Origin of the sequence: Streptomyces sp. NBC_00223 (assembly GCF_036199905.1) — a bacterium.
GTDB lineage: Bacteria > Actinomycetota > Actinomycetes > Streptomycetales > Streptomycetaceae > Actinacidiphila.
In genome coordinates this window covers 2,641,361-2,698,183 of sequence record NZ_CP108109.1, presented here as the reverse complement: position 1 = coordinate 2,698,183, position 56,823 = coordinate 2,641,361, and the positions used below count along the sequence as shown (strand labels likewise).

46 protein-coding genes, 2 tRNA genes and 1 pseudogene (1 of these 49 running past the window's edge) are annotated in these 56,823 nt (G+C 72.4%); 16 read left to right on the top strand and 33 right to left on the bottom strand.

Annotated features, from left to right (window positions below; genetic code table 11):
• On the bottom strand, positions 1–1,220 hold the 5' portion of the coding sequence (locus tag OHA30_RS11230) for a putative bifunctional diguanylate cyclase/phosphodiesterase (protein WP_328913678.1). It extends 553 nt beyond the left edge of the window; only the first 1,220 of its 1,773 coding nucleotides appear in the window; its start codon is at positions 1,218–1,220; its stop codon lies beyond the left edge, outside the window.
• 327 nt (positions 1,221–1,547) lie between these two features.
• On the opposite strand from OHA30_RS11230, the gene OHA30_RS11225 reads away from it, so the two are divergent.
• Entirely contained in the window at positions 1,548–2,885 is a 1,338-nt protein-coding gene (locus OHA30_RS11225) for a M6 family metalloprotease domain-containing protein (RefSeq protein ID WP_328913677.1), read from the top strand.
• Positions 2,886–2,889: 4 nt separating this feature from the next.
• Positions 2,890–4,134: a M6 family metalloprotease domain-containing protein gene (locus tag OHA30_RS11220; protein ID WP_328913676.1), complete on the top strand. Its 1,245-nt coding sequence runs from the start codon at positions 2,890–2,892 to the stop codon at positions 4,132–4,134.
• 31 nt (positions 4,135–4,165) lie between these two features.
• On the opposite strand, the gene OHA30_RS11215 is transcribed toward OHA30_RS11220, so the two are convergent.
• The 12 genes and pseudogenes from OHA30_RS11215 to OHA30_RS11160 form a co-directional block, all read right to left on the bottom strand.
• On the bottom strand, positions 4,166–4,594 hold the full coding sequence (locus OHA30_RS11215) for an OsmC family peroxiredoxin (RefSeq protein WP_328913675.1): 429 nt from the start codon (positions 4,592–4,594) through the stop codon (positions 4,166–4,168).
• Between the two features lie 122 nt (positions 4,595–4,716).
• Positions 4,717–4,790, bottom strand: a tRNA-Lys gene (locus OHA30_RS11210).
• A gap of 56 nt (positions 4,791–4,846) precedes the next feature.
• Positions 4,847–5,599 (bottom strand): bifunctional DNA primase/polymerase, encoded by a 753-nt coding sequence (locus OHA30_RS11205; RefSeq protein ID WP_328913674.1) that lies wholly within the window; start codon positions 5,597–5,599, stop codon positions 4,847–4,849.
• Between the two features lie 125 nt (positions 5,600–5,724).
• Positions 5,725–6,093, bottom strand: a complete 369-nt coding sequence (locus tag OHA30_RS11200) for a hypothetical protein (RefSeq protein ID WP_328913673.1) — start codon at positions 6,091–6,093, stop codon at positions 5,725–5,727.
• A 159-nt stretch (positions 6,094–6,252) separates the two neighbouring features.
• Positions 6,253–7,440: a methyltransferase domain-containing protein gene (locus tag OHA30_RS11195; protein WP_328913672.1), complete on the bottom strand. Its 1,188-nt coding sequence runs from the start codon at positions 7,438–7,440 to the stop codon at positions 6,253–6,255.
• Entirely contained in the window at positions 7,440–7,583 is a 144-nt protein-coding gene (locus tag OHA30_RS11190; RefSeq protein WP_328913671.1) for a hypothetical protein, read from the bottom strand. The genes OHA30_RS11195 and OHA30_RS11190 overlap by 1 nt, the downstream gene beginning before the upstream one ends.
• Positions 7,584–7,690: 107 nt before the next feature.
• Complete coding sequence (locus OHA30_RS11185; protein WP_328913670.1) at positions 7,691–8,539, bottom strand: helix-turn-helix domain-containing protein; 849 nt, start codon at positions 8,537–8,539, stop codon at positions 7,691–7,693.
• 17 nt (positions 8,540–8,556) lie between these two features.
• Complete coding sequence (locus OHA30_RS11180; RefSeq protein ID WP_328913669.1) at positions 8,557–9,081, bottom strand: DUF6879 family protein; 525 nt, start codon at positions 9,079–9,081, stop codon at positions 8,557–8,559.
• A 333-nt stretch (positions 9,082–9,414) separates the two neighbouring features.
• On the bottom strand, positions 9,415–10,758 hold the full coding sequence (locus OHA30_RS11175) for an AAA family ATPase (RefSeq protein WP_328917822.1): 1,344 nt from the start codon (positions 10,756–10,758) through the stop codon (positions 9,415–9,417).
• A gap of 740 nt (positions 10,759–11,498) precedes the next feature.
• Positions 11,499–12,851: pseudogene (locus OHA30_RS33955) on the bottom strand (hypothetical protein); the annotation flags it as partial.
• On the bottom strand, positions 12,848–14,014 hold the full coding sequence (locus tag OHA30_RS11165) for a hypothetical protein (RefSeq protein WP_328913667.1): 1,167 nt from the start codon (positions 14,012–14,014) through the stop codon (positions 12,848–12,850). The gene OHA30_RS11165 and the pseudogene OHA30_RS33955, both read right to left, overlap by 4 nt.
• A 21-nt stretch (positions 14,015–14,035) precedes the next feature.
• Entirely contained in the window at positions 14,036–15,106 is a 1,071-nt protein-coding gene (locus OHA30_RS11160) for a phosphatase PAP2 family protein (protein ID WP_328913666.1), read from the bottom strand.
• Positions 15,107–15,345: 239 nt separating this feature from the next.
• On the opposite strand from OHA30_RS11160, the gene OHA30_RS11155 reads away from it, so the two are divergent.
• The 4 genes from OHA30_RS11155 to OHA30_RS11140 all read left to right on the top strand — a co-directional run bounded on the left by OHA30_RS11155 (position 15,346) and on the right by OHA30_RS11140 (position 18,484).
• Positions 15,346–16,026: a TetR/AcrR family transcriptional regulator gene (locus OHA30_RS11155; protein WP_328913665.1), complete on the top strand. Its 681-nt coding sequence runs from the start codon at positions 15,346–15,348 to the stop codon at positions 16,024–16,026.
• Positions 16,027–16,075: 49 nt separating this feature from the next.
• Complete coding sequence (locus OHA30_RS11150) at positions 16,076–16,669, top strand: histidine phosphatase family protein (RefSeq protein ID WP_328913664.1); 594 nt, start codon at positions 16,076–16,078, stop codon at positions 16,667–16,669.
• Between the two features lie 526 nt (positions 16,670–17,195).
• Positions 17,196–17,588, top strand: coding sequence for a hypothetical protein (locus OHA30_RS11145; RefSeq protein ID WP_405785616.1), 393 nt, complete (start codon positions 17,196–17,198; stop codon positions 17,586–17,588).
• A 41-nt stretch (positions 17,589–17,629) separates the two neighbouring features.
• Entirely contained in the window at positions 17,630–18,484 is an 855-nt protein-coding gene (locus tag OHA30_RS11140) for a spermidine synthase (protein ID WP_328913663.1), read from the top strand.
• A gap of 59 nt (positions 18,485–18,543) precedes the next feature.
• Here the strand turns inward: OHA30_RS11140 and OHA30_RS11135 are convergent, their stop codons facing one another.
• Positions 18,544–19,059 carry a hypothetical protein gene (locus OHA30_RS11135; protein ID WP_328913662.1) on the bottom strand — a complete coding sequence of 172 codons (516 nt, stop codon included), beginning with the start codon at positions 19,057–19,059 and terminating at the stop codon, positions 18,544–18,546.
• Between the two features lie 448 nt (positions 19,060–19,507).
• Between OHA30_RS11135 and OHA30_RS11130 the strand changes: the two genes are divergently transcribed.
• The 4 genes from OHA30_RS11130 to OHA30_RS11115 all read left to right on the top strand — a co-directional run bounded on the left by OHA30_RS11130 (position 19,508) and on the right by OHA30_RS11115 (position 24,737).
• Entirely contained in the window at positions 19,508–20,254 is a 747-nt protein-coding gene (locus OHA30_RS11130) for a response regulator transcription factor (RefSeq protein WP_328913661.1), read from the top strand.
• 343 nt (positions 20,255–20,597) lie between these two features.
• The gene (locus OHA30_RS11125; protein ID WP_328913660.1) at positions 20,598–21,962 is read left to right on the top strand and encodes a sensor histidine kinase; all 1,365 of its coding nucleotides are present in this window, start codon (positions 20,598–20,600) and stop codon (positions 21,960–21,962) included.
• 293 nt (positions 21,963–22,255) lie between these two features.
• Entirely contained in the window at positions 22,256–23,464 is a 1,209-nt protein-coding gene (locus OHA30_RS11120; protein WP_328913659.1) for a right-handed parallel beta-helix repeat-containing protein, read from the top strand.
• 130 nt (positions 23,465–23,594) lie between these two features.
• Positions 23,595–24,737, top strand: coding sequence for a methyltransferase (locus tag OHA30_RS11115; RefSeq protein ID WP_405785617.1), 1,143 nt, complete (start codon positions 23,595–23,597; stop codon positions 24,735–24,737).
• Positions 24,738–24,838: 101 nt separating this feature from the next.
• Here the strand turns inward: OHA30_RS11115 and OHA30_RS11110 are convergent, their stop codons facing one another.
• The 7 genes from OHA30_RS11110 to OHA30_RS11080 form a co-directional block, all read right to left on the bottom strand.
• Positions 24,839–25,174 carry a TcmI family type II polyketide cyclase gene (locus tag OHA30_RS11110; RefSeq protein WP_328913658.1) on the bottom strand — a complete coding sequence of 112 codons (336 nt, stop codon included), beginning with the start codon at positions 25,172–25,174 and terminating at the stop codon, positions 24,839–24,841.
• Between the two features lie 2 nt (positions 25,175–25,176).
• Positions 25,177–25,650 carry an SRPBCC family protein gene (locus OHA30_RS11105; RefSeq protein WP_328913657.1) on the bottom strand — a complete coding sequence of 158 codons (474 nt, stop codon included), beginning with the start codon at positions 25,648–25,650 and terminating at the stop codon, positions 25,177–25,179.
• A gap of 1 nt (position 25,651) precedes the next feature.
• Positions 25,652–25,909: an acyl carrier protein gene (locus tag OHA30_RS11100; protein WP_328913656.1), complete on the bottom strand. Its 258-nt coding sequence runs from the start codon at positions 25,907–25,909 to the stop codon at positions 25,652–25,654.
• 78 nt (positions 25,910–25,987) lie between these two features.
• The gene (locus OHA30_RS11095; protein ID WP_328913655.1) at positions 25,988–27,280 is read right to left on the bottom strand and encodes a beta-ketoacyl synthase N-terminal-like domain-containing protein; all 1,293 of its coding nucleotides are present in this window, start codon (positions 27,278–27,280) and stop codon (positions 25,988–25,990) included.
• Positions 27,277–28,545 carry a beta-ketoacyl-[acyl-carrier-protein] synthase family protein gene (locus tag OHA30_RS11090; RefSeq protein WP_328913654.1) on the bottom strand — a complete coding sequence of 423 codons (1,269 nt, stop codon included), beginning with the start codon at positions 28,543–28,545 and terminating at the stop codon, positions 27,277–27,279. The genes OHA30_RS11095 and OHA30_RS11090 overlap by 4 nt, the downstream gene beginning before the upstream one ends.
• Positions 28,542–29,018, bottom strand: a complete 477-nt coding sequence (locus OHA30_RS11085; RefSeq protein WP_328913653.1) for a cupin domain-containing protein — start codon at positions 29,016–29,018, stop codon at positions 28,542–28,544. Before OHA30_RS11085 ends, OHA30_RS11090 begins: the two co-directional genes overlap by 4 nt.
• 192 nt (positions 29,019–29,210) lie before the next feature.
• The gene (locus OHA30_RS11080; RefSeq protein ID WP_328913652.1) at positions 29,211–30,587 is read right to left on the bottom strand and encodes a SchA/CurD-like domain-containing protein; all 1,377 of its coding nucleotides are present in this window, start codon (positions 30,585–30,587) and stop codon (positions 29,211–29,213) included.
• A gap of 179 nt (positions 30,588–30,766) precedes the next feature.
• On the opposite strand from OHA30_RS11080, the gene OHA30_RS11075 reads away from it, so the two are divergent.
• Positions 30,767–32,485 (top strand): FAD-dependent oxidoreductase, encoded by a 1,719-nt coding sequence (locus OHA30_RS11075; RefSeq protein WP_405785618.1) that lies wholly within the window; start codon positions 30,767–30,769, stop codon positions 32,483–32,485.
• Between the two features lie 135 nt (positions 32,486–32,620).
• Here the strand turns inward: OHA30_RS11075 and OHA30_RS11070 are convergent, their stop codons facing one another.
• Positions 32,621–33,793: a multicopper oxidase domain-containing protein gene (locus OHA30_RS11070; protein WP_328913650.1), complete on the bottom strand. Its 1,173-nt coding sequence runs from the start codon at positions 33,791–33,793 to the stop codon at positions 32,621–32,623.
• Between the two features lie 305 nt (positions 33,794–34,098).
• On the opposite strand from OHA30_RS11070, the gene OHA30_RS11065 reads away from it, so the two are divergent.
• Both OHA30_RS11065 and OHA30_RS11060 read left to right on the top strand, forming a co-directional pair.
• Positions 34,099–34,479, top strand: coding sequence for a hypothetical protein (locus OHA30_RS11065; RefSeq protein WP_328913649.1), 381 nt, complete (start codon positions 34,099–34,101; stop codon positions 34,477–34,479).
• A 177-nt stretch (positions 34,480–34,656) separates the two neighbouring features.
• The gene (locus OHA30_RS11060; protein ID WP_405785619.1) at positions 34,657–35,358 is read left to right on the top strand and encodes a class F sortase; all 702 of its coding nucleotides are present in this window, start codon (positions 34,657–34,659) and stop codon (positions 35,356–35,358) included.
• 266 nt (positions 35,359–35,624) lie between these two features.
• Here the strand turns inward: OHA30_RS11060 and OHA30_RS11055 are convergent, their stop codons facing one another.
• The 4 genes from OHA30_RS11055 to OHA30_RS11040 all read right to left on the bottom strand — a co-directional run bounded on the left by OHA30_RS11055 (position 35,625) and on the right by OHA30_RS11040 (position 40,548).
• Positions 35,625–37,106, bottom strand: coding sequence for a glycoside hydrolase family 1 protein (locus tag OHA30_RS11055; RefSeq protein WP_328913648.1), 1,482 nt, complete (start codon positions 37,104–37,106; stop codon positions 35,625–35,627).
• A gap of 54 nt (positions 37,107–37,160) precedes the next feature.
• The gene (locus tag OHA30_RS11050; RefSeq protein WP_328913647.1) at positions 37,161–38,081 is read right to left on the bottom strand and encodes a carbohydrate ABC transporter permease; all 921 of its coding nucleotides are present in this window, start codon (positions 38,079–38,081) and stop codon (positions 37,161–37,163) included.
• 3 nt (positions 38,082–38,084) lie between these two features.
• Complete coding sequence (locus OHA30_RS11045) at positions 38,085–39,092, bottom strand: carbohydrate ABC transporter permease (RefSeq protein WP_328913646.1); 1,008 nt, start codon at positions 39,090–39,092, stop codon at positions 38,085–38,087.
• 109 nt (positions 39,093–39,201) lie between these two features.
• Positions 39,202–40,548 carry an ABC transporter substrate-binding protein gene (locus OHA30_RS11040; protein ID WP_328913645.1) on the bottom strand — a complete coding sequence of 449 codons (1,347 nt, stop codon included), beginning with the start codon at positions 40,546–40,548 and terminating at the stop codon, positions 39,202–39,204.
• A gap of 309 nt (positions 40,549–40,857) precedes the next feature.
• Between OHA30_RS11040 and OHA30_RS11035 the strand changes: the two genes are divergently transcribed.
• Positions 40,858–41,880 (top strand): LacI family DNA-binding transcriptional regulator, encoded by a 1,023-nt coding sequence (locus tag OHA30_RS11035; RefSeq protein ID WP_328913644.1) that lies wholly within the window; start codon positions 40,858–40,860, stop codon positions 41,878–41,880.
• Positions 41,881–42,226: 346 nt separating this feature from the next.
• On the opposite strand, the gene OHA30_RS11030 is transcribed toward OHA30_RS11035, so the two are convergent.
• Positions 42,227–44,029, bottom strand: coding sequence for a discoidin domain-containing protein (locus OHA30_RS11030; RefSeq protein WP_328913643.1), 1,803 nt, complete (start codon positions 44,027–44,029; stop codon positions 42,227–42,229).
• A 250-nt stretch (positions 44,030–44,279) separates the two neighbouring features.
• Positions 44,280–45,860 carry a cellulase family glycosylhydrolase gene (locus OHA30_RS11025; protein ID WP_328913642.1) on the bottom strand — a complete coding sequence of 527 codons (1,581 nt, stop codon included), beginning with the start codon at positions 45,858–45,860 and terminating at the stop codon, positions 44,280–44,282.
• Between the two features lie 284 nt (positions 45,861–46,144).
• Between OHA30_RS11025 and OHA30_RS11020 the strand changes: the two genes are divergently transcribed.
• Complete coding sequence (locus tag OHA30_RS11020) at positions 46,145–49,042, top strand: glycoside hydrolase family 48 protein (RefSeq protein ID WP_405785621.1); 2,898 nt, start codon at positions 46,145–46,147, stop codon at positions 49,040–49,042.
• Between the two features lie 374 nt (positions 49,043–49,416).
• Here OHA30_RS11020 and OHA30_RS11015 read toward each other — a convergent pair.
• The 3 genes from OHA30_RS11015 to OHA30_RS11005 form a co-directional block, all read right to left on the bottom strand.
• Positions 49,417–49,492, bottom strand: a tRNA-His gene (locus OHA30_RS11015).
• Between the two features lie 134 nt (positions 49,493–49,626).
• Positions 49,627–50,241 carry an oligoribonuclease gene (gene orn, locus OHA30_RS11010; RefSeq protein ID WP_328913640.1) on the bottom strand — a complete coding sequence of 205 codons (615 nt, stop codon included), beginning with the start codon at positions 50,239–50,241 and terminating at the stop codon, positions 49,627–49,629.
• Positions 50,242–50,251: 10 nt separating this feature from the next.
• Positions 50,252–51,538: a GlxA family transcriptional regulator gene (locus OHA30_RS11005; protein ID WP_328913639.1), complete on the bottom strand. Its 1,287-nt coding sequence runs from the start codon at positions 51,536–51,538 to the stop codon at positions 50,252–50,254.
• Positions 51,539–52,333: 795 nt separating this feature from the next.
• Between OHA30_RS11005 and OHA30_RS11000 the strand changes: the two genes are divergently transcribed.
• A complete protein-coding gene (locus tag OHA30_RS11000; protein ID WP_328913638.1) occupies positions 52,334–52,855 on the top strand; it encodes a universal stress protein in 522 nt (173 codons plus the stop codon).
• Positions 52,856–53,303: 448 nt separating this feature from the next.
• Here OHA30_RS11000 and glmS read toward each other — a convergent pair whose 3' ends face one another.
• Together glmS and OHA30_RS10990 are read right to left on the bottom strand one after the other, a co-directional pair.
• Complete coding sequence (gene glmS / locus OHA30_RS10995) at positions 53,304–55,118, bottom strand: glutamine--fructose-6-phosphate transaminase (isomerizing) (RefSeq protein ID WP_328913637.1); 1,815 nt, start codon at positions 55,116–55,118, stop codon at positions 53,304–53,306.
• Between the two features lie 219 nt (positions 55,119–55,337).
• Positions 55,338–55,613 carry a hypothetical protein gene (locus OHA30_RS10990; RefSeq protein WP_328913636.1) on the bottom strand — a complete coding sequence of 92 codons (276 nt, stop codon included), beginning with the start codon at positions 55,611–55,613 and terminating at the stop codon, positions 55,338–55,340.
• Between the last annotated feature and the right edge of the window lie 1,210 nt (positions 55,614–56,823).

The window sequence follows — 56,823 nt, the reverse complement described above, 5'->3', positions numbered from 1 at the left end:
TGCCGGCAGGACTCGCCCAGCACCCAGCGGCCCAGCTGGACGATCGAGCCGTCCTCCTCCGCGAGCCCGATGAAACGGTTGGGCGCCAGCCGCCCGAAGTGCGGGTGCTCCCAGCGGACCAGGGCCTCCACCCCGCGCAGCTCACCGGTGTCCAGCGCCACCAGCGGCTGGTAGTCGAGCACGAACTCGCCGCGCTCGACGGCCTGCCGCAGCGTACGGGACAGCGCCTGACGGGTCATCCGGTGCTCGTTGCGCTCGGGGTCGAAGAGCGTCCAGCGGGCCTTGCCGTCGGCCTTCGCCCAGTACAGCGTGGTGTCGGCGGCCTGCATCAGCCCCGTCGCCGAGGTGCCCGCGGCCTCCCGCTCGACGACGCCGATGCTCGCCGAGACCGCGAGCCGGTGCCCGGCGACGTCGAACGGCGGCTGGAGCGCGTCCAGTACGGCCCCGGCCAGCGCGGTCGCCTGCCCGGTGCCGGTGGAGTCCCGCAGCAGCAGCGCGAACTCGTCGCCGCCGAGCCGGGCGACGAGATGGCCGCCCGGCTCCGCGCAGACCTGGAGCCGCCGGGCCACCGCGGTCAGCAGCCCGTCGCCGACCCGGTGGCCGAGGGTGTCGTTGACCGCCTTGAAACCGTCGAGGTCCAGATAGCACAGCCCGATCCGGCCGCTGCCCTGCCCGGGGGCGCTGTCGCACGCCTCGTTGAGCCGTTCGAAGAACAGCGCCCGGTTGGGCAGCCGGGTCACCGGGTCGTGCATCCGCAGATGCCGCAACTGCTCGCGCAGCCCGTCGCGTTCCCCCACGTCCTCGACCGTCAGCAGCAGTGAGCGGGTGTCGGTGCGGGAGACGGTGATCTCGGCCCGCAGCCCCTCGCCGTCCGGGCGGGTCAGCTGGCGGACGCAGCGCAGCCGGGGGCTGCGGCCGGCCAGGACGTCGTGGAAGGCGGCGCGGGCCGGCGGGTCGGCGGACAGCCCGAGCAGTTCGGCGGCAGCACTCGCCATCATCCGTTCGGGTGAAGTGCCGAGCAGCGTGCCCAGCGCGCCGTTCGCGGCGAGCACGGAACCGTCCGGACCGAGCAGGGCCATCGCGGCACGGGCGATCGCGAAGGCCGCGCGGTAGTCGCGCAGCTCGGGGTCGCGTGGTCCGGGGGGTGACGTATGACTCTGCGTGATGACTTGTGCCGTGCTGTCGGGCTCGACGCCGGGGCCGCCCGAGGGTCCGCCCATGGCCTGCTCCCTGTTAGCGCTCGTGTCGGTGGCGATCATATGGGCTGGCGGAGTTGGTGATCCAGCGCCGTCGTGGTGATTCTCGGCACGCGTGCTGACGAAATGAGCGTTTCCGAGCGTTTGAGTCGACCAAGTGATCGCCATCCGTACGACATCACACAGCGTCACGACTTTGGTGTGCGGCGGTGTACGGGAACGGCCGTCCGCCGCCGACACCCGCACGGCGCATCCGAACTCCGCATATCGTCACAATCCATAGCAATGTGGTGGAGGTGTCCCGAACGGGCTCACGAACCCTCCCCGGAGGTCCAAGTGCGGCGGTCAGCCATGGGACCGGACAACACGTCGGACGGCGAACCTCCCGCCGGCGTGCCCGGCGGCGGCGTGTCGGACGGCGCGCCCGCCGCCCGAGACCCGCGCGGCCCTCGTACGCCGCGCCGGGTGCTGCGCGCCGCGGCCGCCGCGCTGGCCGGCTTCGCCGCCCTCGTCGCCTGGACGCTGATGACCGGCCCGGCCGCCGGCGCCGCCGTCGGCGACGCCTGTCTGCTGCCGCGCACCGAGGCCCACCACTCCGAGGGCCTGGACAGCTGGGAGAGCGGCTACGCCCGCCCCGAGGGCGACGTCCAGGCGCTGATGGTCTTCCTCTCCTTCCCCGGCTCCGCGCCCGACCTGTCCACGAGCGAGGTCGCCGCCGACCACTTCCCGGCCACCAGCCGCTTCTACCAGCGGGCCTCGTACGGGAAGTTCCGGCTGCACGTCCATCCGCTGAGCCACTGGCTGCGGATGCCGCACCCGGCCACGGACTACGCGATCAGCCGCGACTGGGGAGCCGCCCACCGGGCCGCCTATCTGCGCGACGCGATCCGGGTCACCGACCCCGTGGTGGACTTCCGCGGCTACGACGTGGTCTATCTCGTCGCCGACCCCGACGCTCCCGGCGTGGACTCCGACGCCACCAAGGTCGTCAACCTGGCCACGCCGCTGCACGTCGACGGCACCTCGCTCAGCAGGATGGTCACCGTCTTCGAGCACCACCCGCCGGACCGCAATGTGCTGGCCCACGAGACCGGCCACATCTTCGACCTGCCCGACCTGTACTTCCGCCCGCCGCCCGGCAGCGACGCGGACTGGGACACCCACGTCGGCGACTGGGACCTGATGGGCAGCCAGTTCGGACTGGCGCCCGACCCGTTCGCCTGGCACAAGTGGAAACTCGGCTGGCTGGACCAGGACCAGGTCGGCTGCGTCACCCGTACCGGCACCACGTACTACGACCTGAGCCCGGACGAGACCCGCGGCGGCACCAAACTGCTGGTCGTCCGTACCGGCGTGGACTCCGTGCTGGCCGTCGAGGCCCGAGGTGAGACCGGCAACGACCGCACCGCCTGCCGCCAGGGCGTGCTGCTCTACACCGTGCGCTCCGACCGGGACTCGGGCGACGGCCCGGTCGACGTGATCGACGGCCACCCCCGGCACTCCGCGTGCCCCGCCACCTCCGTCTACCCGCCGCTGGCCGACGCGCCGCTGGGCGTCGGCGAGTCCTACGCCGTACCCGACGGCTCCACCGAGGTCACCGTCCTGCGCCACCCGTCCGACGGCACCTGGACGGTCCGCGTCACCGAACGTGTCCCGCACTCCGCCGACGACTCCGACCTGCGGGGATGACGGCATGGCGGTGTTCGGCCGGACCATGCTGCGGATCGCGGGCCTGACCGCCGTCGGGCTGCTCGCCGTCGGCTCCACGGTCTCCGCCGGCCTGCGCTCCGCCACGCTGCACGCCTCCCCGCCGCCCGCCGCCCGCCCCTGCGCGCTGCGGGCCGTACCCGGGGTGGCGATGTCCGAGGGCTTCCCCGACCAGCGCAGCCGCGGCCCCGACAGCGAGTTCGCGCCCTCGACCGGCAAGGTCCGCGCGCTGACCCTCCTCATCGACTTCCCCGACGCCCACGCCCCCTACAGCGCCCGTGAGCGGTACGCCGAGTTCTTCCCGGCCGTCCAGCGCTGGTACACCCGCGCCTCCTACGGCAGGCTCGACTACGAGTCCACGCCCGTGCTGCGCTACATACGCATGCCGCGGCCGTTCAGCGCCTATGGCATCGGCCGCGGCTACGGCTGGGACGCGCACACCGAGATGATGCGCGATCTGCTCAAGGTCGCCGACCACGACATCGACTTCAGCGGCTACGACCTGGTCAACATTCTCGTCACCCCCAACGCGGGCCCGCCGGCCGACGAGGCCGTGCTCTCCGTCACCTGGACCGGCGCCTCGGCCGCCACCACCGACGACGGCGCCCACCTCAACAAGGTCTCCCTCATATACGGCCACGACCAGTCGGGTTCACGGGTACTCAGCCACGAGAACGGCCACGACTTCGGCCTGCCCGACCTCTACTCCGCCGACGACTTCCAGCACACCGACGCCCTGGCCGGGCAGTGGGACACCATGTCGCTGGACTGGGGACTCCAGGGGGACATGCTGGCCTGGCACAAGTGGCGGCTGGGCTGGATCAAGGACAGCCAGATCGACTGCGACACCAACCGCGGCGAGCACACGTACACCCTGCACCCGGTCGAGGCGGGCGGCGGCCACAAGGCGGTGATCATCCCGTACGGGACCACCCGGGCGTATGTGCTCGAACTGCGCGAGGCGCTGGGCAACGACCGGGACGCCTGCCGCCAGGGGATACTCGCCTACCGGGTGCGTACCGATGTCGACTCGGGCCAGGGGCCGGTGACCGTCGTGGACGCCCATCCGCACACCTCCGCCTGCGACTTCAGCAGCGGCTCCTTCAACTCCCTGAACGACGCGCCCTTCACCCCGGGGGAGAGCTTCACCGACACCGACGCGGGGCTGAGCTTCAAGGTGCTGGCACGTGACGCGGCGGGTGACTGGAGAGTCCAGGTCACCCGCCGCTGACGTCCGGGCACGGCGGCCCGGACACCCCCGCTCAGGCGAGGAGTTCGGCCTCAAGCGTGATGTTCACACCCGCGAGGGCCTTGCTGACCGGGCAGTTGGCCTTGGCGTCCTGCGCCGCGGCCTCGAACGCCTCGGCGGTCAGACCGGGCACCCGGGCCTTCACCGACAGGGCGATGCCGGTGATGCCCTCGCCGGGCTGGAAGGTGACGTTCGCGACCGTGTCCACGCTCTCCGGCGGGGTGCCCGCGCCCGCGAGGCCGTGCGAGAGCGCCATCGAGTAGCAGGACGAGTGAGCCGCGGCGATCAGTTCCTCGGGGCTGGTCTTGCCGTTCGCGGCCTCGGCCCGGGAGGGCCAGGAGATCTCGTACGTGCCGACGCCCGAGCTGTCCAGCGAGACGCTGCCGGCGCCGCCGATCAGCGGGCCCTTCCACTGGGTCGTCGCGGTACGGGTGGTTGCCATGGTGAAAGCCTCCAAGGGTACGTACGGGGCAGGCGGCTCGCGCCGCCTCGTGAACGCTACCTCGCCGGGGGACCCGGACATGCCGAAGGCCCCCCGCTCGCGCGAGGGGCCTTCGTTTCAGGTGCGCCGCCAGGGACTCGAACCCCGGACCCGCTGATTAAGAGTCAGCTGCTCTAACCAACTGAGCTAGCGGCGCCTGCTGACGTCGTAGACCTTAGCATCCGGTCCCGGCGGGTGAGAAATCGATAGCGCTCAGGCCGTGCCGGGGGTGCTGACCAGGGCGGACGCCGTCGTCCCGGGGGCCGGGCGGGCGGCCCTGACACACGCCCACAGCAGGACGTCGGGGCCCGGCAGCCAGGGTTCGCGGGTGTCGGGGGCGACCACCCAGCGCGACAGTCCGCCCTCGGGCTCCGGGCAGGCGTCGTCGGCGTACGCGTCCGCACAGCCGTCGTCGTATACGTCGCCGTACACGTCGTCGTACGTATCGCCGTAGGCATCGTCGTACCCGGGGCCGTACGGGCTCGCGCGGGTGGTGGCGCCCGCGTAGAGGGCCGGTACGGTCACCGCGTCGCCGGCGCCGTGGCACAGCATCGGGGGCACCGCGCGGCCCCACTCCTCCCAGCCCAGCAGCGAGGGCAGCCGCTGAGCCGTACCGGGGGCGGCCAGCAGCAGCACCCGGCCGCGGTGCACCGCGACCGGGCCGCTGCCGGGGCCGGCCGACCACAGCTGTTCGAGCACCCGGCGCCCGAAGAGCGCGGGGAGGTTCACCACGTCGAAGACCGTTCCGCACGGCAGCACGCTCGGCGAGGTGGGCCGGGCCGACCACAGGGCCTCGACGCTGCTTGGGAAGGCGCTGGCCGAGGCCAGCCAGGCCGCGCCCTCGGGGGTGACGTACGCGGTGTGCTGCCTGCGCCGGTCCTCGCTGACGATGTCCGTGGGTCGTGGGGCCCGCTGCGCCCACGACGGTGAAGAGGTCGGCCGGCCGCTCCGCTGCCATTCGTTCATGGCATCTACATGTAGCCCTTGGCGGAGGCGGCCCCGGGGAATCGGCCGAATTCGGGACGGGAGGGTACGCGGGGGAGTATCTTGCGCGCGGCGCACCCGGAGGGTGTCACCTTGGTGACAGGGTGTCACCGGTCCGGGGACACTCCGCCGGACTTGATCAGGCTCTCCCCGTGCTCGACCATCCTGCGGGCGTAGTCCTCGGTCCAGCCGGCCTGCTCGGCGAGCTTTTCGAAGGTGAGCCGGTCGAAGCGGCGCGGGTCGGTGAGCTGGGCGGCGGCCAGGGCCTGGAACTCCGCGGCGCGCTCGGCCGCCGCGCGGAAGGCGAGCGTCAGCTCGGTGGCGCGGACCAGCAGCTCACGGGGGTCCTCCATCGACTCCAGGTCGAAGAAGCGGTCGCCGGCCTCCTCGGCGGGCGCGCCCGGCTCGAACAGCAGCGGGGCCGGCCGTTTGGGCCGTTCCGCACGGGGGCGGTGAGCCGGTTGCGGCTCGGACATACGGGCACCTCCTGTTTCGGCAACGCCTTCCATTGTCCCGCGCCCGCGCAAGTCCGCTCCGGGGCAGGTGCGTGCCGGGTCCCCGCGCGTGCGGGGTGGGTGGGCCGCCGGTCGGTGGCGGCCCCGGGGCGCCGCGGGTCGTGGGGCGCTCGCCCGGTGTCACCCGTCCAGCGTGTGGGACGGGTCGTCCAGCCAGGGGACCTGACGATCCGCCGTCACGGTGAGGCCGAAGCGGTGGAAGCCGGGACGTCCCGCCTGCTGCCACCAGCGGAACGCCGCCTCCACCTCGTCCCAGAGCCGGCGCCGGCCGGACTGGTGGACGGTCGCCTCGCTCCTCCCGTCGCGGAAGACGACGACCGCCCACGACCTGTCATTGAGGCTGTAGAACCACACGGGCCGCTTCCCGTCCTGCTTGCGGTCGGGAGTGTGCGCGCAGTGCGGTACCCGCAGGCCGACCGCGAACGCCTCCACGTCGAGGCCGCCGGTCAGGAACTCGGCCTCGGTGACCGTCGTGGTGGACCGGTCCGCGCCGCCCGTGCCCCACGCCGGTACGTAACCGCCGTGCTCCGGCCGGACAAGGCGCTGGGAACGCATGCGCATGAAGTTGACCGGCCGGGTGAAGTGCCCGGACGCGCTCCCGCCGTCCTCGGCGACCACGAGCCGCGCCGTGGCCTCGGTCCAGCCGTAGTACGTGCCCCACGGGACGACGATGACACCGCCCGGAGCGGTCTGCCGCACCCAGGCGAACAGGCCGGACCGCAAGCCGCAGGTGGCCACGACCCGGTCGTAGGGAGCGGCCGGCGGGTGGCCGAGCAGGCCGTCGCCGGTGACGACGCGCACCTCGCCGTGGCCGAAGCGCCGCAGGGCCCGCCGCGCCTGCTCGGACACGGCCGGGTCGACTTCCACCGAGACGACGTTCCCGGCGCCGACCCGGTGGGCCAGCAGGGCGGCGTTCCACCCCGTGCCCGTGCCGATCTCCAACACCCGCCGGCCGGGCCGTACGTCGAGGTCCGCGAGCATCGAGAAGACCACGCTCGGCATGGACGACGACGAGGTGAAGTTCTCGCCGGGCTCCGTTCCGGTGTGCCGCCCGTCGTCCCACTGCGTCACGATCGGGACGTCGGAGTCGGCACAGCGGTACCAGGCGGTGGGGTCCTCGGCCTTGTCGACCGCTACCGCCCGGCCGGTCGTGGCGTCGTGCGGCCACATCAGGTCGGGCAGGAACGCGGTACGCGGCACAGCCGCGAAGGCGGGGGCCCAGTCCGGGGTCATGAACCCGTTGCTGAGGAGGGAGCGGCCCAGCTCCGTACGAGCGGGCCGCTCCTTTTCTCCGGCGGAGCAGCTCATCACTTGCGGTGCTTCCCGTCGCCCTCGGGGCTCCCGCCGTCGGGGCTGGGCTCCTTGGGCGTCCAGGGCGTGCCGGGCAACGTGTCGCCGTCGCCGTCGCCGTCCCCGCCGCGCTGGGCGAAGCATGTTCGAAGCGTCGTCATGGGCCATCTCCTCCGACCGCCGACCGCACACCGCTGTGCGCCCGCGTCAACGACGTTAGAAGGAGCACGAGTTGCGTTCCCACAAGGTTGCACACAGTTGCACGGATTCACCCGAGCGAGTCCATCGCCCTCGTGATGCGCGCTCTGGCGTCGGAGCCCCGCACGGCGATCCTCGACAGTCCCCCGAACGCTGCCAGGTACGTACGGATCTCGCCCGGAGCGGTCACGTTGATCTCCGCGGTCAGAGTCTCCACCGCCACCTGAGCGTCGTCGAAGGCGTAGAACGCTTCGAGCGGCCAGATCTCGCGGCGCGCGCCGAGGGGAATCACTCCGAGCGAGACGTTCGGCTGGGCCATCACGGACAGCAGGTGGCCGAGTTGGCCGGCCATGGCCGCGTTGTCGCTGACGCGGTAGTAGAGAACCGCTTCCTCAAGCAGCAACGCGAAACGGTGGTCTCCCTCCCGCACGACACGCGAGCGGTTCAGCCGGGCCTGTACGGCGTCCGAGACATCGTCCGGGGTGCCCTGGAAGTCGGTGATGGACCGCAACAGGCCCGTTGCGTACTCGGCCGTCTGGAGCATGCCGGGAATGAGGTTGGAGGCGTAGACGCGGAAGTGCCGGGTCCGTTGGTAGAGGGGAACCGTCTGTTCATGAACGCGGCGCATCCCGTCGCGATGGAGTTGCCGCCACTCCACGTACATGGACTCGGCGTTGCGTGAGGCCGCGATGAGATCCGCGATCTGATCCTCGGCACCGCAGGCCGTGCACCACGCGCGAATGTCGGCGTCCGAAGGGGGAGTTCTGCCACGGGCGATCCGCGAGGACTTCGACTTGTGCCAACCACACCGTTCGGCGAGTTCGTACCCGTTGAGCCCGGCATCCTTCATGATGCCCTGCAACCGGGCCGCCACAGAGGCGCGGGCCGCTTGGGCGCTGGAGAGCGGGGACGAGGACATGAACCGGTCGGCCTGCGTCAGACGCCGTATTTCTCATGGGGGACAGCCCGCTCCCACACCGCCTCGAACGCGGAGGCGCAGAGCCGGGCGACCGCCGGATCCTCGGTTTGGTCGGTGCGGACCCAACGGCCGTCCCCGTCAAAGACGTTGAACTGGACCAACCGGTCGTCGAACAGCCAGAAGTCGTTGCCCGGCAGGGCCAGGTCCGATGCCTGACCCCGAGGCAGCCAACGGATCTGTTCGCCCGCGGCGATGTTGGTGAACGTCCCCGAGTGCTCGAAGCGGATGTACTCGCTCACCGGCTCCGAAACGATCCGAGCCCGACGCATCACCAGACCCTTGCCCGTGACTTCCCGCACAAGGTCAAGCCACGGCCGCCACCACGATTCACGGTTGTCGGGGTCGAGAAGGTGACCCTTCTTCCACGCCGCGAACCCCTCACGCTCGTTCTCCACGCTGTAGGCGTCGCGCATCTCCAGATGGACGGCTGTTCTCTCGGCCGCTCGGAGCAGGTCGGCAAAGCCCGTCAAGCTCTGCGACATCAAGTGCCTCCCTGAGAAGCGGGATCATTCGCTTCGGTACCCGGATCACTGCTTCATGGTCGGGGATCGGAACGTCCTTCGAGCTTTCGCTCTGTGTCTGCTCGTCCGCCTTCCACCCCTGGAGGACGAGGTCCTTCGTCTGCTCATCGACCCACACGGCCGGGGAGCCGTGGTCGCCGGACTTCGGATCCTTACCGACGAACCGTAATGCCATGACAACCTCCGCTGGCGAGCGCGATGCGCCTGGTCGTACGAGCCTCACGCTTGTGGCTGACGGGAGTCAAGTGGGCACCCGGCGTGGTGAGTTCCGCGTCGGGCCGACGCCGGGCGGGGCTACGGGCGCCAGGGGGTGCGGTGTTCGGCGAGGTGGGCGAGGACCGCGTGGTTGGCCTCCCAGCCGTCGGGGAACTTGACCGTGACGCCGAGACGCACCGGCTCCGAGGACGGGTGCTCGTCCAGCAGCTCGGCCACCCCCGCCCGGCACACCACGACACACGCGTGCCGGTGCCGGGACGTCAGCACGCACAGCCGGCCCGTCTCCAGGTGGAAGGCCGTCGCGTCCGGCCGCCCCGACAGCGGGTGCAGCACCACGGTGACGTCGAACTCCCGGCCCTGGAGCCGGTTCGCGGTATCCACGGTCACCCCGCCGACGCCCGTACCGACGCCCAGCGCGGTCAACGCGGCCCGTACGGCGGCGGCCTGGTCGCGGTGCGCGGTGCCGACCGCGATCCGGTCGGCGGTCAGCGGGACGGGATCGGGGCCGCGCTCTGAGTACGTCAGCCCGCCGCGGTCCAGCAGCCGCCGTACGAGCAGCGCGGTGGCCCGTACGGCCTCCGGGTCGGTGCGCGGGGTGTGCCGGGCGGGCAGTTCGAGCAGCCCCCAGCCGGTCGCCGCGGCCTCGTCCAGCACCCGGTCGGGCCCGTCGCCGTCCCCCCGCACCCCGAAGCGCAGCCGCCGGTCGCCGTGGTCCGTACCGCTCCTGAACGGCGTGTACGGGTAGAACGCCCGCGACACCAGCGGCGCGGCCGAGGCGGGCAGCCGCCACGACACGGGCAGCCGGTGCTGCGGCAGGCCCGGGTTGTGCGCGAGCAGAGTGACGACCGCGCTCGCCGAGGGGTCGTAGCTCAGCCCCGCCCACTGCTCGGCGCCGACCACGCTGAACGGGTCGAGCTGGCCCGGGTCGCCCACGAACAGCGCCCGTTCGAACAGCCCCGCGACCTGGAGCAGCGCGTCCGACCGCATCTGGTACGCCTCGTCGACGATCGCGTGCCGCCACGGCTCGATGTCCTTCACATAGGCCCACTTCGCGGCGGTCGCGATCACCACCTGACGGTCGCGCAGATCGGCGACGGAGCTGGACTTGGCCAGCTGCGGATGGCGGTCGAGCGCCGGGTCGGGCGGCGAGTCGGTGCCGTGCAGCCGGCCCACCGGCAGTTCGGGGTCGGCGGTGGCCAGGCGGTCCGCGAGGTCGTCCACCTGGGCGTTGGTCTGGGCGACGATCATCAACGACTCGCCGGCGGCGGCGAGTTCGCGGGCCGCCCGCACCACGAGGGTCGACTTGCCCGCGCCGGGCGGTGAGTCCACGACGACGCCGCGGGCGGGGCTGTGGAGGGTGCTCTCCAGGATCGCGGCGGTGGCGGTCGCCGCGGCGGTGCCCGGGTCGAAGGGGGCTGCCACCGACGGGGTCACAGAAAGTCCTCCGGGGTTACGGGGTCGGGGGCGTCGTATGCGGTGTTCGCCGCGGGGCTGCTCGCCGGGGCTGGGACTGGGGCTGAGACTGGTGCCGTGCCGGTCGGCGGTGTGCCGCTCGCCGCGGCGGGCGGGCCGCCGTGCGTCCACGGGGTGTTCTCGGCGTCGGGGAGGGCGGGGCCGCCGCGGGGGTCGTGCTCGAAGAGGGTGAAGCACACGGGGTCGCCTGCGGCGGGCACGGAGCCTTCGCGGGGGGTGCGGGCCGGGCCCATGCCGCCGGTCAGGCGGACGACGGCGACCTGGCGGTCGGGCGCTGCCCTGGTCGGGGTGACCTCGCCGTCGGCGGCCGCACGTCCGTGCGGGGTCGTTTTCCCGCCCTCCCCCGGGGCTTCGCCTGGGGGTACCCCCGTCTCGCTGCGCTCGCCCGTGCGGCTTTCGTCGTCGGCTGCGGGTGGCCCCTGCGGGGGTACGTCGCCGTCGGCGGCCGGCCGTCCGTGGGGGAGAATCCCGCTGCCCGCGCTGCCCGCGCTGCCCGCGCTGCCCGCGCTGCCCGCGCTGCCCGCGCTGCCCGCGCTGCCCGCGCTGCCCGCGCTGCCCGCGCTGCCCGCGCTGCCCGCGCTGCCCGCGCTGCCCGCGCTGCCCGCGCTGCCCGCGCTGCCCGCGCTGCCCGCGCTGCCCGCGCTGCCCGCTTCGTGGGGGAGCGGGTGGAGGGAGAGGAGTTCGGCGGGTTGGGCGGACTTGGCGTTCGGGGTCGCGCGGAAGAGCTTCGTGCCCGGCTCCGCCTGCGGCAGATCCGACGTGACGATCGTCAGCACGGGCCGCGGCATCGGCCGCTTCCCCTCCGAGTACGTCATCTCGACGGCCGTCACCCGCCCGGTGAACGCCTCCCCGGCCAGCCGCCGCGCCGCCATCGCCAGCGGATCGTCCAGCGCCTCCTGCGCGGACAGCCGCGCCTGCGCCGTCTCGCGGCCCGCCAGCTTCTGGGCCGCGGTGATCGCGTCGTCCCGCTTCGGCTGCGGCGGCTCGCCCGCCCGCACCCGGTCCCGGTGGCCGGTGAACGACCAGCGGTCCCGTTTCCACCGCTCGGCGACATGCGCGCCCTCCGGCAGCGCGTGCAGCAGGTCAAGACCGTGCCAGACGTCGTCCCACGTGGGCCGCAGCTGGGACGCCACCAGCCGCCGTACCTCCGCCTCGGCGGCCGCGAGCGCGGCCATGGCGGCGCGGTGCCGCGCGTCCCCGCCCGGGCGGGGGACCTCCGGCGAGCCGCCGCCCGCGCGGACCCCGGCCTCCTGCGCCGCCGTCCGCGCCGCGTCGTAACGGGCCATCGCCGGCGCCAGCACCCGGTTGTCGAAGACCGGGTCCGTGGCCGGGCCGGCCGGCGGGCTGAGGAGCAGACCGTCCGGCCCCCGGCCGGTCTGCGCTCGGGCGGCGGCGGCCGGGCCGTCGAGCCCGTCCGGCGGGTCGATCCAGGCCAGCAGCGCGCCGAGGTGCTGGTCCTCCATCGCGCTCTGGCCGGTCGCCCAGTGCCGGGTGAGCAGCTCGGTCATGGCGACCAGCAGCGCGCTGCCGGGCGTGCGGGCCCGCTCCGCGTAATGGGTCAGCCAGCGGCCGAGCAGCGGTACGGGCACGGGGACCGGGTGCGGCGCGTCGGGGTCCTCGGCGGTCCGCAGAAACCGGGTGGACCGGCCGAGCAGCCGTACGTACTCCAGCGCCGCGCCGTTCGGTACGACGATCTGCGGCGCGTCCGCGCACACCTCCGTCTCCTCGCGGTTGCGCGTGGCGGGCTCGATCTCCACCTCGTCGCCGTAGGACTCCATCAGCGGCAGCAGCGCCCCCGCCAGGCCCGCGAAGAAGCCGAACCGCAGCTCCCGGTCCAGCGGTTGCGGTACGACCAGCAGCTCGGGCGCCGCCCGGTCGGTGCCGATCAGCGCGCCCAGCGGCGCGCCTGCCTCACCGGCGGTGGTGAGCGGCACGAAGACCAGCGGCCGTTCGGCCAGCTGCCGGTGCCGTACGGTCGCCGCCGGGACGGCCCGCCCGGCAGCGACGGCCTCGGCCCTGGCCAGCGTGTTCATGAGCGTCATACGGCGACCTCGTCCCGCGCGCCCGGAACCTCCGCGTCCACAAGAGCCTCCGCGCCCAGCGCCTCTGTGCTCAGCGCCTCCGCGCGCAGCCGCGCCGCCCGCCGCAGCGCGGCCACCGCCGGGTCGGCCGGGTCCCCGGAGAGCCCGTGCGCGGCGGCGAGCACCGCCTCGACGGTGGTCAGCTCGCCCAGTTCGCCGCGCAGGGAGCGGCCCAGCGCCTCGACGCGTCCGTCGGCCCGGGAGCGGTCGCGGCAGTGGAAGGCGAGTTCGCAGGCGGACAGGCACTCGGGGGCGTACGCGGCGGGGACGGCCGCCACCGCGGCGTCCAGCTCCTGGCGCGGACGGGTGACCGTACAGCCGTCGTCGGCGTAGGCGAGGTCGAAGGTGGTGCCGTCGGGGAGGGCCGCGGCGATCTCCTCGATCCGGGTGAGCCGGGCCAGCTGCCTTCGGGTGACCGCGAGTTGCTTGCGCACGTCGACCCACTCGGCGGTGGGCAGGTTGGAGAAGTCCCTCGGGCAGACCAGGAGGACGTCGGAGCGGGCGCGGCCGGGGGTGACCGCGTCGAGCGCCAGGACGTACACCGCCGCCTGCCGGGCCGCCGCGCCGACCTTCATCGCGTCCGCGCCGCCGTCCAGGATCGGGAAGGACTTGATCTCGACGACGGTCCAGGCGCCGTCGGGGGCGACGACCACCGCGTCCGGCTCCAGATAGGCGGTCGAACCCGCCACGTCGAGGGTGAGCAGCGGGTGGTCGAGCAGGGTCCACCCGCCGGGCGTCGCCTCGGTGAGCGCCAGCCGGGTGCGGGCGGCCCGCCCGGCGGGGCCGGTCGCCGCGAGGTCGGGGACCTCGGCCTTCTCCGCCGCCTCCGCGCCGCGTGTGGCGTCCCACAGCCGCAGCAGCTCGGCGCAGCCGTCCGCCTTGAGCCGGGCCTCGAAGGCGTGGCCGCGCGAGAAGGCGAACCGGGACTGGCCGAAGCGCGCGGGCGCGCCCAGCGCCTCGGCGACCGCGCCCTTGTCGACACCGGCGGCGTCCAGCAGGGCACGGCGCCGGCAGCCGGGGTTGGCGGCGAGCGCGGCCAGCCCGCGCGCGTCGAGCGGACGGGGTGCGGTGGCGGGGCCGCGCAGGACGGCCAGCCGCTCACCCAGGGAGTGCGTAGTGCTCACCCGCGAAAGTGTGGCACCCGGCTATGACATCCGGCGCTGTCCGGCGTGTTCGCCGCCGGACGGGACGGTCGGGGCGGGCACCTGGGCGGTGAAGGCCACCTCGTCCTCGGCCGCGGCGGGTTCGGCCGCGGCGGGTTCGGCGGGAGCGGGTACGGCGGGCGGTGCGGACGCGGGTGGCCCGGCCGGCCCGGCCTGCGCGGGCACGGTCGGCTGCGCGGGCGCGGTGGACCGCGTGGCAGTGCTCGGCGCCGGCGTGGCCGCGGGCGTAACGGCGGCGGCGTCCGCGCCCGACGGCGTGCCGGTGGGACGTCCCAGCGCCTGCCGGGTCCTGTCGTGCAGCGAGTCCACCACCCGCAGCGCCGGCCTGGCCAGCACGTAGCCGATGCCCATCACGGCGACCCCGGCCGCCGCGTCCATCAGATAGTGGTTGGCGGTGCCCATGACGACGAGCGAGGTCAGCACCGGGTAGAGGATGCCGAGGGTGCGTACGAACCGGTTGCGCCCGTAGCGCCAGAGCATGATCCCGCACCACAGCGACCAGCCGACGTGCAGACTCGGCATGGCCGCGTACTGGTTGGTGAGGTGGCCCATCCCGCGCGGCGCGCTCGCGTCGGTGCCCCACCAGCCGTACGAGCCGTACTGCGCCATGGTGTCGATGAAGCCGTGGTGGCCGGTGAGCAGCCGGGGCGGGGCGGTGGGCAGCGCGGTGAAGCCGATCAGGCCGATCAGCGTGGAGATCATCAGCCAGGTGCGGGCCACCCGGTAGTGCGTGGGGCGGCGGCGCCAGAGCCACACCAGCACGGTCGGGGTCACGATGTAGTGCAGCGAGGCGTACGCGAAGTCCGCGGGCACGCCGAGGAAGGCGTGGTCGGTGAAGAGCCGGTTGAACCACTGCTCCGGGTCGAGATGCACCAGCTGCTCGTAGTGGAGAATGTCGGCGCCGTGCTTCACGGCGTCGTTCACGTCCCCCCGGACCACCAGCCGGGCCGCCGAGTACAGGGCGTAGACGACGGCGATGAGCGGCAGTTCGGTCCACCAGCGGAGTCTGCCGCGGTAGGCAGCGGCGCGCGGCGCGGTGGCGGTGATCGTCATGCGGACGTGTCTCCAGGTTCTCCGAGGCCGCGGGCCCGGCGGTCATGGACTTGTGGCGTACCCTTTACCGTACGACGTACGTTAGACCGTACGCACATCGCCCCGGAAATTCCGGCGCAATCCTCGGTTCGTACGGTGTTCAACCTTCCGTGGCAGGGTATGCATGTCCAGGGACGCCCGGTCAGCTCCCGCGGGTTGCCTGCCGCGAGGTTTCGAAGGACGAGAAACAAGAGAATCCGATGTCCCTCTCCCAGCCGGTCCGCTCCCCACGGCGCCGCGCGCCCCGCAACACGCTGAACCCGGATCGTATCCTCGATGCCGCGATCGCCCTGCTCGACCGCGACGGCGCCGAGGCGTTCACCATGCGCGCGCTCGCCGAGCAGCTGGGCGTCGGCACCATGGCCGTGTACTCCCACTTCCGGGGCAAGGACGAGATCAGCGACGCGGTCGCGCAGCGCCTGCTGGACACGATCGAGCTGCCCGCGTGCGGTACGGGCGACCCCCGAGGCGAACTGCGCGAGGTGTGCCGCGGGGTCTACCGGCTCTTCACCGAGCACCCCTCCGCGCTGCAACTGCTCACCAGCAGGCCGCTGCGCGGCGACGACGCGATCCGGGTCATCGACCGCATGCTCGGGCTGCTGCGCCGGGCCGGACTCTCCCCGGCGGACGCGGCCCGCGCCCATGTGACCCTCATGCAGTACACGGTGGGCTCCGCGCTGTGGAACACCCGACGGGCCAGGGCCCTGTGCGAGGAGGGTGTACGGGACCGGGTGCGTGCCAAGATCGAGGCCCTTCCCGCGGACCGCTACCCCGCGCTGGTCTCGCTCGCCCCCGAAGTGCTCGGCGCGCAGGACGACGGCGCGGTCCAGTACGAGTGGGGGCTCGACCGGATGCTGCCGGGGCTGCTCGGCGGCGGGTGACCGCGGTGCGTCATCATGGGAGGACCCCTCCTAGGAAAGGCCCTTCCGCATGGCTCCGCGCATCCTTCTGGTCCGCCACGGACAGACGGAATGGTCCAGGTCCGGGAGGCACACCGGGCACACCGACGTCCCCTTGACGGCGGAGGGCCGGCGGACCGCGCGGCTGCTCGGCGAGCGGCTGGCCCGCGCGCCCTGGAACGGCCTGCCGGGCGTCGAGGTCCGTACGAGTCCGCTGGTGCGGGCCGCCGAGACCTGTGAGCTGACCGGTTTCGGCGAGGCGGCCAAGGAGTGGGACGCGCTGCTGGAGTGGGACTACGGGCGGTACGAGGGCCTGACCCCGGCCGAACTCCAGGATCTGCGGCCCGGATTCCACATCTGGCGGGACGGGGTGCCGGGCGGCGAGAGCCTGGCGGCCGTCGCCGCGCGGGCCGACGAGGTGGTGGGCTGGGCCCGGTCCGCCGAGCGGGACGTACTGGTGTTCGCGCACGGGCACTTTCTGCGGACCCTGGGCGCGCGGTGGCTCGGCCTCGACCCCTCCTTCGCGGCGTCCCTCCGCCTGGACCCGGCCTCCCTGTCCATCCTCGGCTGGGCCTACGGCGACCCGGCCCTGGAACGCTGGAACGACACGGGTCACCTCGCGTAGGCGTTGGGGTTCCACGCGCCCCCGCCGGGCGCCCGGCCGCGGGCGCGCGCGGTCCGCACGCGTGGGAACGTCGCCGACTGCCCGGTCCGCCCCGCGAGGGGCCGCCGCTGCGGCGGCGTGTGCTGCTGGAACGGAGAGCCGGGGACGGATCCGCACGGGCGAGCGCGGCGAGACGGGGGTGCCCCCGGGCGAAGCTCTGGGGGGAGAGTTCCCCGCGCGCGTGAGCGCGTGACCCTCAAAGAAGCCTTCTCTGTGGACCTGTTGCCGAGCCCCCCCCGCGCGCGAGCGCGTGACGCCGTCCGCCGGGCGGGCGTCACCATCGGCGCGGAGAGCTGCCCGCGCGCAAGCGCGTAATGACGCGGTGGCGCACCGCATTACCCCGCATGGCCCACCCGGCGAGGGATTCGCCAGGAAACGCCACCCCTAGGAGCGTGCCCAGCGCGTAGCCGTTGACGGCGCGGCGCGTTGTAACACGTGTGGTGCCGATCACATCGGCACCCCGAAGGGAATGTGAGGAGGGTCTGCCGTGGCGATCAGCAGCGGTTCACACATCTCGGGCCCCAGCCCGGAAAGCAGCGCACCCCCACCCCGCGACGTGGTGACCGTACCGTGTCGCCAGGGCCTCGAAGCCGTGGACCTGCTACGGCTGACCACCGGCGTGGGCCCCGTGCTCCACGACGGCACCGGCGACAGCCTCGCCTTCCTCGTGCCCCCGGGCACCGCGGAGGCGTGGGACGTACCGGGCAGTTCGTGCCGCCGTACCGACGGCGAGCCGTCGCTCCCGGAGAACCGCTGGCTCGTACCGCCGCACACCGACACCGCCGTCACCGATCCCGCGGTGCTGCGGGCCGCCCTGCGCGAGGCCACCCGGACGATCCGGCTGGCGGACGGCTTCCGTCCCTCCGACGTGGCGCCCTGACCCCGGCGACCGCGCGCGCCGCGCGCCCCGATAATCGGACCATGGCCAGAAACCGCCGCCCCGCGGACACCCACACCACGCCCGTGGACGGCGGTCTCGCCGCACTCGTACCGGACCGCGAGCGCCCGAGCGCCCGTACGCTGCTCATCGACGGCGCCCCGCAGTCCCATGTCGACCTGGCCGATCCCGGGTATCTGGACTTCGCCTACCAGCGCAGGCTCGGCCATGTCGTCGATCTGGTGGCGCCGCCCGGCCGGGCGATCAGGGTCGTGCACCTGGGCGGAGGGGCGCTGACCCTGGCCCGTTACACCGCGCACACCCGGCCGCGTTCGACGCAGCAGGTGGTCGAGGTGGACGCGGCCCTGGTCGAACTCGTCCGCGCGGAGCTGCCGTGGGACCGTACCTGGCGGATCAAGGTACGCGCAGGTGACGCCCGCGCCGGGCTCGCCAAGCTGCCCGACGGCTGGGCGGACCTGGTGATCGCGGACGTCTTCGCGGGTGCCCGTACCCCCGCGCACCTGACGACCGCGGAATTCCTCGGCGAGGTCCGCCGGGTGCTCGCGCCCGGCGGGGAGTACGCCGCCAACCTCACCGACGGCGGCGCGCTGACCTTCCTGCGCGGCCAGATCGCCACGGTCCGCGCCGCCTTCCCCGAGGTCGCGGTGGCCGCCGACCCCGCGGTGCTGCGCGGCCGGCGCTTCGGCAACGTCATCCTCTGCGCCGCCGACCACCTCCTGCCCGTCGCCGAACTCACCCGGCGGGTGGCCACGGACCCGCACCCCGGCCGCGTCGAACACGGCAGCGCCCTGGACGACTTCGCCGCGGGCGCCGCAGTGGTGACGGACGCGACCGCGTCCCCCTCCCCGCCCCCACCGGCCAAAACCTTTGACCAGTAGCCCCGGCCGCGGCGCGCGGGCCGACGGCAACGCCCTTCGGCCCGGCGGGGGGCCGTGGGTCAGTTCTCGTAGGACTGGACGGAGGGCGCGTGGCCGTTCCAGGTGCAGATGACGGACGACGCGGCCGCGCCCGAGGCCGAGGTGAAGGTCACCCGCAACCACTGCGGCTGCGTCCACACCTGCATCCTCCAGCCCTCGTTCGGCGTGGCCGACACGAGGGACGCCGAGGTGCCGGCGAGGTCCAGTACGACCCGGCCGCCGTCCATGGTGTAGCTGTGGACGTTGCCGGTCGCGGGCGGCGGCGTGGTCGTGGAGGTGACCGCGACGGCCGGCCGGTGGGTGCGGGGCGCGGCGGGGACGGTGGACGGCGAGGGCGTAACGGTAACGGTAACGGTCGGACTGGGCCGGTACGTCGCCGAGGCCGTCGGCTCCTGCGACCCGACGGGGATCGGCAGGGCGCGCGGCGGATCGTACGCGGTGTTGCGCAGCACCGACCGCACGCCGATCCACGACAGCGTGACCGCCACGGCCGTGGCCAGCACCCACGCCCCGACGTGCAGCAATCCTCTCCCCATGCCCCCATCCTCCACCACGGGGTGCTTTCCGGACCCGGGTCGGGAGCGGCCGAAAACTCCGGCGGCCAGAGGCGTACGGACGTCGGTACGGACGTTCCCCCCGGGCTCAGCGCGGCGCTGCGTCGGCGGCGCGGGCCCGTGCGAGTTCGGCCGCCGGATACGGTGTCCGCTCGCTCCCGCCACCGGACGGCGGTGGAACTCCTCCAGGACGGCGGCGGCCCTGGCGTTGCGGTCGAGGATCGCCGCGATGCCGGGCAGCGGGTCGGTGATCGCGCGGACGCGGTCGACGGTGTCCGTCGCGCGGATCTGGCGGCGGGGCCTTGCGGGGCCGGGGGGCCGGGGGGCCGGGGCGGGCCCGGGGGAGAGGGGCGCGGGTCGGGGGCTCGTTCGGGGGTGCGGGGGACGGCTTCGCTCCCGTTCGGCGGGCGGAAGCGCTAGGTTGCGGCGCATGGCAAGTGTGCTCGTGGTCGAGGACGACCAGTTCGTGCGTTCCGCACTGATCCGGCACCTCACGGAGGCCGCTCACACGGTACGCAGCGTGGGGACGGCGCTCGAAGCGCTGCGGGAGGTCGCCCAGGTCGGCTTCGACGTGGTGATCCTCGACCTCGGCCTGCCCGACCTGGACGGGTCGGAGGCGCTGAAGATGCTGCGCGGGCTCAGCGACGTACCGGTGATCGTGGCGACCGCGCGGGACGACGAGGCCGAGATCGTCCGGCTGCTCAACGCGGGCGCCGACGACTACCTGGTGAAACCTTTCTCCGTAGAGCACCTGTCCGCCCGGCTCGCGGCGGTGCTGCGCCGGGCCCGCAGCCGGGACGCGGCTCCCGCCGCAGAGGCGCTGATCCAGGTCGGGGGGCTGACGATCGACGTGCGGCGGCGGCAGGCGTCCCTCGACGGCGCGGTGCTGGACCTCACTCGGCGCGAGTTCGACCTGCTGACCTTTCTCGCGGCGCGGCCGGGGGTGGTGGTGGCCCGCCGTGAACTGCTCGCGGAGGTCTGGCAGCAGTCCTACGGCGACGACCAGACCATCGACGTCCACTTGTCGTGGCTGCGGCGCAAGCTCGGGGAGACGGCGGCGCGTCCGCGCTATCTGCACACCGTGCGGGGGGTGGGCGTAAAGCTGGAGGCGCCCCTGCGGGATCCTCTCGCATACGAAGGGGGCCCTCCCGCACCTGAGAAGGACTGCCGTCCGTGAGGGTGACTCACGTCGGTGAGAGGGTGTCACGCGCGGGAGGGGTTCTCGCCCGTGCGAGCGGGTCCGGCCCGGGGTGGGCTCGCGTTGGTGAGAGGGTGTCACGAACGCGAGGGGGACTCGCCGATGTGACGGCCGCGTTGGTGAGAGGGGCTCGTGTCCGTGAGGGGGTGTCACCCCTGCGGCACGTTCTCGGCGACGCGCGCGGGCTCGGCGCTGGGTGGTCGACTCGCGTCCGTGAGAGGGTTTCACGCCCGCGACAGCCCCTCGCCGACGCGATGCGCGCCGCGCCCGCGAGGGGGCGTCACGTCAGTGAGAGGGTGTCACGAACGCGAGGGGGCCTCGCGTGAGGTGGGCGCTGATACGGGTGTCCCTCGCCGTCACCGCGATGGTGGCGATCGCGTTCGCCGTACCGCTCGGCCTCGTTGTCAAGGAGCTCGCCCGGGACCGCGCCCTCACCAACGCCGAGCGCCAGGCCGCCGCCGTCGCCCCCGCGCTGGCCATCACCACCGACCGCGCCCAGCTAGAACGCGCCGTCGCCACCACCCTGGCCGGCGCCGAGGACCGGATCGCCCTCCGTATCCCCGCCACCCCCCGCACCCCCGCCGTCGACCTCGGCCGCCACCGCGCCCCCGCCGCCGACCTGGACAGCGCCTCCGCGAACGGCGAGGCCGCCACCGTCCGCGTCCCCGGCGGCTACGCGCTGCTGCGCCCCACCGCCGTCAGTTCCGGCACGATCGCGGTCGTCGAGGTCTTCGTCCCCGACGCCGATGTCACACGCGGCGTCGCCACCGCCTGGCTCGTGCTCGCCGGGGTCGGCCTCGGTCTGATCATCGGTTCGGTCGCTATCGCCGACCGGCTCGGCAGCCGGATGATCCACCCCGCCGTACGCCTCGCGGGCGCCGCGCACCGGCTCGGCGAGGGCGATCTCGCCGTACGTGTCCCCGAGGAGGGGCCCGGGGAACTGCGGGCCGCGGCTGTGGCGTTCAACGCGATGGCCGACCAGGTCGTCCAGCTCCTGGCCAACGAACGCGAGCTGGCCGCCGACCTCTCGCACCGGCTGCGCACCCCGCTGACCGTACTGCGGCTCAACACCGCCTCCCTCGGCGACGGTCCGGCCGCCGAGCACACCCGCGCCGCCGTCGCCCAGCTGGAACGCGAGGTCGACCAGATCATCCGCGCCGCCCGCGAGCACCGCGCCCAGCCCCCGCCGGCCGTCGGCTGCGACGTCGCCGAGGTGACCCGCGACCGGATGGCCTTCTGGTCCGCGCTCGCCGAGGACGAGGACCGCGACGTGACGACGGCCGGCGCGGACCGGCCGGTACGGGTCCCGGTGGCCCGCGCCGAACTCGTCGCCGCGCTCGACGCCATGCTCGGCAACGTCTTCCGCCACACCCCCGAGGGGACGGCCTTCGCGGTGGACGTGCACCGTTCGGACGACGCGGTGGTCGTGCTGGTCTCGGACGCCGGCCCCGGCGTCGCCGACCCGGCCGCCGCGGTACGGCGCGGCCACGGCGACGGCGGCGAGGGCTCCACCGGGCTCGGCCTGGACATCGCGCGCCGGGTCGCGGAGTCCACCGGCGGCGACGTCGCGATCGGCCGCGGCGCGCTGGGCGGCGCGGAGATACGGCTCCGGCTCGCCCTCGGCCGCGACCCGGCCCCCCACCCTGCCACCGGCCACCGCCGACGCCCCCTCAAACACCGCGGCTGACCCCGCCGATACGCGCCCCGGGCCCCGACCCGCCCGGCGCCCCCGCCCCGGGCCGCCCGGACCCGCACCCCTCACCCCCGCCGCGCGCCCGCCCGGACCCCACCCCCGGAGGGCCGCTCCCGGGCGGGCGAACACCTGTGGCGGGAGCCCGTGATCACCCATAGCTTCGAGCTGGCGGACGCGTGCGCGGCGCGGAGGAGCGGCGCGCGGTGGCCGCCGTCGAACGTCCCTCGCATCCGCCCCGAGCACCGTGCTCCCGCGTGCGGATCACTCCTGGAAAGCGGGTTGGGCCCATGACCGTGCGACGGTTTCAGCAGGTGGCGGGTACGGCGGTCGGCGTCGCCGCCCTCGGTCTCGGCGTGACGCCCCCCGCGCACGCCGTGGGGGTGCGGGTGGTCCTGCCGGGGGAGTCGATCCAGCGGGCCGTCGACGCCGCCGCGCCGGGCGACACCGTCCTCGTCCTGCCGGGCACGTACCGGGAGAGCGTACGGATCACCGTCCCCGGTCTGACCCTCCGCGGTACGGGCGCCCTCACGGTGATCACCCCCGCGACCCCGCCCCCGGCGGCAACGACCCCGACCACGACACCCCCGACCTCGACAGCCCCTGACACGACGACCTCGGCCACGACGACCTCGGCCACGACGACCCCGGCGGCCGACACCCCCACCACGGCCCCCACCGCGGCCGCCACCCCGACCGACGCCGCCTCCGACGCCTGCGCCCTGGCGGGCAACGGCATCTGCGTCACCGGCACCCCCGGCCACCGCCTGACCGGCGTGACCGTCGAGTCCCTGACCGTCACCGGCTTCGCGAAGTACGGCGTCTCCGGCACCGAGACCGACGGACTGACCGTCAGGGACGTACGCGCCGACGCCAACGGCCTCTACGGCATCGGCGCGGAGAAGTCCGTACGGACCGGGTTCACCGGCAACCGGGCCGACAGGAACGGCGAGGCCGGGATCTTCCTGGCCAACACCACCGAGGGCGAGGCCGGCGCCATCGACACCGAGGGCGCCCTGATCAGCCACAACGCGGTCTCCGGCAACCAGATCGGGGTCGTCGTACGGCGGGCCCGGAATCTGACCGTGGCGGACAACACGATGTCGGGCAACTGCGGCGGCCTCTTCCTCGTCGGCGACGAGAACGTCCCCAGGGCCGGCGCCATGACCGTCAGCGGCAACACCGTGACCGGCAACAACGCGTACTGCGCGGCGACCAGCCGGCTGCCGTACGTGCAGGGCAGCGGAATCGTGCTGACCGGCGTCGAGGACACGGTCGTCACGGGGAACACCGTCACCGACAACGTCGGCGCCTCCCCGCTGTCCGGCGGCGTCGTGTTCTTCCCGAGCTTCGTCGGCTCGCCCAGCTCCGGCAACTCCGTCGAGAACAACACGGTGCTGCGCAACGGCCCGGCCGACCTGGCCGACCACGACACCGGGAGCGGCAACACGTTCACCGGCAACGACTGCGCGGTCTCCCTGCCCGCGGGCCGCTGCTGACCGGCGGCCAGGACCGGCCCACCGGCCGCCCCCGGCCGACCGGCCGCGCCCCCGCCCCCACCGAAGCGGCAGCGCCCACACCGCTCAGCCGTCCCATCCCTTCCGAACCGCCAGGAGAAAGGGCGGCCCCATGACCACCACCCCGCCTTCCACCGCGTCCACCTCCCCGACGACCCCCGCCGTGCCCCCCACGACGGGACCGCTCACCACCGCGCCCCCGCCCACCCCCGGCAGCCACACCGGGAACGGGCACGACCACACCCCCGCCAACGCCTCCATGCGCCTGCGCGAGATCGTCTTCGGCGCCGCGCCCGCCGCCTCCGTACGCGCCGCCGCCCGGCTCGGCCTCGCCGACGCCCTCGGCGACACCCCCGAGACGGCCGACGAACTGGCCCGTACGGTCGGCGCCGAGCCCCGCCCGCTGCGCCGGCTGCTCCTCGCGCTGTCCTGCTACGGGGTCTTCGCCGAGACCGAGGACGGCCGCTTCACACACACCGAGATGTCACGGCTGCTGCGTCAGGACACCCCCGACAGCCTCCACCACATCGCGCTGTGGTGCACCGAGCCGTGGACCTGGCAGGCGTGGCCGCGGCTGGACGACGCGGTCAGGTCGGGCCGGGACGTCTTCTCGGACCTCTACGGCAAGAGCTTCTTCGACTACCTGCACAGCGAAGGGGGCGAGTCCGCCCGGGTCTTCGACCGGGCCATGACCTCCTCCAGCCGGCAGGCGGCCCGCGACCTCGTGGACTATGTGGACCTCACCGGGATCTCCCGTGTCGCCGACATCGGCGGCGGTCAGGGCCTCGCGCTCGCCGGGCTGCTGGAGAGGTACCCGGACCTGCACGGCACCCTGCTCGACCTGCCGACCGTCGTCGCCGACGCCGACCCCCGGCTGCGCGACGGCGGGGCGCTGGCCTCCCGGGTGCGGCTGGTGCCCGGCGACTGCCGGGTCGAGATCCCGGTGCGCGCGGACCTGTACATCATCAAGAACATCCTGGAGTGGGACGACCACAGCACCCGGGCCACCCTGCGCAACGTGGTGGCCGCCGCCGAGCCCGGCGCCCGGGTGCTGGTGATCGAGAACCTGGTCGACGACAGCCCGTCCCCGCGGTTCACCACGGCCATGGACCTGTTGCTGCTGCTGAACGTCGGCGGCGCCAAGCACTCCAAGGACAGCATGGCCGCGCTGATGGCCGAGTCCGGGCTCGTCCTCGGCGAGATCCGCCCGGTCAACGCCTATCTGCACGCCTTCGAGGCCGTGGTCGCCGGCTGAGCCGGAGCCGGGCCGCCCAAGCGGTACGGGCCCCCGTGGCGGGAAGTCTCCGCCACGGGGGCCCGTACGTACGCGAGGAGCGCGACAGCCGAGGACGGCGGCTACACGCCGCTGGCCTCGCGCTCCCAGCGGTAGAACTCCTTGGCCATCGCGTCCTTCGGCTCCCGCCAGGTCTCCGGGTCGTACGCCTGGACGTGCGCGGTCAGGGCCTCGCTGACGCCCCGGAACTCCGGGTGGTCGGTCAGCCGGGCGATCTCGGGGCCGGGCGGGCGCTCGGCCTCGATCAGATGCAGATACAGGTCGCCGAACTGGAACAGGCTGCGGCCGGTCACCCCGACCAGGCCGGGCAGTTCGCCGCGGTCGGAGGCCGCGAAGGTCGCGGCGATGTCGCGGGCGGAGCCCGGCTTCATCCGGGCGACGATGAGCGTGCGGTGCATCGTCACACCCCTCCCGCGGCCGAGACGGACGCCGCGTGCTGCTCGACCTGGTCGCGGATGCGGGCCATCTGGACCACCGAGTTGCGGTTGATGTGCGCGGTCATGCCCGCGTCGTCGACCGGCGCGGTGGGCTTCATCGCGAAGTCCTGGAGCCAGCGCATCGAGGTGCCGCCGGGCACCTCGGCGTACTCCCACCGGATGTCCATGAACTCGAACGGGCCGGTCTCCACCCGGTGGGCCTTCACGGTCCGCGACGCGCGGTCGGCCTCGCGCTCGGAGACCCAGCTCCACACGGTGCCGTTCTCGTCGGGGTGCATGGTCAGCCGGAAGGTGACCTTGTCGCCCTCGCGCTTCATCACCTCGACGGACTCGTACTCGCTGAACAACTGCGGCCAGCGGGCGAGGTCGTTGGTCAGCTCCCAGGTGAGGTCCAGGGGCGCCGCGATCACGATCTGGTTGTCGGTGTGTCCGCTCATGTCAGGCTCCCGCGGTGAGTTGGGCGTTGACGTTGTTGAGGAATTCGTACGGCGTCCTGCAGGTCTCCGCCTCGTCGCCGATCGGCCGGCCGTGGCGCTTCTCCAGCTCGGAGACGATGCCGAGCAGACCGAGCGAGTCGAGTTCGAACTCCTCGAACGTCGAGTCGGGCCTGTTCTCCATCTCCCAGGGGTCGACGACGAGGCCGGCCCGCTCTTTCATCAGGGCGGCCAGTTCGTCGTAGGTGACGGGTCCGTTCATCGGTGCTTCTCCTTCACAGAGGGAGACGGGGGTGACGGCCGGCGCCGGCGGCGGGTGCCGCGGCGCCGGGTTCTCGGCTCAGCGCCGGGGGTCGGGGCCGCGGCGCAGCACCAGGGCCGCGTTGCAGCCCATCAGGCCGCGGCTGAGCACGAGGGCCGTGCGCAGATCGGCGCTGCGTGCCTCGCCGGTGACGACATCGAGGTCGTGCCGCACCTCGGTGACATTGGGGGTGGGGGGCACCACGCCGTGCTCAAGGGCGAGCACGGCCGAGGCCACGTCGAGGGCCGCGGCCGCCGAATAGGCCCGGCCGTAACCGGTCTTGGGCGCGGTGACGGGGACATTGACCGCGTGCGGGCCGAGCGCGTCGGCGATGGCCAGCGCCTCGGCCTGGTCGGCCTCGGGCACGCCGAGCGCGTCGGCGAAGACCACGTCCACGTCCCGGGCCGAGCACTCCGCCTCGTCGAGGGCGTCCCGGATCGCCCTCGCCAGGCCCTGCCGGGAGCGTTCCCAGCCGGCGGTGCCGGTGAAGGTCGCGGCGTGCCCGGCGACGACGGCCCGGGCGGTCGCGCCCCGGCGCTCGGCCGCGCCCTCCTCCTCCAGCACGAACATCGCGCCGCCCTCGGCGGGCGAGAAGCCGTGCGCGTCGGCGGTGAAGGGCAGATAGGCCCGCTGCGGGTCGTCGGAGAGGCTGAGGTCGGGGTAGCCGAGCTGGCAGACCACCGAGTACGGGGCCAGCGGCGCCTCGGTGGCGCCGACGACCATGGCGTCGGTGCCGCGGGCGATGGCGCCGCGGGCCTGTGCGAAGGCGTCGAGGCCGCCGGCCTCGTCGTTGGCCAGCACCCCGCAGGGGCCCTGGAAGCCGCCGCGGATGGAGATCTGGCCGGTGCTGGCGGCGTAGAACCAGGCGATCGACTGGTAGGGGCCGACGAACTGCGGTCCCTTGCCCCACAGTTGCTGAAGCTCGCCCTGGCCGAACGCGCCGCCGCCGGAGCCGGCCGCGGTCACCACGCCGATGGCGAAGGGCCGTTCCGGGTCGGCGGCCAACCGGGCATCGTCCAGGGCCAGTTCTGCGGCGGCCATGGCGAAGTGCGTGAAGCGGTCGGTCTGTACGAGGAAGCGCTGCTCGACCAGCGCGGCCGGATCGAAGCCGGTCACCTCGCCGGCCACCTTCAGCGGCAGATCGGCGCAGCCGTCGCGGGTGACCGGGCCGAGCACGGACACCCCCCGGACCAGCGACTTCCAGAAAGCCTCGGTGCCGATGCCGCCCGGCGCGACGACGCCCAGGCCGGTCACCACCACCCGCCGGCTGCCGGACTTTCCCGCGGACCTCCGCGGCCTCTGCCCGGAACCGCGTTCGGGCTGCTGTGTCATGACGTGCTCCCTTCGGCGCGCGCGAGCACCACGGCGGACTGGAAGCCGCCGAATCCGCTGCCGACCGACAGCACCGACCGCAGCTTGGCGGTACGTGCCGTGCGGGGCACGTAGTCCAGGTCGCAGTCCGGGTCCGGGGTCTCGTAGTTGGCGGTCGGCGGGACCACGCCGTGGGTCAACGCCAGGGCGCAGGCGGCGAGTTCGATGGCGCCGATGGCGCCGAGCGAGTGGCCGACCATGGACTTGATCGAACTCATCGGCACCGTGCGGGCGTGCTCGCCGAGCGAGCGCTTGACGGCGGCGGTCTCGTGCCGGTCGTTCTGCTTGGTGCCCGAGCCGTGGGCGTTGACGTAGTCGATCCCGGTGCGGTCGAGCCGGGCCTCGTCCAGGGCGTGGTCGATCGCCTCGGACATCTCCCGGCCCTCGGCGGTGAGTCCGGTCATGTGGTAGGCGTTGCCGAAGGTGGCGAAGCCGCGCAGCTCGCAGTAGATCCGGGCGCCGCGGCGGCGGGCGTGCTCCATCTCCTCCAGCAGCAGTACGGCCGAGCCCTCGCCGAGCACGAAGCCGTCGCGGTCGGCGTCGAAGGGGCGCGAGGCGTGCGCCGGGTCGTCGTTGCGGGTCGAGGTGGCCTTGATCGCGTCGAAGCAGGCCACGGTGATGGGCGAGATCGGCGAGTCCGAGGCGCCGGCCACCACGAGGTCGGCCCGGCCCTCCTTGACGGCGTGGAAGGCGTGGCCGACCGCGTCGAGCCCGGAGGTGCAGCCGGTCGAGACCGTCTGCACCGGGCCCTGGGCGCCGATGTCCTCGGCCACCTCGGAGGCGAGCGCGCTGGGCGAGAAGGCCCGGTGCAGATGCGGCCCGGCCTTCTCGGCCACCACGTCCCAGCGGCTGCCGGAGCGGCTGACGGCCACGTAGTCGCGCTCCAGCCGGGTGGTGCCGCCGACCGCGGAACCCAGGCAGACACCCGTCCGCCAGGGGTCGAGGCCGGCCAGGTCCAGGCCGCTGTCGCCGATCGCCTCGCGGGCGGCGGCCAGCGCGAACTGGACGTAGCGGTCGGCGCGTTCGGCGAGCTTCGGGCCGAGTCCGTGGGACGCGGCGTCGAAGTCGCACTCGGCGGCGATCCGGGAGCGGAACCCCTCGGGGTCGAAGAGGGTGATGCCCCGGGTCGCCGTCCGTCCGGCGGTGAGCAGGTCCCAGAAGGCGGGTACGCCGATGCCGCCGGGCGCGACCACCCCGAGTCCGGTGACCGCCACCCGCCGCGTCATGCCCTCGCCCCCGCGGGGTCGGGAGGCGCCGCCGCGTCGGCCCGCGCGGGCGCGGCGGCACCCATGGCGTCCACGGTCTCCTGAGCGTCTTCGGCGTCCTCGGTGTCCACATGCCCCAGCTCCGGGCGCGGCGCGAGCGGCCCGAGGTGGAAGACCATCCGGGCCTCGGTGTCGCCCACGTTGCGGAAGCGGTGCCGGACGTCGATCGGGATCAGCAGTCCGTGGTCCGGGCGCAGCGGGTGGCTCACGCCGTCCAGGTCCACTTCGAGCGACCCGCTGACGACGAAGACGAACTCCTCGGAGTACGGGTGGTAGTGCTCGCTGATCCGCTCACCCGGGCGGATGATCGCCATCCCCATGAAGCCGCTGGTGGCGCCCACGGACGTCGGGGTCAGCACGGCGCGCAGGTCGCCGCCGCGCCGCCGGTTCGGGCTGGTGTCGTCGAGGTGCACGATGCGTGCGGGCTGGGTCATGGCGGCTCCTTGGTGTGACTCGGTGGTGCGAACGCGGGTGCGGGTTACGGGGATGCGGGGCGGGGGTGTGGGGGTGCGGGTCGCGGCTCCGCGCGGCCCGGCTCCGGCATCGGGAGCGCGTACGGGCCCGGGGTGCGCGGGCGGGGGAGCGGTACGGCCGTACGGGCGGGACCGGGGGAGGGGCCGGGCGGATCAGGCGTCGTCCTGCGCCCGGCGGTCGGTGACGAGGCTCATCGTGCGGCCGCCGAACGACAGCCCGGTGGCGTCCCCGCCGTCCCTGCCGTGCCGCGGGTCGAGGTCGAGCAGCCGGCTCAGCGCGTCGGCGGCCCCGCCCACGGCGGCGCCCACCCGGGCACCGCGGTGCGGCTTGCGCAGATCGATGACGCGGACCAGCAGGTCGTCGCGGTGGAAGACCGTGCTGCCGGCGAGCGGCTGGCCGTCCTCGGCGGCGGCCGCCGCGTCCAGTTCGGCGAGCAGCCCGGCCGCCTCGGCGCCGTGGCCGGGCCGGACCGGGTAGAAGAACGCGTGCCGGATCAGGGCGTCGTCCTCGCCGGCCCCGGGAGTACCGGTGACGTGCTCGACGGCCGGCAGCGCCGCGCGGGCGAAGAAGGCCCGGGCGGAGGCGGGGTCGGTGAGGTCCCTGACCTCCTCCAGATACGGGTTGATCGCCTCCTCCACGGCCCTGATCTCGGGCTGCGCGGCCACGTACCGCAGCGCGTTGCCCAGGTCGCCGGTCACCTCGACGGCCCGGACCACCCGGTTGCCGTACATGAAGAGCGAGGTGCGGCGCAGTTGGGTGTCGGCGTCGACCCGGGAGCGCGGGGAGCGGTAGGAGGCCAGGAACCCGGCCACGGTCTGCTCGCTGCCGGGCTTGACGGTGAAGGTGATCGCGTGGCGTACGACCCCGCCGGTGCACAGCGGCGGGGCGGGCAGCGGGTCGAGCACGGCGCTGCGCGGGGCGCGGCCGACGACGCCGGGGGTGTTCACCGGCCGGGCCTTGGCGGACGTGGCCGCCTTGCCGGGCCGGCCGGGCCTGGCGGCCCCGGCGGGCTTGCCGGACCTGGGCGCGCCCGTCGGCTTGACGGACTTCGCGGAACCACCGGGCTTGGCGGGTTTGGCGGTCCGTGCGGCCTGACCGGACTTCACCGGTCCGGGCCCGCCGGCCGCCGACGTGCCCGCGAGGGTCCGGTGCCCGCCGGTCACATGCCCGTCCGGCCCCGGCTCGGGGGTCTCGCGGGTGATGAGGAACCGCAGCGAGGTGGTGTCGCGTACGCAGCCGTGCAGCGGCTCGACCATCTTGCGGTGGGCGGCGCTCTCCACCCACTCCAGGAAGCGTTCGCTGTTCTCCCACTCGCTGGTGATCAGCCACTGCGAGGAGTTCCCCAGGGACTGGCAGAGCTGGTCGCTGAGGTGGCCCGGCACCGAGGCCACCTGGTGGCGTATCGCCTCGTACGCCGCCAGGAAGTTCTCCTGCCTGCCGTCGAGCACGTCGAGCAGCAGAACGACGCGCAGCCGGGTCGTCCCGGAGTCGGGGTGCGGGATGTGCCGTTCGTCCAGAGTCGTCGTCACGGGGTTCGTTCCTCTCCAGTGCGGGGCCGCGGGGCCCGCGGCGCGGGACCCCGGCATATGCCGGAAGCCGTGTGCGGCCGGCGGGTCCGGCTACCACCGATGCTCACGCGGCGCCGTGGATCGCGCACGGTGCGTGCGGCGGGCGGGTGAAGCGCCGGTCGACGGGCTCCCGGCAGGGAATGGAGCAACGCAGCCGGAAAGCAGCCGGCGGCCGCCGCTCCCGCGTACCGGGCCGGGACCGCCGAGCCCCCTCACCCTGGAGACACCGCATGACACACAAGACCGACGACCGCGTGCCCGTCCTGATCGTCGGCGGCTCCCTGGTGGGGCTGTCCACGTCGCTCTTCCTCGGCCGCCTGGGCGTTCCGCACCTGCTCGTGGAGCGGCACGCGCGCACCTCGCACCACCCCCGCGGGCGCGGCAACAACGTCCGCACGATGGAGCTGTTCCGGGCCGCGGGCGTGGAGCCCGCGATCCGCGAGGCGGCCTCCGTCCTGGCCGAGAACCACGGCATCCTGCAGGCCGACACGCTGACCGGCTCGGAACAGGAGTGGCTGTTCCGGCAGATCGACCCGGGCGGGGCCCTGTCCCGGCTCAGCCCCTCCGGCTGGTGCCTGTGCAGCCAGAACGACCTGGAGCCGGTGCTGCTGGACGCCGCCCGTGATCTCGGCGGCGACATGCGCTTCGGCACCGAACTGGTCTCCTGCGCCCAGGACGCCGACGGGGTCACGGCCGAGATCAGGTCACGGGACACCGGCGAGACCCGTACGGTCCGGGCGGACTACCTGGTCGCCGCCGACGGTCCGCGCAGCCCGGTGCGCGAAGGGCTCGGCATCGCCATGACCGGGCCCGGCGACCTCTTCCACAACGTGAGCGTCACCTTCACCGCCAAGCGGCTGGCCGACGCGGTCGGCGACCGGCGCTTCATCGTCTGCTACCTGACCAACCCCGAGAGCCCGGGCGCGCTGCTGCCGGTGGACAACGCGCAGCACTGGGTCTTCCACGCGCCCTGGTGCCCCGACGACGGCGAGACGCTGGAGGACTTCACCGACGAGCGCTGCGTACGGCTCATCCGGACCGCGACCGGCGTCCCCGACCTGGAGGTCGAGATCACCGGAAAGGCCCCCTGGCACGCGGCCGAACGGGTGGCCGAGCGTTACTCCGACGGCCGGATCTTCCTGGCCGGCGACTCCGCCCACGAGATGTCGCCCACGGGCGCCTTCGGCTCGAACACCGGCATCCAGGACGCCCACAACCTCGCCTGGAAGCTGGCCGCCGTGCTGCACGGCTGGGCCGGCCCCGGACTGCTGGAGACCTACGACGCCGAGCGCCGCGCGGTCGCGCTGGCCACCGGCGCCCGCGCCTCCTCCCGCTCGGCCGAGCACCGCCACCCCGGGTACGACGTCAGCCCCGGCACCGGGCGGCAGGCCGGAATGCTCGCGGTGGTGCTGGGCTACCGCTATCTGACCGGCGCGGTCGAGGGCGCCCCCGCCGACGGCCGGCCGGTCCCCGAGGACTTCCGGCCCGTCGCCGAACCGGGCGGCCGTGCCCCGCACCTGTGGCTGCGCCGCGGCGACGAACGGCTCTCCGCGCTGGATCTGTACGAGCGCACACCGGTGCTCGTCAGCGGCCCGGCGGGCGGCGCCTGGCACGAGGCCGGCCGGCGGGCCGCCGAGCGGACCTGCGTCCCGCTGGACCGCTACCGCGTCGGGCCGGGCCCCGACCACGACCTGGTCCCGCAGGACGGCGCCGACTGGGCGCGGCTGCACGGGACCGGACAGGACGGCGCCGTGCTGGTGCGCCCCGACGGATTCGTGGCCTGGCGGGCCGAGGGCGCCTGCCCCGACCCGGAGGGGACCTTGGAGCGGGTGCTGCGCGAGGTGTTCCGCCAGGACTGAACGGGCCGGAGGGCCGGAGGGCCGGCGGGCTGTCGGGCCCGCGGGCCCGACAGGCGGCCGGGGGGCCGTATCCGGGGATCGGGTACGGCCCCCCGGCTACGGCCCCCGGGGTACGGCCCCTCGGCGGCGGGACGGTCAGCCGCCGACCCGGTAGCGGCCCGCCATGCCGCGCATCATGTGGCCGGGCACATGGCAGTGGTAGATCCAGTCGCCCGGGTTGTCCTCGCGGTACTCGACGGTCAGCGTCGTGGCGGGCCCGAGCACCTGCGAGTCCACCCAGCCCTCGTGGCTGAGCCAGCGGTGGCCGTGGATGTGGAAGACATGGAAGGAGTTGCCCAGGGTGCCCACCCGCCAGCGCACCCGGTCACCCGGGCGGGCGGTGAAGGTGGGCGCGTTGTCGACGAAGGCGCCGCCGTTGCACAGCGACACGTCCTGTGCGAGTGAGGGCGCGTCCGCGGCCGACACGTCGTGGAAGAACAGCACGAACTCCCGGTCCACCTTCGGCGTCGACCCGTCGGTTACGGCGATCATCCCGAACAGACCCAGCTCGGCCCCGATCTCCATCACCAGACCACCGCCCGGCGCCGGGTGCGCCCGGTCCGCCGTGCCGTCCGCCGACCCCATGGCGGCGGCCGTCCCGGTGGCCGGGTCGTGCCCGACGCTCTGCGGCGCCGCGTGGTCGTGATAGGGCCAACTCCCCACGGAACCGGGCACACACGTCCAGGTGTAGGTGTAAGTCCCCTGGTACGGCACGGCGGTTCCGGGCCGGTCCGGGTCGTCGGCGAGCCAACCGCCGTCGCTGTCCGGGTCGTAGCGCACCCCGTGCGGGTGCATGCTGTGCGGCCACTTGTAGTGGGAGTCGTTGTTGCGGAAGTGCACCCGCAGGGTGTCGCCGACCTCGCCGCGCAGCACGGGACCCGGGATGCCGCTGTTGGCCCCGACACCGCCCGGCCCGAAGTCGGCTTCGAGCGGCCGGCCCCAGTCGGGGGTGTAGGCGCGGAAGCCCACCGCCTGGAAGGTGGTCTGGTCGGCGGTGAAGCGCATGCCCGTCATGCCGTCGTAGCCGTTGGGCGCCACGTTGTGCGCGAAGGAGTCGGCCTGCACCCAGTACTCGCGCACCCGGCCGCCGGGCCGGAAGAGTTCGAGGGCGAAGGGGTCGCCCGCCGGGGCGGCGGCGGGCGCCGCGGCCGTGGCGCCGGGCGCGGCCGACAGACTCAGGGCCGTCAGGGCGCCGCCGCCCGTCAGCGCCCGCAGCAGCGCCCGGCGGCCGTTGCCGGGCTGCGATTCACGTGCCTGGTCCGATGGCATGACGTCCTTTCAGAGGGGGTCGCGCGCCCGGGGTGCTGCTGCCGTGCGCGGCTGCTGCTCGTGCCTCACCAGTCGTTCCCCACTGTGCGGCGACCCCGGCACGCCGCGCCGTCCGGCCCGTCCGAGCGGGTGACCGAGGGGCCGTCCGTGCGTATCCGCCACCCGAAGGGCGCAGCCGCCGCCCTCATGTGGCCCTCTCCGGTGGCACGGACCGCGGGCCTGACTGACGTTGATCATGTCGTCACTGCGCTCCCCTTGGCCGACTCCATGTCAGCCGGCGCACGTCTCGGCGGAAGGAATGTCACATGCGTACTGCTCGTACCCTGCTGGCCGGAGCCGCGCTCACTGCTTGTCTCGCCTTCGCAGCCCCCGCAGCCCATGCCACGGGGGCCGTCAACGCCTACGACCCGGGCGCGTCGAGTTCGTCCGCATCCGCCGATTCCCACGGCGCCGGCCCGGACGCCTCGTCGCCCGCCGACGGCGGCGGCAAGTACGGCGGCTCCGGCGACGGCGACTGGAGCGGCCACGACGGCCGTCCGCACGGCGGTCTGCACACCGGTGGCGGCGGCATGTCGATGGGCGGCGGCGGCAGCATGGCGGCCGGTTCGCTGCTGCTGCTCGGCGGCCTCGGCGCCGGCGCGTTCGTGCTGCGCCGCCGCCGTACCTCGGCCGGCGCGCTCGCCTGAGCGGGTCCTACCGACCGCCGCACCGCTGCACCTCTGTATCGCTGCACCGCTGAACAGCAGTACCGCTGAATCGCCGTATCGCTGACACGCCGCTGGCGTGGCCACCGTCGTCCCCGGCGGTGGCCACGCCGGTTCGGCTCTCCGGTCCCGTCCCCGTTCGGAAAGGCGTTCCGCCCCATGGCCACGCAAGTCCCGCAGCGCGATGTCCGGCAGGACGGCGAAGGAGCCGTACGGGCCCGTGACCCCCAGTCGCGCGCCCTGCGCTGGGCCGCCGCCACGGCGCTGCTCGGGGCCCTGATGGTCTACAACTCCATCGACTCCTCCGGCTCGGAGCTGCCCACCGCCCCGGTCCAGGCCGCCGCTCCCGCCGCCCCGGTCACCACGACGCCGCCGCCCACCGACGGCCCGTCGCTGCCCGCGTCCCCGCCGACCCGGCTGACCATCTCCGCCATCGGGGTGAACGCGCCCTTCACCCCGCTGTCCATGGACGCCTCGGGGGTGCTCCAGCCGCCGCCGGACGACAACAACAACCTCGCGGGCTGGTTCGAGGGCGGCCCCACGCCCGGTGAACTCGGCAACGCGATCGTGGCCGGCCATGTCGACACCAAGACCGGGCCCGCGGTGTTCTTCCTGCTGCCGCTGCTCAAGCCGGGCAGCACCGCCGAGATCACCCGCGCCGACGGCACCACCGCGGTCTTCAAGGTCGACTCGGTCGAGACCTTCTCGAAGACGGACTTCCCGGACCAGCGGGTCTACGGGGACACCCCGGACGCCGAGCTGCGGATCATCACCTGCGGCGGCGCGTACGACCACCAGAAGAAGGACTACGAGGCCAATGTGGTGGTCTTCGCCCATCTGGACTCCACCGGGCCGAGCTGAGCCCCGGGCCGCCGGCCGGCGTTAAGCCCGGCCTTCCCTGCCCTTAAGCCCGGCATAAGAAGCCGTCCGGACGCTCCGCACCGGGCTCTGCGGCCGCTAGCGTGCTGCCCGCGTCGCCGTCGATCCGTACGCCGTTCGCGTCGGCCGTCCCACAGCTCCGGCAACCCCACCTGCCGGAACCCGTGCTCCTGTCCCACCCCCACGGGACAGGAGCATCGGTGCGTGTGCGGCGGCACCCTCGAACCGCCGCACACGCACCCGTCCCCTCAGGACTTCCCGTCCTCCTCCGGGAGGTCCGGAAGGACGTTGTCGCGCGCCACCGACGCGTACCAGTGCGCGCTCTGCTTCGGGATACGGCGCTGCGTGCCGAAGTCCACGTACACCGCGCCGAAGCGCTTGCTGTAGCCGTACGCCCACTCGAAGTTGTCCATCAGCGACCACAGGAAGTAGCCGCGGACATCGGCGCCCGCGCCCTGCGCGCGGTGCACGGCCGCCAGGTGGCCGCGCAGGTACTCGATGCGCTGCGGGTCGTTGATCGCGCCCTCGGGCGAGATGTAGTCGTCGTAGGCGGCACCGTTCTCGGTGACCATCATCGGCAGCCCGGGGTGCTCCCGGTGCACGCGCATCAGCAGGTCGTACAGACCGGTCGCGTCGACCGCCCAGCGCATCGCCGTGGTCTCGCCGGGGGCGAGGTGGAAGGCGACGTGCTCCGAGCCGGGCCAGGGCGAGAAGTCGCTGGCGCCGTGGCCGTCGTTGCGGGTCCGCTCGGACTCGGCGCTCTGGTCGCTGCCGTCGGACACCAGGGTGGGCGTGTAGTAGTTGATGCCCAGCAGGTCGATCGGGCGGGAGATCTCGGCGAGGTCGCCGTCCTTGACCAGCGCGTTCCAGTCGACCAGGTGCGCGGTGTCGGCCAGCAGGTCGGCGGGGTAGCCGTCGCCGAGGATCGGACCGAGGAAGACCCGGTTGCCGACCGCGTCGATCCGGCGGGCGGCGTCCTGGTCGGCCGCGGACTCCGTCAGCGGGCGGATCTGGTGGAGATTGAGGGTGATCGAGGTCTGCGCTGTAGCGGGGAGAACGGAACGCAGAACCCCGATCGCCCGGCCATGGGCGAGATTGAGGTGGTGGACGGCCTTGAGCGCCGCCTCGGGCTCGGTACGGCCGGGGGCGTGCACCCCGGAGCCGTAACCGAGGAAGGCCGAGCACCACGGCTCGTTGAGGGTCGTCCAGTACGGCACCCGGTCGCCGAGGGCACCGGCGACGATGCCGGCGTACTCGGCGAACCGCTCGGTGGTGTCGCGTACGGTCCAGCCGCCGACGTCCTCCAGGTCCTGCGGGAGGTCCCAGTGGTAGAGGGTGGCGACCGGGGTGATGCCCTTCTCCAGCAGTTCGTCGACGAGCTGCCGGTAGAAGTCCAGGCCGCGCTGGATCGCCGGGCCGCGACCGGTGGGCTGCACCCGCGACCAGGAGACCGAGAAGCGGTACGCGCCCAGGTTGAGGTCCGACATCAGTGCGACGTCGTCACGGAAGCGGTGGTAGTGGTCGGCCGCGATGTCCCCCGTGTCCCCGTTGAGGACGCGGCCGGGCGTGTGGCTGAAGGTGTCCCAGATCGAAGGGGTGCGGCCGTCCTCGGCCGCAGCGCCCTCGATCTGGTAGGCGGCGGTGGCCGCCCCCCAGACGAAGCCGGGGGGGAATCGGAGCGCGGCCGAGCTCGTCGAGAGCTCGGCACTCTCTGAACGGACAGCTGTCATGCGGGGACTCCAGGGGAATCAGGGGGTAGTCGGGGGAGGGGGATGAGGGTGGGGTCAGTTCTTGACCGCGCCGGCCGTGATGCCGCCGACAATCTGCTTGCCGAGCACCATGAAGACCAGCAGCAGCGGAAGGGTGGCGACGAGCGCGCCGCACACCACCACGGCGTGGTCGATCGTGTGGTCGCCCGAGCCCAGGCCCGCCAGCGCCACCTGCACGGTCGGGTTCTGCTGGTTGAGCGCGATGAACGGCCAGAAGAAGTCGTTCCAGGACTGGACGAAGATCAGCATCCCGAGCACCGCCATCGCGGGCCGCGCGATCGGGAACACCACGTGCCAGATGATCCGCAGCGAGTGGGCGCCGTCCACCCGGGCCGCCTCGATCAGCTCGATGGGCAGCGCCTCGCTGAGGTACTGCCGCATGAAGAACACACCGAAGGCGGCGACCAGCGACGGCAGGATCACCGACTGGATGTGGCCGACCCAGCCCACGTCGGTGATGATCTGGTAGAGCGGGATCACCGTGAGCTGCGGCGGGATGGTCATGGTGGCCACCACGACGGTCAGCAGCGCGTTACGGCCGCGGAACTCGAGCTTGGCGAAGGCGAACCCGGCCAGGGTCGCGAACATCACCGTGCTCAGGGCCACGAAGCCGGCCACGATCGTGGAGTTGATCAGGGCCTTGGTCATATCGACCTGGTCCCATACGATCTTCAGGTTTTCGATCAGATGACTGCCGGGCAGCAGCGGTGTCGGCGGCGTGTCCAGCTCGGGGCCCGTGCGCGAGGCCGCGACCACCGTCCAGTACAGCGGGAACAGCGAGATCAGCGTGGCGATGACCAGAAAGGCGTACGCGATCGGTCCGCCGCTCTGCTGCTTGCCCGCGCCGCCCGAGCGCAGCCGGCGGCGGCCGGGCTTCTGCGTGGGCGTCGAGTGCCGAGGGCCCGCCGGAGTGATCGGCTGGGTGATTTGTGCCATGGGTCAGCCCCCAAGCTTTCGGCGGTTGCTCCGCACGACGAGCATCTGGACCGCGCCGATCAGCAGAAGGATCAGCAGCATGACCCAGGCGACGGCGGACGCCTGGCCGAGCTCGCCGATCTGCCAGCCCTTGTCGTACATGTACAGGCTCAGCGTCTGGTACTGGTGATCGGTGCCGCCGGAGACGCCGAGGTTGCCGCCGAACATCAGCGGCTCACCGAAGAGCTGGGTGGCGCCGATGGTCGAGACGATGATGGTGAAGAAGATCGTCGGACGGATCGAGGGGATCGTCACGCTGATGAACTGCCGGAAGCGCGACGCGCCGTCCAGCGCGGCCGCCTCGTACAGGTCCATCGGCACCGCCTGCATGGCGGCCAGGTAGATCAGCGCGTTGTAGCCGGTCCAGCGCCAGGTCACGATCGCCGAGATGGCGATCTGGGCCGGCCACTTGGACGAGTCCCACGACACGTTGCCGATGCCGACGTGCCCGAGGAGCTGGTTGATCATCCCGTAGTCGGGGTTGAACAGCTGGACGAAGACCAGCGTCGCGGCGGCGATCGAGGTGGCGTACGGCGCCAGGATGGCGACCCGGAAGAAGCCCCGGCCGCGCAGCTTGTAGTTGAGCAGGTGGGCCAGGCCGAGCGCCATCATCAGCTGCGGGACGGTGGAGATCAGACCCAGCGTGAAGGTGTTGCGCAGCGCGGTCCAGAAGAACGTGTTGTCCCACAACTGGGTGTAGTTGTGGAAACCCACCCACTTCGCGTCCGTACCGAGCTCCACCCGGTTCAGGGAGAGCCAGCCCGTGTAGATCAGCGGGAAGAGACCGAAGGCGGCGAAGCAGAGGAAGAAGGGAGCGACGTACGCATACGGCGACGCTTTGGTGTCCAGCCGGTACAGCTTGGCACGCCAGCCGCCGGGCGGGCCGGTGCCGCCGCTCTTGCGGGGCGAGCTGCGGGCGGTCCGGGACGACGGCGGGCTGCCGTCGGACGTCGCCCTGACGGAGGTGGCCACGAGTGGCGTCCTTCCCGTAGGGGTGTTCAGCAAGGGGGTGCTGGGTTCACAGCGGAATACGGGCCGCCCGGCAGGTGGGAGTCACTGCCGGGCGGCCCCGAACCGGGGGTCAGCCCTGGTCGCCGACCTTGTCCTTGATCTGCGCCTGGACGTTCGACCAGGCCTTGTCCTTCGAGGTGCCGCGCTGGTCCATGTCGAGCAGACCGTTCTTGGTGATGGTGTCCTTCACCAGACCGTCGTTCGGGCCGATCGGAGCGGGCTTGATGCTCGTCGCGGTGGCCGAGAAGATCTTGCCGATCGGGGTGTCACCGAAGTACGGGTTGGTGGTGCTCAGCACCGCCGGGTCGGACAGGCCGGCCGTGGTCGACGGGATGTTGCCGAACTTCTGGAAGACCTTGACCTGCTGCGGAGCGGCGGTCAGCCACTGGGCCAGCGCGGTGGCCTCGGCCACGTGCTTGCCGCTCTTCACCACACCCAGGAAGGAACCGCCCCAGTTACCGGCCTGAGGAGGCTGGGCGACGTCCCAGTTGCCCTGGTTGGCCGGACCGGAGTTGGTGGCGACCAGGCCGACCATCCAGCTCGGGCAGGCCACGGTGGCGAACTTGCTGTTCTTGAAGGCGGAGTTCCAGTTGTCGGTGAACTGGTCCAGCTTGCCCGTCAGACCGTTCTCGACAGCCTGGGAGGCGAGGTCCCACGCGGTCTTCACACCCGGGCTGGAGTCGTAGATCAGCTTGCCGGAGTCGTCCGTGTACTGGGTGGTCTGGCTGGACAGGACGGCGTTGAACAGGCCGCCGGCCGCGTCCGTCCAGGCGACGCCCTTGGGGCCGTTGGCCTTGAACTGCTTGCCCATGTCGATGAACTTCTGCCAGTCGCCGTTCCACTGCGCGGCCACGGTGTCGCGGTCGGTCGGCAGACCCGCCTGCTTGAACATGTCCTTGCGGTAGCAGATCGCGGTCGGGCCGATGTCGGTGCCCAGGCCGATGATCTGGCCGTCGGTGGTGGTGGCTTCCTTCTCCTTGTAGTCCACCCAGTCGCTGGCGTTGAAGCCCTTGACCTTGGAGAAGTCCACGAACTTGGAGGCGAACTGCGGCTTGGTGGCCTCGGCGACGAAGCCGATCTCGATCGCCTGGATGTCGTCCAGACCGCTGTTCTGGTTCAGGTGCAGCTTCAGGGCGTTCCAGTACACGCCACTGTCGGCGACGTTGTCTTCCTTGATCGTGATGTTGGGGTGCAGCTTGTGGTACTCCGCGAAGAGCGCCGCGCCGGTCTTGTCGTCGTAACCGAACGAGCCGAAGTCGCCGATCCGCAGGGTGATCTGCTCGTTGGAGGGAGACTTCGTGCTGCCGTCGCTCTTGTTGTCACTCTTGCTGCTGCAGCCGGTGATCAGAGTCGCGCAGGTTGCGAGACCCGCGACCGCGATGACGGCGGCCTTGCGGGTTCTGCCTGAAGTGCGCATTCCACTCTCCTTGTCAGGGTGGGGCTAGCGTGCGGGTGGTGCGGTCCCCGGGATGTTGCTCAGAATAGGGGGCGCCGTGGGAGCGCTCCCACGTAGGCTTTCCGGAACATTCACGCCTCGGAGGGGTCAGTGTCAAGATGTGAAGTCGATTTCGTTGCCGGAACGTGTCCGGAGCGGAGTGGCAGTCACTTCTTGAACGGAACGCCTTGCCCGGGGCTTGTACTGTGGGAGCGCTCTCAAGCGCCCCTCAGGGATGAACGGGCCGAGCGCTAAGGTGGCGCGACGAAGCAGCGGGAGGCGGAAGTGGCCATGAACGGGCGGCACAGCGGACGGCCCACCCTGGAAGAGGTGGCGCTGCGTGCCGGAGTGGGACGCGGTACGGTCTCGCGCGTGATCAATGGGTCGCCGCGCGTCAGCGACCGCGCGAAGGCCGCTGTCGAAGCCGCGATCGCGGAGCTGGGGTATGTGCCGAACCGGGCTGCCAGAGCACTGGCGGGCAACCGTACGGACGCGATCGCGCTCGTCATTCCCGAACCGGAGACACGGCTGTTCGCCGAACCGTACTTCTCCGACATCATCCGGGGGATCGGGGCCGAACTGGCCGACACGGAAATGCAGTTGCTGCTCACCCTGATCCGCACGCCCAAGGAGCGGACACGGTTCGCCCAGTACCTGGCCGCACACCGGGTGGACGGCGTGCTGCTGGTCTCCGTGCACGAGGACGACCCGCTGCCTGACCTGCTGGAACAGCTCGACATGCCGGCCGTGCTGAACGGCCGGCGCAGCGATCTGGAGTCCGTCAGTTACGTCGACGCGGACAATGTGGGCGGCGCGCGGGCCGCTGTCGCGCACCTCATCGCGCGGGGGCGGCGGCGGGTCGCCACGATCACCGGGCCGCCGGACATGTACGTGGCGCGGTGCCGCCTCGACGGTTACCGGCAGGCGGTGGACGAGGCGGATCTGGTCCGCTCCGAGGGACTGGTCGCCCGCGGTGACTTCACGGAGGAGGGCGGCCGCCGGGCCATGCGGGAACTGCTCGCGCGGCAGCCCGACATCGACGGTGTCTTCGCCGCGTCCGATGTCATGGCGGCGGGCGCGCGGGCGGTGCTGCGCGAGTCCGGACGGCGGGTGCCGGACGATGTGGCGCTGGTCGGCTTCGAGGACTCGGCGATCGCCCGGCACATGGACCCGGCGCTGACGAGTGTGCGGCAGCCTACAGAAGAGATGGGCAGGACGATGGCGCGGGTGCTGCTGGAGGAGATCTCCGAGCGGGAGTCCGTGCGCAGGCATGTCGTGCTGGCGACGGAGCTGGTGCAGCGGGACTCCGTCTGAGCGGCCGGCCGCGTCCCGGCCGGTAGGCAGCTCCCAGGAGGCGTCCCCCGGCCCGGGGGACGCCTCCCGCCCGTCCTGCGGCCCCTGGTCGTGGGAAAGGGCTGAGGGGGGTCAGGGCGGCGCTCAGGCGCCCCTGACCCCCCTTGACGTCCCTGCGTGCCCCGCGGCCGGCCGCCGGTCGTACCCGCGGACGGGACGACGCGCCCCGCGCGGGAAAAGAACCGCCGGGGGCGTCCGATCGCTCGGAACGCCCCCGGCGGCTGGGGGGATCAAGGGGCCGCGAGGAGGCGCGGCCCCCGGGAGACGGGGCTACAGCGGGATCGGACGGGCCGGGCCCGTCCCACCCTCACCAGCCGACCGCGACCTCCATCCACTGCGGGTTCTGCTGCGACGCGTACGCCGCCTGACCGGCCACGTCGTCGTACGGGAACCCGTACGCGAGGTGGTTGATCGCGTGGTCGTGCCAGAACTTGGCGTACCAGTTGGCCGGGTCGCCCGAGTAGAACTTGGTCGGGTCCTGCTGCTGCGCGGTCGGCAGGGTCGCCGTGTGACGGTTGAGCGCCGCGCACATGTCCGGGTTGCCGCCGAGCGAGCCGGCGCAGCCGAAGATGTTCGAGGTGGGCTCGTTGACCCCGACCGAATTGGCGTACGCCGTGAAGTAGTTGGCGTTCACGCCGCCCGCGCGGAAGCTCGGGTCGCTGCCCGGGGCGATGATCCGGTAGGGCGCCTGGGTCTGGGCCAGCACCTTGAACTGCTGCGGCACCGCGTTCTGGAACTGCTGGAACGTCGCGTCACGGCTCTGGCTGAACAGGTCCTGGCTGTCACCGAGCTGGATTTCCGAGCCGTCGTGCGAGTGCAGCCGGATCGCCAGCGGCAGACCCCAGGCGTCGACGCGGGTGGTGTTCCCGTTGAAGACGTTGGCGCCGATGGTGAACTCGATGAAGTCGTAGTACTGGCTGTTCGGCGAGCCGAGGTAGAAGTACATCCGGCCCGACGAGTTCGCCGGCATGTCGAAGTACGGCTGGTCGGCGATGGAGTGCACCTGACCGTTGAAGCTCCAGTACACCTGGCTGTCCGGGTACTGGCCGTTGGTCCGGTTGAGGATCTTCAGCTCCATCACGTTGTGCGCGGCCGGGATGTCGCTGGTGGTGCCCCAGAACGAGCCGTCGTCCGGCGGCGTGGTGGGCGGGGTGGTGGCCCCGGCGCCCAGGTGCACCTGGAACTCCCACAGCGAGTCGCCGTACGCCGTGGCGCGCGCGGTCGCGTAGACGCGCACGTAGCGTCCATTGCCGTTCACGTTCAGGTTCTGCACGCCACCGGTGGAGGTGGTGGTGGAGTAGATGTCGGTCCAGGCGGTCCCGTTGTCGGAGACCTGGATCTTGTAGGCGGTCGCGTACGCGGCCTCCCAGTTGAGGCCGACACCGCAGATGGGCTGGGACGCGCCCAGGTCCACCTGGAGCCACTGCGGGTCGCTGAACGCGCTCGACCAGCGGGTGCCGGTGTTGCCGTCGACCGCCGCGGACGCGGCAGTGCCCGCGTTCTCGGCGGAGGACGCGGTGGCGGGCCGGTTCAGCGCCGCGTTGTCGGTGCCGCACGTGGCCGGCTGGGTCGGCGTGGTGCCGCCGCCGTACACCTGGAACTCCCACAGCGAGTAGCCGTACTGCGTGGCGCGCACGGTGCCGTAGACCCGGACATAGCGCCCGGAACCGTTTACGGCGAGCGTCTGCACGCCGCCGGGGCCGGTGGTGGTGGAGTAGATGTCCGTCCAGGCGGTGCCGTTGGCCGACGTCTGGATCTTGAAGGACTTGGCGTACGCCGTCTCCCAGTTCAGGACGACCTGGCTGATGGCCTGGGTGCTGCCCAGGTCGACCTGGACCCACTGGGGGTCGGACGCGGCGCTCGACCAGCGCGTGCCGGGGTCGCCGTCGACCGCCGCGGACGCGGGAGTGCCCGCGTTCTCGGTGGAGGACGCGGTGGCGGGCTTGCCCTGTGACAGCAGCGTGCCGGCCGCGCGGGCCGGTGACTGCGTGGTGACGACGAGCGCCAGGCCCGCCAACAGGGAGACGAAGAGGGTGAGTACGAGATACGGCCGGGATCTGTCGTGCAGTCCGGGCCGTCGGCGCACCACTAGGGAAGTGCTGCCTGACATGTGTTCTCCTCAACCGGGTGGGGGTCCGTGATGGAGGCCGCCGGAGCGCCGTGAGAGCGCTCTCTGCGCGAGGAGATGTTTACAAGCCGGGCACATCGGCGTCAATAAGTTGTTCAATACTGGTCTGTTGGGCCTCGGCGCCGTTTCGGGTCCCGAACGAACAACCCCCTGCTCACACGGAACAAGGCAGAGGGGCGGGCCCGTACACGCCATCCATGTACGGGACCGCCCCAGTTCGAGGAGCGCCGGCTCAGCCGAGCGACGCCAGGTGGTTCTTCAGACCCTGCCCGTAAGCGGTCGGGGTGCCGTCGTAGGACGAGATCAGCGAGGGACCCGACGAGCAGTCCCACGTGTTCCAGGTCCAGCCGAGGTACCCGATCTTGTGCGAGTCCAGCCAGTTCATGAAGCCGTCCACGAAGGAGTGGCCGCAGGTGTTCTCGCCGATCTCACCGGCCACCAGCGGCACCTTGGCCGCGACCGGCGCCAGCTGGGAGTCCCAGCAGGACGAGGAGGAGCAGGAGTTGAAGTTGTAGACGTGGACCGAGGCCGCGAGGTTGCCGGCCGGGTCCGTGGGCTGGTGGGAGATCCAGCCGGTCAGGTCGTTGGAGTACGCGAGACCGCCCAGCATGATGACGTTCTGCGCGCCCGCGCCGCGGACCGCGTTGATCATGCTCTGCATGCCGGCGACCTGGTAGCTGATGCCCGGGCAGGTGCCGCCGTCCCGCCAGCAGGTCCACGCCTGCTCGGAGGTGGAGGTGGCGCGGTCCGGGTACGGCTCGTTGAACAGGTCGAAGACGATCGACGTGTTGGACTTGAACGTGTTGGCCACGCTGGTCCAGAACGGGATCGCGTACTGGGCGTCAGGCATCGGCTTCTGGCAGGTGGCGTTGACGTCGGAGCAGCCCGCCGAGTTGCCGGTGTAGGTGCCGTGGGTCCAGTGCAGCTCCACGATCGGCGTGATGCCGTGCGCGACGAGGCGGTTGACCCAGCCGGTGATGGCCGAGATGTAGTTCGCGCCACCGTCGGCGGCCGGCACGTACGACAGGTTCTGCCAGCAGTCCTCGTTGAGCGGGACACGGACGGCGTTGACGCCCTTCCAGCTCTTGATCGAGTTGATCGCCGCGTCGTCGACCGGGCCGTCGAAGATGCCGTTGCCCTGGGCGCAGGCGAACTCCGTGCCGGAGCGGTTCACCCCGTGCAGGACGACCTGCTTGCCCGAGGCGTCCACCAGCTGGTTGCCGGAGACATGCAGCTTGGGCGGCGTGCTGCCGTCAGTGGGCGGCGTGGTCGGCGGAGTTGTGGGCGGTGTCGTCGGCGGAGTCGTCGGCGGCTTTGTCGTGGGCGGCGGAGTCGTCGGGGGAGTGGTGGGCGGCGTCGTCGTGGGGGGCGTGGTCGGCGGCGTGGTGCCGTTGACGTTGCAGACGGTGCCGTTGAGCGTGAAGGTCGTCGGACTGGCGTTGGTGCCCGACCAGTTGGCCAGGAAGCCGGTGGCCACGTTGGCGCCGGTGGCCAGACTGCCGTTGTACGACTCGTTGTTGACGGTCACGGCCTTGCCGGACTGCGTCCACACGCCGTTCCAGCCCTGGGTGACCTGCTGGTTGCCGGCGAAGTTGAAGGTGAGCTTCCAACTGGAGACGGCTGCCGAGTTGTTGGTGATGACAACGTTGCCTTGGAAGCCTGAATCCCACTGGTTGGTGACCGAATAGGCCACCGTACAGGCGGGGGAGGCACCGGATGCGGTGGCGCCGAGGGCGGGCAACAGAGCGGCAGCGGCCGCCGCGGTGGTCACGGCGGCGATGGAGAACGCCGCGGTGCGCGTTGGTCGTCGCATGTGCGACTCCTGAGGTGTGGGGGGATCGAAGGGGTGGACGCGCTCCCACTGGTCCGCCGCAGACCATAGCGGTAAGTCGACTGACTCGGTAGAGGTGACGTAAAGACGACTGTCGCCTGGCCCGGCAACACCGTCATGAACATGGTCTTTTGGTCCCCCTCTTGACAGCTTTTCACCGCGCCTTGATGGTGGGAGCGCTCCCACTGGTTCAGAACACTTCCCCCCACCAAAGAACCGCGAGGAGGACCTCTCGCATGCCTAGAGGAAGACCGTTCAGGAAGCGAATGCGTCGGTTGGTGACGGCGTTCGTCGCCGCGCTCGCCGTACCGCTGGCCATGACCGCGGCCGGAGGCGGCTCCGTCGCCCACGCCGCCGCCCTTCAGTGCAGCGTCGACTACTCGACGAACGACTGGGGTTCCGGATTCACCGCGAACGCCAAGATCACCAACCTTGGCACGGCCGCCATCAGCGGCTGGACGCTGACGTACGCGTACTCCGGCAACCAGGTGCTGCAGAGCGGCTGGAACGGCGACTGGTCGCAGTCGGGCAAGAACGTCACCGTCAAGTCGCTCGACTGGAACAAGACAATCGCGGCCAACGCCAACGTCACCGCGAGTGCCAACTTCAACTACAGCGGCACCAACGCGGCGCCGACCAGCTTCGCGGTCAACGGCACCGTCTGCGGCGGCGCCCACCAGCCGCCGCTGCCCGTACTGACCAGCCCGGCGGCGGGTGCCACGTACACCGCCGGCGCCACGATTCCGCTGGCCGCGACCGCCGTCGCCGCTGACAGCGCCACCATCACCAAGGTGGAGTTCTACAGCAACACCACGCTGCTGGCCACGGACACCACCTCGCCGTACAGCTTCAGCTGGACCGGCGTTCCGGCCGGTGACTACTCGGTGTACGCCAAGGCGTACGACAGCCTCGGCGCGAGCGCCGAGTCGGCCCCGGTGGGCGTGCACGTCGCCTCCGGCCCGTCGATCGTCGCCTCGCCGACAACGCTGTCCGTCCAGCAGGGCAGCACCGGTACCTTCGGCGTCAAGCTCTCCAGTGCTCCGTCGGCCAATGTGACGGTCGCCGTGGCGCGTTCGGCGGGCAACTCCTCGCTCTCCGTCTCGGCGGGCAGCAGCCTGACCTTCACGCCCAGCAACTGGAGCACGGCGCAGAACGTCACCGTCGCGGCCGCCTCCACCGGCACGGGTGCGGCGACCTTCACCGCGACCGCCACCGGGTATCTGAAGGCGGACGTCACGGTCACGGAGATCGGCGCGACCAGCGGCTACAACGCGCGGTTCCTGTCGCTCTACGGGAAGATCACCGACCCGGCGAACGGCTACTTCTCGGCGCAGGGCATCCCCTACCACTCGGTGGAGACCCTGATGGTCGAAGCCCCGGACTACGGTCACGAGACCACGTCCGAGGCGTACTCGTACATGATCTGGCTGCAGGCCATGTACGGGCAGGTCACCCAGGACTGGAGCAAGTTCAACGCGTCCTGGGCGACCATGGAGAAGTACATGATCCCCCAGCACGCCGACCAGCCGACCAACAGCTACTACAACGCCAGCTCGCCGGCGACCTACGCCCCCGAGCACCCGCTGCCCTCGGACTACCCCTCCACCCTCGACGGCAACGTCCCGGTGGGCAAGGACCCGATCGCGGCGGAGCTGAAGTCGGCCTACGGCACGGACGACATCTACGGCATGCACTGGCTCCAGGACGTGGACAACACGTACGGCTACGGTGACACGCCCGGTGGCGGCTGCGAGCTGGGCCCGACGGCCGCCGGCCCGTCGTACATCAACACCTTCCAGCGCGGTGAGCAGGAGTCGGTGTGGGAGACCGTGCCGCAGCCGACCTGTGACTCCTTCAAGTACGGCGGCAAGAACGGCTACCTGGACCTCTTCACCGGGGACTCCGCGTACGCCAAGCAGTGGAAGTTCACCGACGCCCCCGACGCCGACGCGCGCGCGATCCAGGCCGCCTACTGGGCGGACACCTGGGCCAAGGCGCAGGGCAAGGGCGCGGACGTGGCGACCACGGTCGCCAAGGCCGGCAAGATGGGTGACTACCTGCGGTACTCGTTCTTCGACAAGTACTTCAAGAAGATCGGCAACTGCACCAATCCCACCTCCTGCGCGGCCGGTACCGGCAAGGACAGCGAGCACTACCTGCTGTCCTGGTACTACGCCTGGGGCGGTTCCAGCGACGGCAGCGGCGGCTGGGCGTGGCGCATCGGTGACGGTGCCTCGCACTTCGGCTACCAGAACCCGCTGGCGGCGTACGCGCTGACCACCGACACGGCCATGGCCCCCAAGTCGGCCACGGGCAAGGCGGACTGGACCACGAGCCTCAGCCGTCAGCTGGAGTTCTACCAGTGGCTCCAGTCGAGCGAGGGTGCCATCGCCGGTGGCGCCACCAACAGCTGGGAAGGTTCCTACTCCCAGCCCCCGGCCGGTACGTCCACCTTCTACGGGATGGCGTACGACTGGGAGCCCGTCTACCACGACCCGCCGTCGAACCAGTGGTTCGGTATGCAGGCCTGGTCGATGGAGCGCGTCGCGGAGTACTACCAGCAGACCGGTAACGCCCAGGCGAAGTCCATCCTGGACAAGTGGGTCAGCTGGGCCATCTCCCAGACCACCATCAAGGCGGACGGTACCTTCCTGATCCCGTCCGATCTGCAGTGGAGCGGCCAGCCGGACACCTGGAACGCCAGCAACCCGGGCAAGAACACGGGTCTGCACGTGACGGTCTCGTCCTACGGCACCGACCTGGGCGTCACGGCGGCCTACGCCAAGACGCTGTCCTACTACGCCGCGAAGTCCGGCAACGCCGCCGCCAAGACCACGGCCAAGGCGCTGCTCGACGGCATGTGGAACCACTACCAGGACCCGCTGGGCATCGCCACTCCGGAGACCCGTACGGACTACTCCCGGTTCAACGACCCGGTGTACATCCCGTCCGGCTGGACCGGCACCATGCCCAACGGCGACAAGATCAGCTCCAGCTCCACCTTCCTGGAGCTGCGGTCCTTCTACAAGAACGACCCGAACTGGTCGAAGGTCCAGGCGTACCTCAACGGAGGCGCGGCCCCGTCCTTCACCTACCACCGCTTCTGGGCAGAAGCGGACATCGCCCTGGCGATGGGGTCGTACGCCCTGCTCTTCAACGAGTGAGCCTTCGGGCAGCTCATCGAGGAGTGATACCCGCGGGCCGACCCGCGGGTGAGTGAAGCCCCCGGGAACGGGGCCGGCGGGAGATGACCCGGGCGACCTGACCGTCCTCGGCCCTCCGTCCCGTTCCCGGACCAGGCACCGAGGCCCGCCCCCGCGGAGAGTGCGGGGGGCGGGCCGTCGGTGCGTGCCCCGGGTATTCTCCGGGCGTTCTCCGGCGCGGGCCCCGGGCTGTGCCCGCGCCCGCGCCCGCGTACAGGAAAGAGTCCCGCACCTGAAAAGCCCCGCGTCACGCGGAAAGCCCGCACATGAACCCGCGCATGAACCCGCGCATGGAAAAGCCCCGGCCTGGTCTCCCAGGTCGGGGCTTTTCCACATGGGGTGAGTGACGGGACTCGAACCCGCGGCATCCTGGACCACAACCAGGTGCTCTACCAGCTGAGCTACACCCACCATGTGCGGCGCTTGTTCCCAGTGGTTTCCCAGATGGGGTGGCGCCGCGTGAAAAAGTGTACAGGGTGCGGAGGGGTGGTCGGCACCGCTTTACCCGGGCCCGTCCCGCCGCTTCGCGCGGCCCGGCCCGGGGCTCAGTGCGCGGGCCCCTCCGCGGGCCGTACGTGCTTCGCGGCGATCGCGCGGGCCGTGTCGGTGTCCGGGCCCGGGGCGGGCACGAAGACGGCCTCGCGGTAGTACCGCAGCTCGGCGATGGACTCGCGGATGTCGGCCAGCGCCCGGTGGTTGCCGTTCTTCTCGGGGCTGTTGTAGTAGGCCCGCGGGTACCAGCGGCGGGCCAGCTCCTTGATCGAGGAGACGTCCACGATCCGGTAGTGCAGATGCTGCTCAAGGGCCGGCATGTCCCGCGCGAGGAAGCCGCGGTCGGTGGAGACCGAGTTGCCGCACAGCGGGGCCTTGCGGGGCTCACTGACGTGCTCGCGCACGTAGTCGAGCACCAGCTTCTCCGCCTCGGCCAGCTCCACGCCCCCGGCCAGCTCCTCCAGCAGGCCGGAGGCGGTGTGCATCTGGCGGACGATCTCCGGCATGGACGCGAGCGCCTCGGCGGGCGGGCGGATCACGATGTCCACCCCCTCGCCGAGGACGTTCAGCTCGGAGTCGGTGACGAGCGCTGCCACCTCGATCAGCGCGTCGTGCGCCAGTGACAGGCCCGTCATCTCACAGTCGATCCACACCATCCGGTCGTTCATGTGTCTCACCCTACGGGCGATCGCGCGGTCCCGGCAGTGCGGCACCGAGCCCGCGTCCGGCCCGCAACCGGTTGCGGGGCGGTACCTCCGGCAGATCGGTCCGGCCGGACTGCTCCGGGACCCGGGGCGAGTACGCGTCCGGCTCGCCCTTCCCCGGTGCCGCCAGGATCTGCGACACCGGGCCCCTGCGCAGCGCGGGCAGCTCCTGGGGAGGCAGCTGCCGCTCCTGCTCCTCCTGCGGCCTGCGGGCCCGGTAGGCGGCCCGGTAGGACGCCGGAGAGGACCCCAGCTGCCGCCGGAAGTGACCGCGCAGCGCCACCGGCGAGCGGAAGCCGCAGCGGCCCGCGACCTCGTCGACCGAGTAGTCGGAGGTCTCCAGCAGCCGCTGCGCCTGGAGCACCCGCTGCGTGATCAGCCACTGCAACGGAGCGCTGCCGGTCAGCGAGCGGAAGCGCCGGTCGAAGGTGCGCCGGCTCATGTACGCGCGCGCGGCCAGCGCCTCCACGTCGAACTGCTCGTGGAGGTGCTCAAGTGCCCACGCGACGACCTCGGCCAGCGGGTCCGCGCCGATCTCCTCGGGTAAAGACCTGTCCAGATGCCGTTGCCCGGTCTGCCAGTCGGCCCGCCGCGGCGGCACGACCAGCCGCCGGGCCAGCGCGGCCGCGGCCTCGGCGCCGTGGTCGGTCCGCACGACGTGCAGGCACAGGTCGATGCCGGCGGCCGTGCCCGCGGACGTCAGCACGTCACCGTCGTCCACGAACAGCTCCCGCGGGTCGACGTGCACGGACGGGTAGCGCTTGGCGAGCGTGGGCGCGTACATCCAGTGCGTGGTCGCCGGGCGGCCGTCCAGCAGCCCGGCGGCGGCGAGCACGAAGGCACCCGTGCACAGGCCGATGATCCTGGCGCCCTCCTCGTGGGCCCGGCGGATCGCGTCGAGCGCCTCGGGGGGCGGTGCCTGGGATATCGACCGCCAGGTCGGCACGACCACCGTGCCGGCCCGGGAGAGGGCCTCCAGGCCGTAGGGCGCGGTCAGTTCGAGGCCGCCCGTGGTCCGCAGCGGCCCCTCTTCCCCGGCGCACACCAGCAGCCGGTAGCGGGGCACGCCCGCGTCCTGCCGGTCTATGCCGAAGACGGACAGCGGTATGGAACTCTCGAAGATCGGGCCACCACTGAAGAGCAACACCGCGACGACTTCCGGTCGTCGGCGCGCGGAAAGCTTACGGATGGCGCGAGGCGATGCCGATGGTGCTTGCGACGGAGTGTCCGTCGCCGTACCGGAACTGGACTCCTGGCTCATGGAGCTCAAGCCCCCCTCGTATCGACGCGTCGTCCCCTCGGTCCTGCACGTTCTCCCCCGCGAGGCCACCAAGATCAAATCTACTGTGTCAGGTGGGGCGTTAGTGACAAGTTCACCATCTGACGCTAAGTCGACAAGACAACGTGGCGTAAAGCATTCGATCACGAAGCGTTTCACTTCAAGGAGCCCACTGGGAAGTACGCCTCGCGCCGCAGGGGCCCCGGAAACCGGCTTCCGCGTCGCTCTGCATCGTAGAACCGCAGGTGGCAGAGGTGTTAGCGGGCGGAAAGTCCAACGGACGTCCAGCGAAGAGAAGTTGGCCGAAAATAGTCGTTCTGGAGGCGGGCGCGCGTAAAAGGCGCCGGGGAGTGCGCCGGTGTGCTTCGGCGCACGCTCGCGCGGGGGCCCGCCGGCGTGCCGGACCGGTCCCGTACCCGCCCCCGACCAGCCCCGTGCCGCCCCGCGTCAACACTCCGGACCTGCACGGGCGGGTGAACGCGGTGCGTCGGGGATGCGCCCCCTCGGTGCGCCGTTGCGCCGAACCGTGCTGCCCGTTGGCGCGATGGCGTTGCGTTCGTGGCCTCGCTCCGGCATTCTCCTGGGAACTCCGGGTACGGGACACCTTGGGAAGCCCCCGTCGGGCCTGTGCAGGCGGACTTCCCGGCCGTACCCTGGTGAGAGTGGGACGGGAAGTGGCGAAGTGGCCGAAACCGGCCGCTGCGGCGGACCGACCCGCGTGCACCGTCCTGTCCGCTGCTCGGCGCGTCAGCGCCGCCCTCGCCGAGAATTCGCATCATGGCCGGTCATGAGTTTCCCGAGCCCGCCGAGCGGCGGCCGCTCGCCGAGTCCGCGGCGCTGCCCGATACGGCTCCGACGGCGCACCACGCCTGTGATCCCGCCTTCCGGCACGGAGTCGTGGTGGGTTTCGACGGGTCCCTCTCCAGCGAACGCGCGCTGTCGTACGCCGTCGGAATGGCCCGCAGAACGCACTCCGCGCTGATCATCGTCCATGTCGCCAACCGGCTGCCGGCCACGGTCTGGGCGGGCTGCGAGCCACCGGTCTTCGTCGACGTCCCCGACCACCGCACCGAGGTGCTCGGCCTGGAGCTGGCGTGCGCCGACCACCTCGCCGAGATCTCCTGGGTGCTGGTGGAGCGGGGCGGCGACATCTGTCATGAGCTGGAGGAGGTCGGCCGGGAGTACGAGGCCGACGCGATCGTGGTCGGCGGCACCCACGGGCTGGTCGGGCGGATCTTCGGCTCGGTGGCCGGGCGGCTGGCGCGGCGGGCGCAGCGGCCGGTGGTGGTGATTCCGTAGGGGCGTGGCGGGGGCTGCCCGGGGCCGGGCGGGTCGTACGGGTGTGCGGCCCTGGGGCGTACGGGTGTGCGGCTCTGCGCGGTGCGGGGGTCCGCCCGCGTACGCCTGCCGCGGGGCGGCGGGCTTGGAGGGGCCGGGACGGGGCTGGTGCGGGGCCGGTCCGCGCACGCGTCCGTGGCCGCGAGGCCCGCGTGGGGCGTTTCGCGGGTTCTACGGCCTGAGGACGTGCGCGGGGGCGCGGGTGTGCGTACGGCGGGTTCGCGGGGCTGGGGGCGCGCGCCGGGCTCGCGGGTGGGTGTAACGGCGGGCGCGTACGTCGGCTCGCGCGCGTGGACGGCTCGTGAGCCGTGGGGCGTGAGCCGTGGGCGGTGGGGCGCGGGCGTGGGTGGTAGGGCGCGCGCCGGCTCGCGTGGGTGCGGGCCGGGCGCGCTCCGGTGCTGCTCGACCGCTACTCGACGGTGACCGACTTCGCCAGGTTGCGCGGCTTGTCGATGTCCCGGCCGAGCGCCTTGGCGGTGTGGTAGGCGAAGAGCTGGAGCGGGATGCCCATCAGGATCGGGTCCAGCTCGGGCTCGTTCTTCGGTACGACGATCGTGTCGTCGGCCCGCTCCTGCACCTGGTGGGCGACCGCGAGGATACGGCCGTTGCGGGCCTTGATCTCCTCCAGCGCGGCACGGTTCTTCTCCAGGAGGTCGTCGTCCGGGACGATCGCGACCGTCGGCATCGACGGGTCGATCAGCGCCAGCGGCCCGTGCTTGAGCTCCGAGGCCGGGTACGCCTCCGCGTGGATGTAGCTGACCTCCTTGAGCTTCAGCGACGCCTCCCGCGCCACCGGATAGCCGCGCACCCGCCCGATGAAGAGCATCGACTTCGCGTCCGCGTAACCCCGGGCCAGCTGCTTGATCTCCGGCTCGGACTTGAGGATCTCGTCGATCTGGCCCGGCAGCCGGCGCAGCCCGTCGATGATCCGCTTGCCGTCGGCCACCGACAGATCGCGGATACGGCCGAGGTGCAGCGCGAGCAGCGCGAAGGCCACCACCGTGTTGGTGAAGCACTTGGTGGACACCACGCACACCTCGGGCCCGGCGTGCACGTACGTCCCGCCGTCCGCCTCCCGGGCGATCGCCGAGCCGACCACGTTGACCACGCCGAGCACCCGGGCGCCCTTGCGCTTGAGCTCCTGGACGGCCGCCAGCACGTCGTAGGTCTCGCCGGACTGCGAGACGGCGACGTAGAGCGTGTCGGCGTCCACCACGGGATTGCGGTAGCGGAACTCGGACGCGGGCTCGGCGTCCGCGGGAATCCGGGCCAGCTCCTCGATCAGCCCGGCACCGATCTGACCGGCGTGGTAGCTGGTGCCGCAGCCGAGGATCTTGATCCGGCGTACGCTCCGGGCCTCGCGGGCGTCCAGGTTCAGCCCGCCCAGGTGCACGGTGGCGAACCGGTCGTCGATCCGGCCGCGCAGCACCCGGTCCACGGCCTCCGCCTGCTCGGAGATCTCCTTGTGCATGTACGTGTCGTGGCCGCCCATGTCGTACGACTCGGCCTCCCACTCCACGGTGGTCGGCGTGGCGGTCGTACGGGAGCCCTCGGTGGTGTACGTGCGGAAGTCGTCGGCCTTGAGGGTGGCCATCTCGCCGTCCCCGAGGGTGACGACCTGGCGGGTGTGCGCCACCAGCGCGGCGACGTCCGAGGCGACGAACATCTCCTTCTCTCCGATGCCGAGCACCACGGGCGAACCGTTGCGCGCCACCACGATCCGGCCCGGGAAGTCCTTGTGCATCACGGCGATGCCGTAGGTGCCCTCGACCACGCGCAGGGCCTCGCTGACCTTCTTCTCCAGGGTCTCGGCCTGCGAGCGGCCGATGAGGTGGGCGAGCACCTCGGTGTCGGTCTCGGAGAGGAAGACCGTGCCCTCGGCGGTCAGCTTGGCGCGCAGGTCCGAGGCGTTGTCGATGATGCCGTTGTGGACGACCGCGACCTTGTTGTCGCCGTCGAGGTGGGGGTGCGCGTTCTCGTCGCTCGGGGCGCCGTGGGTGGCCCAGCGGGTGTGCGCGATGCCGGTGGTCCCGGCGAAGCGCTTGGGGATACGGGATTCGAGTTCGCGCACCCGGCCCTTGGCCTTGACGGTCTTCAGCTCGCCGGACTTGCCGGTGATGACGATGCCGGCGGAGTCGTAACCCCGGTACTCCAGCCGCTGCAGCCCTTCGAGCAGCAGCGGCGCCACGTCACGCCTGCCGATGTATCCGACGATTCCGCACATGTGCAGTCCCTCTCCGTTGTCCTGCTGTTCTGCTGTCCTGCTGTTTCTGTCTTGCTGTCTTGCTGTCCTGCTCGGTCGTTCGCCTGCCGCCCGTGCCCTGGGGGCGGGTGCTCGGGCCCGGCGGGGGCCGGGGGTTCCGCGGCGGGGGTGGGGTGGGTGCCTGATGGGCGCCCGGCCCTGGTCCGGCGCGGGTGGGCGGGGTGGCCGGGATCCGGCCGGTCAGCCGTAGACGATGCGGCGGAGCTGGCGCTGGGAGAGCGCGGACGGTGCCACGGCCCGGTGCGGCAGCTCCTCGCTGATCCGCTCGAAGATCACCGTGTTGACCAGGCCCTGCGCCTGGAGCTCACGGTGCCTGCGGCGGACGTACTCCTCGGTCGTCTCGTCGAAGTACGCCAGGACGTCCAGCACCACCCTGACGGCCTCGCCGCGGTGCAGCGGCGTGGTCCGCACGAGGTGGTCGATCAGGTCGTCGTAGGGCCTCCGGCGTTCAAGCACCCGTTGATACTGATGTGACAAAGGCTTGCTTTGCAAGAATCCTGCCCGCTTCCGGGCAAGCCCGCCCCTTTTCCCACCGCCACCCGAGTGACGCGCCCTCTCTCCGGGGCGAGACGCGGACGCGCGGCGGCGCGGCGAGAGTGCGTAAGCGGGCGGAGACGCCGACAGTGCCGGCAACGTCGGCCCGCCGGCACTCGACCACGGACCCGCGCCGGGCGGGAACCGGTAAGAAAACGCAGCCGGGGGCCCGGAAGACGCCCGGGGGCAGCGAGGCCGTACGGGGTCGGGGGGACGCCCGGGGGCAGCGGGCAGCGGGCCGCGGGCCACGCGGACACGGGCCGGGGGCCGACCGGGGTCGTACAGGTCGGGGGTGCGGGCCGCCGTCCGGGCCTCTGAGGTGCCGGAGGGTGGGCGGGCGCCGAGGGCCGGGCGTGGTGGTGCCCTGGGCGTGTGGGGTGCCGTGTCACACGCGGTGTCGGCTGCGGGCGGTCTGGCATGACCGCCACCTTGGCCGCACCGGCGGGTTGGGTCCCGCTGGGGCCGGCCGACAGGTAGGCGGGTGTCGCCGCGTGCGGACGGACTACGTGTCCGCGTGCCCCTACTGCCGGTCAGGGCAGCCGGGCTGGGCGGGTGCCTCGCGTTCGGTGATCCGTGGGCGTGTCGTTGGCCGTGACGGCGTGGTTGAGTCCCGCTGGGCCGACAGGCAGGCGGGCGTTGCCGCGTGCGGACGGACTACGTGTCCGCGTGCCCCTACTGCCGGTCAGGGCAGCCGGGCTGGGCGGGTGCCTCGCGTTCGGTGATCCGTGGGCGTGTCGTTGGCCGTGACGGCGTGGTTGAGTCCCGCTGGGCCGACAGGCAGGCGGGCGTTGCCGCGTGCGGACGGACTACGTGTCCGCGTGCCCCTACTGCCGGTCAGGGCAGCCGGGCTGGGCGGGTGCCTCGCGCTGAGTGATCCGTGACCGCCACCTTGGCCGCGACGGCGTGGTTGAGTCCCGCTGGGCCGACAGGCAGGCGGGTGTCGCCGCGTGCGGACGGACTACGTGCCCGCGTGCCCCCACCGCCCGTCAGGGCGACCGGGCTGGGCGGGCTCCTCGCGTTCGGCGATCCGTGGGCGCGTGTCCGCGGCCGGCGTGCCACGCGCCAGCTCGCCGCCGGCCTCTGGCGACCACACCGCTGGGGCGCCGCGCGTGCCGCGCGCGCCCAGACCGGG

Excerpts from the sequence above, each read along its gene's own strand:
- OHA30_RS11110 (WP_328913658.1), bottom strand. The coding sequence starts at position 25,174 with ATGCACCGCACGCTCATCGTCGCCCGGATGAAGCCGGGCTCCGCCCGC.
- OHA30_RS11215 (WP_328913675.1), bottom strand. The coding sequence starts at position 4,594 with ATGGCAACCACCCGTACCGCGACGACCCAGTGGAAGGGCCCGCTGATC.
- OHA30_RS11150 (WP_328913664.1), top strand. The coding sequence starts at position 16,076 with ATGGCTCCGCGCATCCTTCTGGTCCGCCACGGACAGACGGAATGGTCC.
- OHA30_RS11035 (WP_328913644.1), top strand. The coding sequence starts at position 40,858 with ATGAACGGGCGGCACAGCGGACGGCCCACCCTGGAAGAGGTGGCGCTG.
- OHA30_RS11155 (WP_328913665.1), top strand. The coding sequence starts at position 15,346 with ATGTCCCTCTCCCAGCCGGTCCGCTCCCCACGGCGCCGCGCGCCCCGC.
- OHA30_RS11000 (WP_328913638.1), top strand. The coding sequence starts at position 52,334 with ATGGCCGGTCATGAGTTTCCCGAGCCCGCCGAGCGGCGGCCGCTCGCC.
- OHA30_RS11020 (WP_405785621.1), top strand. The coding sequence starts at position 46,145 with ATGCGTCGGTTGGTGACGGCGTTCGTCGCCGCGCTCGCCGTACCGCTG.
- OHA30_RS11205 (WP_328913674.1), bottom strand. The coding sequence starts at position 5,599 with ATGAACGAATGGCAGCGGAGCGGCCGGCCGACCTCTTCACCGTCGTGG.
- OHA30_RS11225 (WP_328913677.1), top strand. The coding sequence starts at position 1,548 with ATGGGACCGGACAACACGTCGGACGGCGAACCTCCCGCCGGCGTGCCC.
- OHA30_RS11050 (WP_328913647.1), bottom strand. The coding sequence starts at position 38,081 with ATGGCACAAATCACCCAGCCGATCACTCCGGCGGGCCCTCGGCACTCG.
- OHA30_RS11090 (WP_328913654.1), bottom strand. The coding sequence starts at position 28,545 with ATGACGCGGCGGGTGGCGGTCACCGGACTCGGGGTGGTCGCGCCCGGC.
- OHA30_RS11115 (WP_405785617.1), top strand. The coding sequence starts at position 23,595 with ATGACCACCACCCCGCCTTCCACCGCGTCCACCTCCCCGACGACCCCC.
- OHA30_RS11185 (WP_328913670.1), bottom strand. The coding sequence starts at position 8,539 with ATGTCCTCGTCCCCGCTCTCCAGCGCCCAAGCGGCCCGCGCCTCTGTG.
- OHA30_RS11105 (WP_328913657.1), bottom strand. The coding sequence starts at position 25,650 with ATGAGCGGACACACCGACAACCAGATCGTGATCGCGGCGCCCCTGGAC.
- OHA30_RS11030 (WP_328913643.1), bottom strand. The coding sequence starts at position 44,029 with ATGTCAGGCAGCACTTCCCTAGTGGTGCGCCGACGGCCCGGACTGCAC.
- OHA30_RS11075 (WP_405785618.1), top strand. The coding sequence starts at position 30,767 with ATGGAGCAACGCAGCCGGAAAGCAGCCGGCGGCCGCCGCTCCCGCGTA.
- OHA30_RS11100 (WP_328913656.1), bottom strand. The coding sequence starts at position 25,909 with ATGAACGGACCCGTCACCTACGACGAACTGGCCGCCCTGATGAAAGAG.
- glmS (WP_328913637.1), bottom strand. The coding sequence starts at position 55,118 with ATGTGCGGAATCGTCGGATACATCGGCAGGCGTGACGTGGCGCCGCTG.
- OHA30_RS11135 (WP_328913662.1), bottom strand. The coding sequence starts at position 19,059 with ATGGGGAGAGGATTGCTGCACGTCGGGGCGTGGGTGCTGGCCACGGCC.
- OHA30_RS11130 (WP_328913661.1), top strand. The coding sequence starts at position 19,508 with ATGGCAAGTGTGCTCGTGGTCGAGGACGACCAGTTCGTGCGTTCCGCA.
- OHA30_RS11160 (WP_328913666.1), bottom strand. The coding sequence starts at position 15,106 with ATGACGATCACCGCCACCGCGCCGCGCGCCGCTGCCTACCGCGGCAGA.
- OHA30_RS11200 (WP_328913673.1), bottom strand. The coding sequence starts at position 6,093 with ATGTCCGAGCCGCAACCGGCTCACCGCCCCCGTGCGGAACGGCCCAAA.
- OHA30_RS11005 (WP_328913639.1), bottom strand. The coding sequence starts at position 51,538 with ATGAGCCAGGAGTCCAGTTCCGGTACGGCGACGGACACTCCGTCGCAA.
- OHA30_RS11095 (WP_328913655.1), bottom strand. The coding sequence starts at position 27,280 with ATGACACAGCAGCCCGAACGCGGTTCCGGGCAGAGGCCGCGGAGGTCC.
- OHA30_RS11120 (WP_328913659.1), top strand. The coding sequence starts at position 22,256 with ATGACCGTGCGACGGTTTCAGCAGGTGGCGGGTACGGCGGTCGGCGTC.
- OHA30_RS11180 (WP_328913669.1), bottom strand. The coding sequence starts at position 9,081 with ATGTCGCAGAGCTTGACGGGCTTTGCCGACCTGCTCCGAGCGGCCGAG.
- OHA30_RS11040 (WP_328913645.1), bottom strand. The coding sequence starts at position 40,548 with ATGCGCACTTCAGGCAGAACCCGCAAGGCCGCCGTCATCGCGGTCGCG.
- OHA30_RS11055 (WP_328913648.1), bottom strand. The coding sequence starts at position 37,106 with ATGACAGCTGTCCGTTCAGAGAGTGCCGAGCTCTCGACGAGCTCGGCC.
- OHA30_RS11140 (WP_328913663.1), top strand. The coding sequence starts at position 17,630 with ATGGCCAGAAACCGCCGCCCCGCGGACACCCACACCACGCCCGTGGAC.
- OHA30_RS11070 (WP_328913650.1), bottom strand. The coding sequence starts at position 33,793 with ATGCCATCGGACCAGGCACGTGAATCGCAGCCCGGCAACGGCCGCCGG.
- orn (WP_328913640.1), bottom strand. The coding sequence starts at position 50,241 with ATGAACGACCGGATGGTGTGGATCGACTGTGAGATGACGGGCCTGTCA.
- OHA30_RS11025 (WP_328913642.1), bottom strand. The coding sequence starts at position 45,860 with ATGCGACGACCAACGCGCACCGCGGCGTTCTCCATCGCCGCCGTGACC.
- OHA30_RS11220 (WP_328913676.1), top strand. The coding sequence starts at position 2,890 with ATGGCGGTGTTCGGCCGGACCATGCTGCGGATCGCGGGCCTGACCGCC.
- OHA30_RS11065 (WP_328913649.1), top strand. The coding sequence starts at position 34,099 with ATGCGTACTGCTCGTACCCTGCTGGCCGGAGCCGCGCTCACTGCTTGT.
- OHA30_RS11060 (WP_405785619.1), top strand. The coding sequence starts at position 34,657 with ATGGCCACGCAAGTCCCGCAGCGCGATGTCCGGCAGGACGGCGAAGGA.
- OHA30_RS11190 (WP_328913671.1), bottom strand. The coding sequence starts at position 7,583 with ATGACGACGCTTCGAACATGCTTCGCCCAGCGCGGCGGGGACGGCGAC.
- OHA30_RS11085 (WP_328913653.1), bottom strand. The coding sequence starts at position 29,018 with ATGACCCAGCCCGCACGCATCGTGCACCTCGACGACACCAGCCCGAAC.
- OHA30_RS11195 (WP_328913672.1), bottom strand. The coding sequence starts at position 7,440 with ATGAGCTGCTCCGCCGGAGAAAAGGAGCGGCCCGCTCGTACGGAGCTG.